Annotated in this window: 53 protein-coding genes (1 of these 53 only partly in view); 28 read left to right on the top strand and 25 right to left on the bottom strand. The window is 72.5% G+C overall.

Features of this window, described 5'->3' with window-relative positions; translation table 11 throughout:
- Both ACWCPN_RS04365 and ACWCPN_RS04360 read right to left on the bottom strand, forming a co-directional pair.
- A protein-coding gene (locus ACWCPN_RS04365; protein WP_451202335.1) for a glutamate decarboxylase crosses the window boundary here: on the bottom strand, window positions 1-688 show its 5' portion. The gene continues 716 nt to the left of window position 1, outside the view; 688 of the gene's 1,404 nt are visible here — the first part of the coding sequence; its start codon is at window positions 686-688; its stop codon lies beyond the left edge, outside the window.
- A gap of 30 nt (window positions 689-718) precedes the next feature.
- A complete protein-coding gene (locus ACWCPN_RS04360; protein ID WP_451202333.1) occupies window positions 719-2,005 on the bottom strand; it encodes an ion channel protein in 1,287 nt (428 codons plus the stop codon).
- A 113-nt stretch (window positions 2,006-2,118) separates the two neighbouring features.
- Between ACWCPN_RS04360 and ACWCPN_RS04355 the strand changes: the two genes are divergently transcribed.
- Complete coding sequence (locus tag ACWCPN_RS04355) at window positions 2,119-2,880, top strand: MerR family transcriptional regulator (RefSeq protein WP_451202331.1); 762 nt, start codon at window positions 2,119-2,121, stop codon at window positions 2,878-2,880.
- Window positions 2,881-2,899: 19 nt separating this feature from the next.
- On the opposite strand, the gene ACWCPN_RS04350 is transcribed toward ACWCPN_RS04355, so the two are convergent.
- Entirely contained in the window at window positions 2,900-3,265 is a 366-nt protein-coding gene (locus tag ACWCPN_RS04350) for a YbjQ family protein (RefSeq protein ID WP_250402311.1), read from the bottom strand.
- Window positions 3,266-3,405: 140 nt separating this feature from the next.
- On the opposite strand from ACWCPN_RS04350, the gene ACWCPN_RS04345 reads away from it, so the two are divergent.
- A complete protein-coding gene (locus ACWCPN_RS04345) occupies window positions 3,406-4,431 on the top strand; it encodes a DedA family protein (protein WP_451202330.1) in 1,026 nt (341 codons plus the stop codon).
- Window positions 4,432-4,436: 5 nt separating this feature from the next.
- Here the strand turns inward: ACWCPN_RS04345 and ACWCPN_RS04340 are convergent, their stop codons facing one another.
- Both ACWCPN_RS04340 and ACWCPN_RS04335 read right to left on the bottom strand, forming a co-directional pair.
- Entirely contained in the window at window positions 4,437-6,101 is a 1,665-nt protein-coding gene (locus ACWCPN_RS04340) for a threonine/serine ThrE exporter family protein (RefSeq protein ID WP_451203002.1), read from the bottom strand.
- Between the two features lie 116 nt (window positions 6,102-6,217).
- A complete protein-coding gene (locus ACWCPN_RS04335; protein ID WP_010044289.1) occupies window positions 6,218-6,709 on the bottom strand; it encodes an inorganic diphosphatase in 492 nt (163 codons plus the stop codon).
- 79 nt (window positions 6,710-6,788) lie between these two features.
- On the opposite strand from ACWCPN_RS04335, the gene dacB reads away from it, so the two are divergent.
- The 6 genes from dacB (at window position 6,789) to folE (ending at window position 14,492) form a co-directional block, all read left to right on the top strand.
- Window positions 6,789-8,390 (top strand): D-alanyl-D-alanine carboxypeptidase/D-alanyl-D-alanine endopeptidase, encoded by a 1,602-nt coding sequence (gene dacB, locus ACWCPN_RS04330; protein WP_451202328.1) that lies wholly within the window; start codon window positions 6,789-6,791, stop codon window positions 8,388-8,390.
- A 92-nt stretch (window positions 8,391-8,482) separates the two neighbouring features.
- Window positions 8,483-9,616 carry a zinc-dependent metalloprotease gene (locus ACWCPN_RS04325; RefSeq protein WP_451202327.1) on the top strand — a complete coding sequence of 378 codons (1,134 nt, stop codon included), beginning with the start codon at window positions 8,483-8,485 and terminating at the stop codon, window positions 9,614-9,616.
- A 193-nt stretch (window positions 9,617-9,809) separates the two neighbouring features.
- Window positions 9,810-10,868 carry a tRNA lysidine(34) synthetase TilS gene (tilS, locus tag ACWCPN_RS04320; RefSeq protein WP_392292836.1) on the top strand — a complete coding sequence of 353 codons (1,059 nt, stop codon included), beginning with the start codon at window positions 9,810-9,812 and terminating at the stop codon, window positions 10,866-10,868.
- Between the two features lie 87 nt (window positions 10,869-10,955).
- The gene (gene hpt, locus ACWCPN_RS04315; RefSeq protein ID WP_199211431.1) at window positions 10,956-11,516 is read left to right on the top strand and encodes a hypoxanthine phosphoribosyltransferase; all 561 of its coding nucleotides are present in this window, start codon (window positions 10,956-10,958) and stop codon (window positions 11,514-11,516) included.
- A gap of 195 nt (window positions 11,517-11,711) precedes the next feature.
- The gene (gene ftsH, locus ACWCPN_RS04310) at window positions 11,712-13,751 is read left to right on the top strand and encodes an ATP-dependent zinc metalloprotease FtsH (protein WP_365121166.1); all 2,040 of its coding nucleotides are present in this window, start codon (window positions 11,712-11,714) and stop codon (window positions 13,749-13,751) included.
- A gap of 135 nt (window positions 13,752-13,886) precedes the next feature.
- Window positions 13,887-14,492 (top strand): GTP cyclohydrolase I FolE, encoded by a 606-nt coding sequence (gene folE / locus ACWCPN_RS04305; RefSeq protein WP_365121164.1) that lies wholly within the window; start codon window positions 13,887-13,889, stop codon window positions 14,490-14,492.
- Window positions 14,493-14,544: 52 nt separating this feature from the next.
- Here the strand turns inward: folE and ACWCPN_RS04300 are convergent, their stop codons facing one another.
- From ACWCPN_RS04300 to ACWCPN_RS04275, 6 genes are all read right to left on the bottom strand, one after another.
- Complete coding sequence (locus ACWCPN_RS04300; RefSeq protein WP_451202325.1) at window positions 14,545-15,033, bottom strand: DUF3180 domain-containing protein; 489 nt, start codon at window positions 15,031-15,033, stop codon at window positions 14,545-14,547.
- A gap of 57 nt (window positions 15,034-15,090) precedes the next feature.
- Window positions 15,091-15,702 carry a 2-amino-4-hydroxy-6-hydroxymethyldihydropteridine diphosphokinase gene (gene folK, locus ACWCPN_RS04295; protein WP_451202324.1) on the bottom strand — a complete coding sequence of 204 codons (612 nt, stop codon included), beginning with the start codon at window positions 15,700-15,702 and terminating at the stop codon, window positions 15,091-15,093.
- Complete coding sequence (gene folB, locus ACWCPN_RS04290) at window positions 15,699-16,058, bottom strand: dihydroneopterin aldolase (protein ID WP_199211435.1); 360 nt, start codon at window positions 16,056-16,058, stop codon at window positions 15,699-15,701. The genes folK and folB overlap by 4 nt, the downstream gene beginning before the upstream one ends.
- Window positions 16,059-16,306: 248 nt before the next feature.
- Window positions 16,307-16,846: a nuclear transport factor 2 family protein gene (locus ACWCPN_RS04285; protein WP_365121157.1), complete on the bottom strand. Its 540-nt coding sequence runs from the start codon at window positions 16,844-16,846 to the stop codon at window positions 16,307-16,309.
- A complete protein-coding gene (folP, locus tag ACWCPN_RS04280; protein WP_392292834.1) occupies window positions 16,843-17,757 on the bottom strand; it encodes a dihydropteroate synthase in 915 nt (304 codons plus the stop codon). The genes ACWCPN_RS04285 and folP overlap by 4 nt, the downstream gene beginning before the upstream one ends.
- A 95-nt stretch (window positions 17,758-17,852) precedes the next feature.
- Window positions 17,853-19,694, bottom strand: coding sequence for a phosphatidylglycerol lysyltransferase domain-containing protein (locus ACWCPN_RS04275; RefSeq protein WP_451202322.1), 1,842 nt, complete (start codon window positions 19,692-19,694; stop codon window positions 17,853-17,855).
- A gap of 226 nt (window positions 19,695-19,920) precedes the next feature.
- Here ACWCPN_RS04275 and ACWCPN_RS04270 point away from each other — a divergent pair, with 226 nt between their 5' ends.
- Together ACWCPN_RS04270 and ACWCPN_RS04265 are read left to right on the top strand one after the other, a co-directional pair.
- Window positions 19,921-21,048, top strand: coding sequence for an alpha/beta hydrolase (locus tag ACWCPN_RS04270; RefSeq protein WP_451202321.1), 1,128 nt, complete (start codon window positions 19,921-19,923; stop codon window positions 21,046-21,048).
- 96 nt (window positions 21,049-21,144) lie between these two features.
- On the top strand, window positions 21,145-22,512 hold the full coding sequence (locus ACWCPN_RS04265; RefSeq protein WP_451202320.1) for a hypothetical protein: 1,368 nt from the start codon (window positions 21,145-21,147) through the stop codon (window positions 22,510-22,512).
- A 99-nt stretch (window positions 22,513-22,611) separates the two neighbouring features.
- On the opposite strand, the gene ACWCPN_RS04260 is transcribed toward ACWCPN_RS04265, so the two are convergent.
- Window positions 22,612-23,937, bottom strand: coding sequence for a PH domain-containing protein (locus ACWCPN_RS04260; protein ID WP_451202319.1), 1,326 nt, complete (start codon window positions 23,935-23,937; stop codon window positions 22,612-22,614).
- Window positions 23,934-24,437 carry a PH domain-containing protein gene (locus tag ACWCPN_RS04255; protein ID WP_451202318.1) on the bottom strand — a complete coding sequence of 168 codons (504 nt, stop codon included), beginning with the start codon at window positions 24,435-24,437 and terminating at the stop codon, window positions 23,934-23,936. The genes ACWCPN_RS04260 and ACWCPN_RS04255 overlap by 4 nt, the downstream gene beginning before the upstream one ends.
- A gap of 31 nt (window positions 24,438-24,468) precedes the next feature.
- Here ACWCPN_RS04255 and ACWCPN_RS04250 point away from each other — a divergent pair, with 31 nt between their 5' ends.
- Window positions 24,469-25,617, top strand: a complete 1,149-nt coding sequence (locus ACWCPN_RS04250; RefSeq protein ID WP_392292828.1) for an NADH-quinone oxidoreductase subunit D — start codon at window positions 24,469-24,471, stop codon at window positions 25,615-25,617.
- Window positions 25,618-25,640: 23 nt separating this feature from the next.
- Here the strand turns inward: ACWCPN_RS04250 and ACWCPN_RS04245 are convergent, their stop codons facing one another.
- The gene (locus ACWCPN_RS04245) at window positions 25,641-26,660 is read right to left on the bottom strand and encodes an SAM-dependent methyltransferase (protein WP_451202316.1); all 1,020 of its coding nucleotides are present in this window, start codon (window positions 26,658-26,660) and stop codon (window positions 25,641-25,643) included.
- 118 nt (window positions 26,661-26,778) lie between these two features.
- Between ACWCPN_RS04245 and ACWCPN_RS04240 the strand changes: the two genes are divergently transcribed.
- Window positions 26,779-27,984 carry a sensor histidine kinase gene (locus ACWCPN_RS04240; protein WP_365121138.1) on the top strand — a complete coding sequence of 402 codons (1,206 nt, stop codon included), beginning with the start codon at window positions 26,779-26,781 and terminating at the stop codon, window positions 27,982-27,984.
- A 115-nt stretch (window positions 27,985-28,099) separates the two neighbouring features.
- The gene (locus ACWCPN_RS04235) at window positions 28,100-28,771 is read left to right on the top strand and encodes a response regulator (protein ID WP_199211441.1); all 672 of its coding nucleotides are present in this window, start codon (window positions 28,100-28,102) and stop codon (window positions 28,769-28,771) included.
- Window positions 28,772-28,828: 57 nt separating this feature from the next.
- Here the strand turns inward: ACWCPN_RS04235 and ACWCPN_RS04230 are convergent, their stop codons facing one another.
- Window positions 28,829-30,001, bottom strand: coding sequence for a threonine aldolase family protein (locus ACWCPN_RS04230; RefSeq protein WP_451202315.1), 1,173 nt, complete (start codon window positions 29,999-30,001; stop codon window positions 28,829-28,831).
- Window positions 30,002-30,173: 172 nt separating this feature from the next.
- Between ACWCPN_RS04230 and ACWCPN_RS04225 the strand changes: the two genes are divergently transcribed.
- The 10 genes from ACWCPN_RS04225 to ACWCPN_RS04180 all read left to right on the top strand — a co-directional run bounded on the left by ACWCPN_RS04225 (window position 30,174) and on the right by ACWCPN_RS04180 (window position 38,457).
- A complete protein-coding gene (locus ACWCPN_RS04225) occupies window positions 30,174-31,127 on the top strand; it encodes a Rossmann-like and DUF2520 domain-containing protein (RefSeq protein ID WP_451202314.1) in 954 nt (317 codons plus the stop codon).
- Window positions 31,127-32,128, top strand: coding sequence for a pantoate--beta-alanine ligase (gene panC / locus ACWCPN_RS04220; protein ID WP_365121129.1), 1,002 nt, complete (start codon window positions 31,127-31,129; stop codon window positions 32,126-32,128). Before ACWCPN_RS04225 ends, panC begins: the two co-directional genes overlap by 1 nt.
- A gap of 11 nt (window positions 32,129-32,139) precedes the next feature.
- Window positions 32,140-33,900, top strand: a complete 1,761-nt coding sequence (locus tag ACWCPN_RS04215; protein WP_451202999.1) for an L-aspartate oxidase — start codon at window positions 32,140-32,142, stop codon at window positions 33,898-33,900.
- Between the two features lie 5 nt (window positions 33,901-33,905).
- A complete protein-coding gene (gene nadC, locus ACWCPN_RS04210; protein ID WP_199213607.1) occupies window positions 33,906-34,883 on the top strand; it encodes a carboxylating nicotinate-nucleotide diphosphorylase in 978 nt (325 codons plus the stop codon).
- Between the two features lie 5 nt (window positions 34,884-34,888).
- The gene (locus ACWCPN_RS04205) at window positions 34,889-35,686 is read left to right on the top strand and encodes a type III pantothenate kinase (protein ID WP_199213608.1); all 798 of its coding nucleotides are present in this window, start codon (window positions 34,889-34,891) and stop codon (window positions 35,684-35,686) included.
- Window positions 35,687-35,856: 170 nt separating this feature from the next.
- Window positions 35,857-36,525, top strand: a complete 669-nt coding sequence (locus tag ACWCPN_RS04200) for a hypothetical protein (RefSeq protein WP_451202997.1) — start codon at window positions 35,857-35,859, stop codon at window positions 36,523-36,525.
- 58 nt (window positions 36,526-36,583) lie between these two features.
- Entirely contained in the window at window positions 36,584-36,760 is a 177-nt protein-coding gene (locus tag ACWCPN_RS04195; protein ID WP_199211444.1) for a hypothetical protein, read from the top strand.
- A 182-nt stretch (window positions 36,761-36,942) separates the two neighbouring features.
- Entirely contained in the window at window positions 36,943-37,374 is a 432-nt protein-coding gene (locus ACWCPN_RS04190; RefSeq protein ID WP_451202994.1) for a BlaI/MecI/CopY family transcriptional regulator, read from the top strand.
- Window positions 37,375-37,383: 9 nt separating this feature from the next.
- Entirely contained in the window at window positions 37,384-37,917 is a 534-nt protein-coding gene (locus tag ACWCPN_RS04185) for an amino-acid N-acetyltransferase (protein WP_451202312.1), read from the top strand.
- Between the two features lie 204 nt (window positions 37,918-38,121).
- A complete protein-coding gene (locus ACWCPN_RS04180) occupies window positions 38,122-38,457 on the top strand; it encodes a histone-like nucleoid-structuring protein Lsr2 (protein ID WP_199211446.1) in 336 nt (111 codons plus the stop codon).
- On the opposite strand, the gene ACWCPN_RS04175 is transcribed toward ACWCPN_RS04180, so the two are convergent.
- Entirely contained in the window at window positions 38,436-39,128 is a 693-nt protein-coding gene (locus ACWCPN_RS04175) for an SCO3374 family protein (protein ID WP_451202310.1), read from the bottom strand. The two genes, ACWCPN_RS04180 and ACWCPN_RS04175, sit on opposite strands and share 22 nt — an antisense overlap.
- Before the next feature lie 430 nt (window positions 39,129-39,558).
- On the opposite strand from ACWCPN_RS04175, the gene ACWCPN_RS04170 reads away from it, so the two are divergent.
- Window positions 39,559-42,084: an ATP-dependent Clp protease ATP-binding subunit gene (locus ACWCPN_RS04170; protein WP_451202308.1), complete on the top strand. Its 2,526-nt coding sequence runs from the start codon at window positions 39,559-39,561 to the stop codon at window positions 42,082-42,084.
- A 75-nt stretch (window positions 42,085-42,159) separates the two neighbouring features.
- Here ACWCPN_RS04170 and ACWCPN_RS04165 read toward each other — a convergent pair whose 3' ends face one another.
- Window positions 42,160-42,765: an HAD family acid phosphatase gene (locus ACWCPN_RS04165; RefSeq protein WP_451202306.1), complete on the bottom strand. Its 606-nt coding sequence runs from the start codon at window positions 42,763-42,765 to the stop codon at window positions 42,160-42,162.
- A 553-nt stretch (window positions 42,766-43,318) separates the two neighbouring features.
- Here ACWCPN_RS04165 and ACWCPN_RS04160 point away from each other — a divergent pair.
- Window positions 43,319-43,870, top strand: coding sequence for a M23 family metallopeptidase (locus ACWCPN_RS04160; protein WP_199211448.1), 552 nt, complete (start codon window positions 43,319-43,321; stop codon window positions 43,868-43,870).
- A gap of 1 nt (window position 43,871) precedes the next feature.
- Here the strand turns inward: ACWCPN_RS04160 and ACWCPN_RS04155 are convergent, their stop codons facing one another.
- Window positions 43,872-44,471, bottom strand: coding sequence for a TetR/AcrR family transcriptional regulator (locus ACWCPN_RS04155; protein WP_451202304.1), 600 nt, complete (start codon window positions 44,469-44,471; stop codon window positions 43,872-43,874).
- A gap of 121 nt (window positions 44,472-44,592) precedes the next feature.
- Here ACWCPN_RS04155 and ACWCPN_RS04150 point away from each other — a divergent pair, with 121 nt between their 5' ends.
- Window positions 44,593-46,167, top strand: a complete 1,575-nt coding sequence (locus ACWCPN_RS04150) for an MDR family MFS transporter (protein WP_451202303.1) — start codon at window positions 44,593-44,595, stop codon at window positions 46,165-46,167.
- 113 nt (window positions 46,168-46,280) lie between these two features.
- Here ACWCPN_RS04150 and cseC read toward each other — a convergent pair whose 3' ends face one another.
- The 5 genes from cseC to ACWCPN_RS04125 form a co-directional block, all read right to left on the bottom strand.
- Window positions 46,281-47,633, bottom strand: coding sequence for a two-component system sensor histidine kinase CseC (cseC, locus tag ACWCPN_RS04145; RefSeq protein ID WP_365121111.1), 1,353 nt, complete (start codon window positions 47,631-47,633; stop codon window positions 46,281-46,283).
- A 12-nt stretch (window positions 47,634-47,645) separates the two neighbouring features.
- Window positions 47,646-48,350: a two-component system response regulator CseB gene (gene cseB, locus ACWCPN_RS04140; RefSeq protein WP_451202302.1), complete on the bottom strand. Its 705-nt coding sequence runs from the start codon at window positions 48,348-48,350 to the stop codon at window positions 47,646-47,648.
- Between the two features lie 35 nt (window positions 48,351-48,385).
- On the bottom strand, window positions 48,386-48,991 hold the full coding sequence (locus ACWCPN_RS04135) for a hypothetical protein (RefSeq protein ID WP_451202300.1): 606 nt from the start codon (window positions 48,989-48,991) through the stop codon (window positions 48,386-48,388).
- A 35-nt stretch (window positions 48,992-49,026) separates the two neighbouring features.
- Complete coding sequence (locus tag ACWCPN_RS04130; protein WP_199211452.1) at window positions 49,027-49,566, bottom strand: SigE family RNA polymerase sigma factor; 540 nt, start codon at window positions 49,564-49,566, stop codon at window positions 49,027-49,029.
- Between the two features lie 274 nt (window positions 49,567-49,840).
- Window positions 49,841-50,716, bottom strand: coding sequence for an A/G-specific adenine glycosylase (locus ACWCPN_RS04125; RefSeq protein WP_451202298.1), 876 nt, complete (start codon window positions 50,714-50,716; stop codon window positions 49,841-49,843).
- A 191-nt stretch (window positions 50,717-50,907) separates the two neighbouring features.
- On the opposite strand from ACWCPN_RS04125, the gene ACWCPN_RS04120 reads away from it, so the two are divergent.
- Window positions 50,908-51,738, top strand: coding sequence for a hypothetical protein (locus ACWCPN_RS04120; RefSeq protein ID WP_451202296.1), 831 nt, complete (start codon window positions 50,908-50,910; stop codon window positions 51,736-51,738).
- A 99-nt stretch (window positions 51,739-51,837) separates the two neighbouring features.
- Here the strand turns inward: ACWCPN_RS04120 and disA are convergent, their stop codons facing one another.
- Together disA and radA are read right to left on the bottom strand one after the other, a co-directional pair.
- Window positions 51,838-52,962, bottom strand: a complete 1,125-nt coding sequence (gene disA, locus ACWCPN_RS04115) for a DNA integrity scanning diadenylate cyclase DisA (RefSeq protein ID WP_143629513.1) — start codon at window positions 52,960-52,962, stop codon at window positions 51,838-51,840.
- Window positions 52,963-53,043: 81 nt separating this feature from the next.
- On the bottom strand, window positions 53,044-54,453 hold the full coding sequence (radA, locus tag ACWCPN_RS04110) for a DNA repair protein RadA (RefSeq protein ID WP_451202294.1): 1,410 nt from the start codon (window positions 54,451-54,453) through the stop codon (window positions 53,044-53,046).
- Window positions 54,454-54,651: 198 nt separating this feature from the next.
- Here radA and ACWCPN_RS04105 point away from each other — a divergent pair, with 198 nt between their 5' ends.
- The gene (locus tag ACWCPN_RS04105; RefSeq protein WP_451202293.1) at window positions 54,652-56,334 is read left to right on the top strand and encodes a BACON domain-containing protein; all 1,683 of its coding nucleotides are present in this window, start codon (window positions 54,652-54,654) and stop codon (window positions 56,332-56,334) included.
- Window positions 56,335-56,463: the final 129 nt, after the last annotated feature.

Here is a 56,463-nt window from a genome sequence, read left to right as displayed (position 1 = left end):
CGCACAGCTCCGCGACCGGCTCGTACGACCCGTCGAAGGTGGAGCCGAGGATGCCGACGACACCGATGGTGTTCTCGTCGCACAGCCCGGCCGCCGCCTCCGGGTCCAGGTGGTACCGGTCGCCCTCCATCGGCACCAGCCGCGCCTCCACCTCCCAGAAGTTGCAGAACTTCTCCCAGCAGACCTGCACGTTGACGCCCATGACCAGGTTCGGGCGGGCTCCCGGGTAGCGGTCGGCGTTGCGCTGCGCCCAGCGGCGCTTGAGCGCCATCCCGGCCAGCATGCAGGCCTCGCTGGAGCCCGTGGTCGAACAGCCCACGGCGGCCGACGGGTCCGGGGCGTTCCACAGGTCGGCGAGCATCGCCACACACCGCCGCTCCAGCTCGGCCGTACGCGGGTACTCGTCCTTGTCGATCATGTTCTTGTCCCGGCACTCACCCATCAGGACCCCGGCCTGCGGCTCCATCCAGGTGGTGACGAAGGTGGCCAGGTTCAGCCGCGAGTTGCCGTCCAGCATCAGCTCGTCGTGCACCAGCTGGTACGCCGTGGACGGTGGCAGCGGGGTGTCGGGGAGCCGGTGCGTGGGCGGGGCCTCGGTCATCCCGCCGACCGGATTGGCCTCTCCGAAGAACGGGTTGACCGACATCAGGCGCTCTTCGTGCTTCTCCGGTCCTTTGTGCAGGGCCATGTCGTGCCTCCAGACGGGGGGGGGATGGGATCAGCGGACGGAGGTGCCGTCACCGCGCAGCTGCATCTGCGGCCGCCCGGTCACCAGCAGCCAGGCCGGCAGCGAGGCGATGCAGAGCAGGGCGATGATGGCGGGGGAGGCCACCAGGACGGCGGCCGTGAACAGGCTCACCCAGCCCTGCCGGGTGATCGCCAGCAGCATGCCCAGCACACACGCGGACACGCCCACCGCGGCGGGCACGGCCGGGACGAGCGCGTGGGCGCACAGGCCGAGCGCGGAGCCGACGAAGACGGCGGGGAAGATCCGGCCGCCCCGGAAGCCGCAGGTGGCCGCGACCAGCAGCGCCGCCAGCTTCACGACGGCCATGGTGGCGAACTGCCCGGCCGTCCAGCCCGTCGGGTCGTGCGCCAGCTCGCCCACCTCCGACAGCCCCTTGAAGAGGGTCAGATGACCGCCGACGGCGGCCAGGACGCCGAGCACGGCACCGCCCGCCGGAAGCATCAGCATCGGGTGCCGCAACCGCTGGAAGGCCGCGTGGACGTGGGGAAAGGCGCGTACGGCGCACATGCCGAGCAGGGCGGCCACCGTGGCGAGCACCAGGGCCGCCAGCAGGTCAGCCCAGCGCGGACGGCCCAGCGGCGGCAGGCCCAGGTCGAAGGCCGGCCGGTACAGCAGCGAGGTGGTCAGCGCCCCGACCGCCGCCGCGATCAGCGGCGCGAACAGGTTGTCCCACAGCAGCCCCCTGACCGGCCGCCCGGCCAGCGCCTCGGAGATGACCAGGGCCGCCGCGACTGGGGTGCCGAACAGCGCGCCGATCGTCGCCGCCTCGGCCAGCATCGGCCACAGGGCGCCCGGCAGCCGGGACAGCAGCCGCCCGCCGAGCCAGGCCGCCAGGCCGACGTTCACCGCGATGATCGGGTTCTCCGGGCCCAGGCTGGGGCCGCCCGCCAGCATCAGCCCGGTCGCCAGCACCAGCCCCGGCAGCACCAGGGGCGGCAGCACCGGTGCGTCCAGACCGGTGGTCGCCGGATCCGGTCCGGCGTGGCCCGGTACCTTCCAGACCACCAGTCCGACGGCCAGCCCGGTGGCCACCAGCATGACGAACATCCAGAGCACCGAGTAGGGGCCCACGCCGAGCGCGTCCGGCAGCGGCCCCCACAGCACGCGCTGCAGCTGCTCCGCCCCCAGGCTCAGGCCGACGTAGACGAGGCTCGCGGCCACGCCGACGGCGACGGCGGGCAGGATCAACGGCAGCAGGGCCCGGGCCGGGCTCGCCGGCCGGGTCGAGCGGGCCTGCTGCCCGGTGTCCTGGGTCACGTCGTCACGATAAGCGGACGCAACGCCGTCAACATCCGGAGCGCACCCGGCTTGCACCTCACGTGGCGTGAGGCCTCAGCGTGGTGGCCGTACCGACGACGAAGGAGCGGAAAGTGAGCTACTCCGTGGGACAGGTCGCGGGGTTCGCCGGAATCACGGTGCGCACCCTGCACCACTACGACGAGATCGGCCTGCTCGTGCCCAGCGAGCGCACCCACGCCGGCCACCGGCGCTACAACGACGCCGACCTCGACCGGCTCCAGCAGATCCTGTTCCACCGCGAACTCGGCTTCCCGCTCGACGAGGTCGCGGCCCTGCTCGACGACCCGGACGCGGACCCGCGCGCGCACCTGCGCCGCCAGCACGAGCTGCTGACCGCCCGGATCGAGAAGCTGCAGAAGATGGCCGCGGCCGTGGAGCACGCCATGGAGGCACGCACGATGGGCATCAACCTCACCCCCGAGGAGCGGTTCGAGGTCTTCGGGGACAACGACCCCGAGCAGTTCGCCGAGGAGACCGAGGCGCGCTGGGGCGGCACCGCCGCCTACGCCGAGTCGCAGCGCCGGGCCGCCCGCTACACCAAGGACGACTGGCGGCGCATGCAGGCCGAGTCCGACGACTGGACCGGGCGCTACGTCGCCCTGATGGCCGCCGGCGGGCAGCCGGCCGACGAGGCGGCCATGGACCTCGCCGAGGAGCACCGCCGCCACATCGGCAAGTGGTTCTACGAGTGCCCGCACGCCATGCACCGCTGCCTGGGCTCGATGTACGTCGCCGACGAGCGGTTCAAGGCGTTCTACGACTCCACCCGGCCCGGCCTCGCCGAGCACCTCAGCGAGGCGATCGCCGCCAACGCCGACCGCCACACGACGTGATCCGCCGGCCCGGGGGGTCCTACTCCCGGGCCAGCACGACGGCCGTGCCGTAGGCGCAGACCTCGGTGCCCACGTCCGCCGCCTCGGTGACGTCGAAGCGGAACATCAGCACCGCGTTGGCGCCACGCGCGCGTGCCTGCTCCACCAGCCGCTCCATGGCCTGGTTGCGGGTCTGCACGAGGGTCTTCGTGAGCCCCCGCAGCTCGCCGCCGATCATCGACTTCAGCCCGGCGCCGATCTGGCTGCCGATGTGCCGCGAGCGCACGGTCAGTCCGAAGACCTCGCCGAGCACCTGCTGCACCCGGTACCCGGGCACGTCGTTCGTGGTCACGACCAGCACGTCCGGCTGGGGGCCCTGGCCGCCGCCGTAGTCATCGAGTCCCATGCGTCACAGCTTTCTCCCGGTCGCACCACAGTGCATCCTGGAGGCACCGGTGGAACCTGGGGCGGTCACCTCACGTTGGTAGCTTTGTGCGGCCCCCCATGGACGCCGTAGCCGCCTCACCCCCTCAGGAGCCCGGACCCGTGACGACACTCGCCCTCGGCCCGAGCTGGCTGGACCCCCAGTACCTGCTGGACACCTACAGCATCTGGGGTCTGCTGCTCATCGTCTTCGCCGAGTCCGGCCTGCTCATCGGCTTCTTCCTGCCGGGTGACTCGCTGCTGTTCACCTGCGGTCTGCTGATCACCACGGACAAGTTGGACTTCCCGCTGTGGGCCGCGATCGCCCTGATCTGCCTCGCCGCGATCCTCGGCGACCAGGCGGGCTACATGTTCGGCAAGAAGGTCGGGCCCTCCCTGTTCAGCCGTCCGGACTCACGGCTGTTCAAGCAGGAGAACGTCGCCAAGGCGCACGAGTTCTTCGAGAAGTACGGCCCGAAGTCCCTGGTCCTGGCCCGCTTCGTGCCCATCGTGCGCACCTTCACGCCGATCGTCGCCGGCGTCAGCGGCATGCGGTACCGCTCGTTCCTGACCTTCAACGTCATCGGCGGCGTCCTGTGGGGCGCCGGTGTCACCCTGCTGGGCTCCTGGCTCGGTCGGCACGCGCTCGTCAGGGACAACATCGAGGCCATCCTCATCCTGATCGTCCTCGTGTCGGTGATCCCGATCGCGATCGAGTACCTGCGCGCGCGGAGCAAGAACAAGAAGGCCGCGCGGCGGGAGGCGGCCGAGGACGAGCCCGCCCGGCAGCACGCGGCTCCCGGGTTCCAGCAGCGGCCGGCCATGGACGACGCGACGACCCGCCTGCGCCGCATCGAGCCGGAGGCCCCCTACGAGCAGCCCTACCGGCAGCAGCCCCGGCAGGAGCGGCAGCAGTGGGACCAGGGCGGCTACGACGGCGGCCCCTACCACGGCCAGGAGCAGCACCAGCAGCCGCGGTACCACCAGGACCCGCAGGGGTACGGCCGGAACGAGCCCCGGTACGACCAGAACGGCTACGACCAGAACGGGTACGACCAGAACGGGTACGACCCGAACCGGTACGACGGCGATCAGTACGCCCCGGACCAGTACCCGTACGACAACCGGGGTGACCACCGCACCCGCTGAGACGGTCAGAAACCGCGGGTCCGCTTCGCCGCGCGCCGCTTGCCGGCGGAGCCGACCCGAAGGGTGAGCCGGGAGATCTCCGACCCGAGGTTGACCCCGATCGCGATCGCCATGGCCAGGGACGCCGCCTTGGCCAGCGACACCAGCCCCTTGTCGACCTCGTTCTGCGCCATGTTGAGCAGCCCGAAGTAGGTGGCCGAACCCGGCAGCAGGGGCCCGATGGCCGCGGTCGTGTACGGCAGCGCCGACGCGAACCGGAACCGGGACAGCAACTGCCCGAACAGCCCCACCAGACCCGCCGCCACCGCGGTGGAGGCCACCGGCGAGATCCCGCCCGCGTGGTTCATCGCGCCGTACACCGACCACGCCACGCCCCCGTTGAGCGTGACCGCCAGCACGGTGGACCGCTCCTGCTGCAGCAGCACGGCGAACGTCAGCGACAGCACCATGGACGCGGCGATCTGCACCAGCGGCCGCCCGGAGATACCGCCCAGCGCCGCGTCGGGATCCAGCTTGCCGCCCACCTTCACCCCGAAGTACAGGACGACCAGCACGCCGGCGACGATGCCGACGAAGAAGTACATGACCTCCAGCAGCCGCGCCGACGCGGTGATGTAGAAGCCCGTCAGACCGTCCTGCACCCCCGCCACCAGCGCCCGCCCGGGCAGCAGCGCGAACAGGCCACCGGTGACCACCGCGGACGCGTTCACGCCGACGTGCGTCAGCGAGAACGCCACCCCGATCGCCGCCGGCGGCATCGCGGCCACCGTGAACTGGTAGAACTCCGGCAGTCCGCGCCCCGCGCACGCCCAGGCCAGCCGGTCACCGAGCATCGCGCCCAGCGCGGCGGCGACGAACACGAGCAGACCACCGCCCACCAGCACCGAGGCCGCACCGGCCAGCAGCCCGCTGGCCAGGGTCAGCGCCCACCCGGGGTACGGGTGCCTGTTGCGCCGGATCTCGGCCAGCCGCCGGTAGGCCTCCTCCAGGGAGACATGGGTCTCCGGGTCGGTCAGGTCGTCCACCAGGTGGAACACGGCCGCGAGCCGGGTGTAGTCGGTGCCCCGCCGCCGCACCGTGCGCGAGGCCGTCACCGGGTCGTCCACCAGCGAGGGCTGGTGGGAGATCGACAGCAGGGTGAAGGTGACGTTCGGTTCGCAGCGGTCCAGGCCGTAGGACCTGCACACCGCGAACATCGCGGCCTCCACGTCCTCCGCGCCCTCGCCGCCGGCCAGCAGCAGTTCGCCGATACGCAGGGTCAGGTCGAGCACCCGCGGAACCGCCGGGCCCTCGTCCTCGGACCGCTGCACGGGCTCGGGCGCCGGCCGCTCGGTCACCGGCATGCGCAGCATCGTGCGCATCCGGTCCTGCCACGGCGCGTCCTTGATCAGGCTGACCGTGGGCACGCCCGTCGCCGGGGTGAACGCCACCAGCGCGTCCTTGGCGCTGTAGGTGCGCGGCAGACTGAACGCCGACCCCTCGGGCTCCGCGCTCGCCGGCTGCGGCGCCTGCAGCCCCTCGGGTACCGAGAACTCGGACGTGGTCTCCGCCTCGCCCCCGCCCCTGGGGACCGCCAGTCCCTGGGGAAGGGCGAACTCGGACGTGATCTCCGGGTCGTACGTGGTCCGCGCCTCGTCCGACCGGGGCTTGCGGTCCTCCGCCTCCGTCACCTCGCACCGCTTCCTGAACGACACCTTCCGTATTCCTCAGTATGCGCACGCGTACGCAAACGGGCCGCGCCACCCCCGTCCAGGGTGCCGCGGCCCGCGTCGGGCAAACCGGCCGGTCAGTGGCCGCCCTGCTCCTTGAAGCGCTTGTACGACCGCTCGATCTCGATCTCGGCGTCCGTGCGGCCCACCCAGTTGGCCCCCTCGACCGACTTGCCGGGCTCCAGGTCCTTGTACACCTCGAAGAAGTGCTGGATCTCCAGGCGGTCGAACTCCGACACGTGGTGGATGTCGCGCAGGTGCTCCACACGCGGGTCGGTGGCCGGCACGCACAGCAGCTTGTCGTCGCCGCCCGCCTCGTCCGTCATCCGGAACATGCCGATCGCGCGGCACTTGATCAGGCAGCCCGGGAAGGTGGGCTCGTCAAGAATGACCAGCGCGTCCAGCGGGTCGCCGTCCTCGCCGAGGGTGTTCTCGACGAAGCCGTAGTCGGTCGGGTAGGCGGTCGAGGTGAAGAGGCGACGGTCCAGGCGGATCCGACCGGTCTCGTGGTCCACCTCGTACTTGTTGCGCGAACCCTTCGGGATCTCGATCGTGACGTCGAACTCCACCGGTGGCTCCTCCATGATCAACACATAGTTCTGGTGATTAAGTGTCCCTCACGCAGGTGTGTGATCGCGAAAGGGGCTGGTGGTCGTGCCAGAGCAGAGGCCTTGGCGAGCCGCGGTACCGCAGGTGCGGCGGATCGCGAACGCCGTACGACCGCGCCTGGCGCGGGCCGCGACGGTCGCGAAACCCCGGATCGCGCGGCTGACGAAGGCCGTGCGCCCCGAACTCGCGCACCTCCCCCGCCGGCGGACCGACAGGACCTGGCAGTACACCGCGGGCGCCGCCACGGCCGGGCTGGCACTGGCCGCCGCGGTGGTGACCGCCGCCGGTCCCTGGAACGCCAACGGTCAGCGTACGGCCGAGCGGGACCGGGCGGCCGCCCTGGAGCGATCAGGTGGCGCAGATCACGGCGGATCCGGCACCGGCGCCCAGACCCCGCAGGCCGCGCCCAGCGCCGCGGCCGTCCTCGCGGGCCTGGGCGGCACCACCGGCACCGTCAGCACCAAGAAGACCCCGCCCGGCCGGCAGGCCCTCACGGACGTCCTCGGGCCCCTCCTGGACGCCCCGGCACTCGGCTCCGGCCGCGGCGCGGCCGTCGTCGACGTCACCAGCGGCACCCGCCTCTACGCCGCCGGTGCCGACCAGGCCCTCACCCCCGCCTCCACCACCAAGATCGCCACCGCGGTCGCCGCGCTGTCCGCCCTCGGCTCCGACCACCGCTTCACCACCCGGGCCGCGCTCGAACCCGACACCGGGGAACTGGTCCTGGTGGGCGGCGGCGACCCCACCCTCACCGCGCGCCGCGACGCCGGGGACCTGGCGAGCCTGCGCACCCTCGCCGCCGACACCGCCGCCACCCTCGCGAAGCGCGGCATCCACAAGATCACGCTGTCCTACGACACCACGCTCTTCTCCGGCCCGGCCCTTCACCCCATCGGCGTCAACGAGAACCTCGCCCCGGTGAGCGCCCTGACCGCCGACGAGGGCCGCACCGACGACTCCACCAGCGGCCCCGCGGCCCGCGTCACCGACCCGGCCGCGGACGCCGCCCGCAAGTTCGCCGGCTTCCTGCGCGACGCCGGCGTCGAGACCACGCCCCCCGGGCCCTCCAAGGCCACCGGCCGCGCCGAGACCCTCGCCACCGTCTCCTCGCCCACGCTGGCCACCCTCGTCGAGCGCATGCTGACCAACAGCGACAACGACATCGCCGAGACCCTGGCCCGCCAGACCGCCCTCGCGAGCGGCGAGGCGGGCAGCTTCGGCGGCGGCGCCAAGGCCATCGCCACCCAGCTGCGCAAACTGGGCCTGCCGCTGTCCGGCGCCTCCTTCCACGACGGCAGCGGCCTCGACCGCGACGACCGGCTGACGGCGAACCTCCTCACCGCCCTCCTGGTCAAGGCCGGCGACCCCGCCCGCCCCGGCCTGCGGCCCGTCCTCACCGGCCTCCCCGTGGCCGGCTTCACCGGAACCCTGACCGACCGCTACGCCGACGGCGCGGCCGGCGTCGTACGGGCCAAGACCGGCACGCTCACCGGCGTCAACACCCTGGCCGGCACGGCCGTCGACCGCGACGGCCACCTGCTCGCCTTCGCCTTCATGGCCTACGGCACCACCAACGCCCAGGAGGCCCAGTCGGCCCTGGACGGGACGGCCACGGCCCTCGCCGGCTGCGGCTGCGGTTAGTCGCCACCGGAGCGGGCCGCCCCGCGCGCGGGCGGCCCGTAACGCCCCCGCACGGCCTGCCCGAAATGGGACCGCTCACGTACCGTTGACGCATGACGAGCTTCGGTGGCACCGCATCTCCCGGGATGGTCGACTGGAACCTCGCGGTGGCGACCGCGACACGGCTCGTGCGACCGGGCCCCGAGGTCAGCCGCGACGAGGCCAGGGAAGTCGTCGCGGAACTGCGCCGGCACGCCAAGGCCTCGGAGGAACACGTCCGGGGCTTCACCCGGTTGGGCACCGACGAGACCCACGACACCCCGGTCCTGGTCGTCGACCGCCCCGGCTGGGTCCGGGCCAACGTCGCCGGCTTCCGCGAACTCCTCAAGCCCCTGCTGGACAAGATGCAGGAACGGCGCGGCGGCAACCCGGGCAGCGCCGTCCTCGGCGCCGTCGGCGGCAAGGTCACCGGCGTCGAACTCGGCATGCTGCTGTCCTTCCTCGCCTCCCGTGTCCTCGGCCAGTACGAGACCTTCGCCCCCGCCTCCCGCGACCTGCCCGCCGGGGAGAACGGCGGCGGCCGGCTGCTCCTGGTCGCGCCCAACATCGTCCACGTGGAACGCGAACTCGACGTCCAGCCCCACGACTTCCGTCTCTGGGTGTGCCTGCACGAGGAGACGCACCGCACCCAGTTCACCGCCGTGCCCTGGCTCCGCGACCACCTCGAGGGCGAGATCCAGTCGTTCTTGGCGGAGACCGACGTCGACCCGATGACCGTCCTGGAACGCGTCCGGGAAGCCGCCCAGTCCCTGGCCGGAGGCCGTCCCGAGGGCGAGGAGGAAGACGGCGGACGCTCCTTCGTGGAACTGGTGCAGACCCCGTCCCAGCGCGAGATCCTCGGCCGCCTCACCGCCGTCATGTCCCTGCTCGAGGGCCACGCCGACTTCGTCATGGACGGTGTCGGCCCCCAGGTCGTGCCGAGCGTCGCCGAGATCCGCGAGAAGTTCCAGCAGCGCCGCGCCAAGGGCGCCTCCCGGCTCGACCTCGCCCTGCGCAAACTGCTCGGCCTGGACGCCAAGCTCAGGCAGTACCGCGACGGCGAACGCTTCGTGCGCGCCGTCGTCGACCAGGTCGGCATGGACGGCTTCAACCACGTCTGGACCTCGCCCAACACCCTGCCCACCAAGGCGGAGATCGCCAAACCGGCGGACTGGGTCGCACGGGTGCACCGCAAGGCGGAGTCGTGAACCACGCCGCGAGGCCGTGAGACGAATCCGGCCGACGGCAGGCGAACGCCCCTCCAATCACCCGTCCGAGGGACCGTGAGCCATGGGTAGGCGTGCAATGCTCGGGGAACGGCCCGCTTCTGTCACCATCGACACACTCTGAGTGACCGAACCTCGGGCTCACCCCCCGAAGACTTCATGAAGGGAACCGGACATGGGTCCCCATCCATCGGTCGCGGCGATACGCCTGGCGGTCCGCCGCGTCCTACACGACATCCTGACCGACCACACCAGCACCATCGGACGAAGCACCGGGCACCTCCGGACCGCCGCCGTGCGCGGCCCGGCCGAGCGGCCCCCCTCCCCGCTCGTGCTCGTCGCGTGCTCCGGCGGCGCCGACTCCATGGCGCTCGCCTCCGCCCTCGCCTTCGAAGCCCCCAAGCTCGGCATCCGCGCCGGCGGCGTCACCGTCGACCACGGCCTCCAGCCCGGCTCCGGGCTGCGCGCCGACGAGGTCGTGCTCAAGCTGCGCGGACTCGGCCTCGACCCCGTCGAGTCCATCGCCGTGACCGTCGGCCGCGAGGGCGGACCCGAGGCCGCCGCCCGCGACGCCCGCTACGCCGCCCTGGACGCGGCGGCCGAACGCCACGGCGCCACCGCCGTCCTGCTCGGCCACACCCGCGACGACCAGGCCGAGACCGTCCTGCTCGGCCTCGCCCGCGGCTCCGGCATCCGCTCCCTGTCCGGAATGGCCGCGGTCTCGGGGGCCGGCGGCCGTTACCGGCGCCCCTTCCTGACCCTGGACCGGCAGACCGCCCGCAAGGCCTGCATGGCCCAGTCCCTGTCGGTCTGGGACGACCCGCACAACGCCGACCCCGCCTACACCCGCTCCCGGCTCCGGCACGAAGGCCTGCCCGCCCTGGAGAAGGCCCTCGGCAAGGGTGTCGTGGAAGCGCTCGCCCGCACCGCCCAGCTCTCCCGCGACGACGCCGACGCCCTCGACACCTGGGCCAGCCAGGCCGAGGCCTCCGTACGCGACGCCACCGGCTTCCTGGAGTGCGCCAAGCTCTACGCCCTCCCGCCGGCCGTGCGCCGCCGCATCCTGCGCCGCGCCGCCATCGACGCCGGTGCCCCGGCCGGCTCCCTCTTCGCCCGCCACATCGAGGAAGTCGACCGGCTCATCACCGGATGGCGCGGCCAGGGAGCCATCAATCTCCCGGGCAAAGTCGTCGCCCGGCGCCAGGGTGGCAGACTGGTGATTCGGCAGGGCTGACATCGCGGCTCCGGAGGACCCCCTCCGGCAGGGCGGGACAGCCCGAGGCACGCGAGTGCTGCCGTAAGTGCGGGACGACCGAAAGTGATGCGGGTGGACGCGAACGACATGGGTGCCGACCTCCAGCGGGTACTCATCACCAAAGAAGAGATCGACGCGAAGCTGGCCGAGCTGGCCGCGAAGATCGACGCGGAGTACGCGGGCAAGGACCTGCTCATCGTCGGCGTCCTCAAGGGCGCGGTGATGGTCATGGCGGACCTCGCCCGGGCGCTGTCCACCCCCGTCACCATGGACTGGATGGCCGTGTCCTCCTACGGCGCGGGCACCCAGTCCTCCGGTGTCGTCCGCATCCTCAAGGACCTCGACACCGACATCAAGGGCAAGCACGTCCTGATCGTCGAGGACATCATCGACTCCGGCCTGACCCTGTCCTGGCTGATCAACAACCTCGGCTCGCGCGAGCCCGCCACCCTCAAGGTGTGCACGCTGCTGCGCAAGCCGGACGCCGCCAAGGTCGCCATCGACGTCGAGTGGGTCGGCTTCGACATCCCGAACGAGTTCGTCGTCGGCTACGGCCTCGACTACGCCGAGAAGTACCGCAACCTGCCGTTCGTCGGTACGCTCGCGCCCCACGTCTACGGCGGCTGAGCCAACCGGGCCATTCCCTGTAGGACGACCGGGAACCCCAGCGGGTTTCCCCGCGTTGGAGCATGCAGAGACGGGATTGCCGGCCGTCGATGCCGCTCCGTGCGGCTTCGGACAACAATGCTGGGGTACCGTCAGAAGAACTGTCTTATCAAACTCACTATGGCAGGAGGGACGGGGCGACACCGCTCCGTATGGATGGACGTGAAGCGATACTTCCGTGGGCCGGTCATGTGGATCGTGCTGGCCGTCCTTGCCGTGGTCGTGTTGATGCAGGTCGTCGGCTCGTCCGGCGGCTACAAGACGGTTGACACCGGCCAGGTCGTGGCGGCGATCAACGACAACAGGGTCCAGTCGGCCAAGCTCACCACCGGTGACGAGCAGACCGTCAAGGTCGAGCTCAAGGACGGTCAGAAGGTCGACGGCAGCTCCAAGATCCAGGCGAGCTACATCGGCGACCAAGGCGTGACCATCGCCAGCACGCTGCAGAGCAAGTACCAGGAAAAGCAGATCCCGGACGGCTACACGGTGTCGCCGTCCAAGCAGAACCCGTTCCTCGGCGTCCTGCTCTCCCTGCTGCCCTTCGTCCTCATCGTGGTCGTCTTCCTGTTCCTGATGAATCAGATGCAGGGCGGCGGCTCCCGGGTCATGAACTTCGGCAAGTCCAAGGCGAAGCTCATCACCAAGGACACCCCGAAGACGACGTTCACCGACGTCGCCGGCTGTGACGAGGCCGTCGAGGAACTCCACGAGATCAAGGAGTTCCTGCAGGAGCCGGCCAAGTTCCAGGCCGTCGGTGCCAAGATCCCCAAGGGCGTGCTGCTCTACGGCCGTCCCGGTACGGGCAAGACCCTCCTCGCGCGCGCCGTTGCCGGCGAGGCGGGCGTCCCCTTCTACTCGATCTCCGGTTCCGACTTCGTCGAGATGTTCGTCGGTGTCGGTGCCTCCCGGGTCCGCGACCTGTTCGAGCAGGCCAAGGCCAACGCCCCGGCGATCGTCTTCGTCGACGAGATCGACGCGGTCGGCCGCCACCGCGGCGCCGGCCTCGGCGGTGGACACGACGAGCGCGAGCAGACGCTGAACCAGCTGCTGGTCGAGATGGACGGCTTCGACGTCAAGGGCGGCGTCATCCTCATCGCCGCCACCAACCGGCCCGACATCCTCGACCCGGCGCTCCTGCGCCCCGGCCGGTTCGACCGGCAGATCGCCGTCGACCCGCCGGACCTGCAGGGCCGCATGGAGATCCTCAAGGTCCACCAGAAGGGCAAGCCGGTCGCGCCCGACGTCGACCTGGCCGCCGTCGCCCGCCGCACCCCCGGCATGACCGGCGCCGACCTCGCCAACGTGCTGAACGAGGCGGCCCTGCTCACCGCCCGCGGTGACCAGAAGCTGATCGACAACAAGGCGCTGGACGAGGCGATCGACCGTGTGGTCGCGGGCCCGCAGAAGCGGACCCGGATCATGTCGGACAAGGAGAAGAAGATCACCGCGTACCACGAGGGCGGTCACGCCCTGGTCGCGGCGGCCTCGCCGAACTCCGACCCGGTCCACAAGATCACCATCCTGTCCCGGGGCCGCGCCCTCGGCTACACGATGGTGCTCCCGGACGAGGACAAGTACTCCACCACCCGCAACGAGATGCTCGACCAGCTCGCCTACATGCTGGGCGGCCGGGCGGCCGAGGAACTGGTCTTCCACGACCCGACCACCGGTGCCGCCAACGACATCGAGAAGGCCACCAACCTGGCCCGCGCGATGGTCACGCAGTACGGCATGACCGAGCGGCTCGGCGCGATCAAGTTCGGCGGGGACAACAGCGAGCCCTTCCTCGGACGTGAGATGGCTCACCAGCGCGACTACTCCGAAGAGGTCGCCGCGCTGGTGGACGAAGAGGTCAAGAAGCTCATCGAGACCGCTCACAACGAGGCCTGGGAGATCCTGGTCGAGAACCGCGATGTGCTCGACAACCTCGTCCTGGCGCTCCTCGAGAAGGAGACCCTGGGCAAGGAGGAGATCGCCGAGGTCTTCGCGACGATCCACAAGCGCCCGCCGCGGCCCGCCTGGACCGGCTCCTCCCGCCGCACCCCCTCCACCCGACCGCCGGTGCTCTCCCCCAAGGAGCTGGCACTGACCAACGGTGCGAACGGCGCGACGGCGGCCATCAGCACGGCCAAGTCCACGGCGTCGGACACCGCCCCGGTGACCGAGCAGACCCCGGAGGACCGCCCCGAGAGCTGACCGCTCCGCCCCACGGGCCCGGAATGAACGCCGCACCCCCCAGGTTCTAGCCTGGGGGGTGCGGCATTTTCGTATGCCCGCGAGCAGCTCGCGTGGGCCGCGCGCGGGACAGGCACAGGAACGAGGAACCCACAGATGACCGACCCCGTGACGCTGGACGGTGAGGGCCGCGTCGGCGAGTTCGACGAGAAGCGCGCCGAGAACGCCGTGAGGGAGCTGCTGATCGCGGTCGGTGAGGACCCGGACCGTGAGGGCCTCAGGGAGACCCCGGCGCGGGTGGCGCGGGCGTATCGGGAGATCTTCGCGGGCCTGTGGCAGGAGCCCGAGGACGTCCTGACGACGACGTTCGACCTGGGACACGACGAGATGGTCCTGGTGAAGGACATCGAGGTGTACAGCACCTGTGAACACCATCTCGTGCCGTTCAGGGGTGTCGCCCACGTCGGGTACATTCCGTCCGTCTCCGGCAAGATCACCGGGCTGTCCAAGCTCGCTCGCCTCGTGGACGTCTACGCGCGGCGCCCGCAGGTGCAGGAGCGGCTCACCACGCAGATCGCAGACTCCCTCATGGAGATACTCGAACCCCGCGGAGTGATCGTGGTCGTCGAGTGCGAGCACATGTGCATGTCGATGCGCGGCATCCGCAAGCCGGGTGCGAAGACCCTCACCTCTGCGGTGCGCGGCCAGCTCCGGGACGCGGCCACTCGGAACGAGGCCATGAGCCTCATCATGGCGCGCTGATCCGGGCCGGGGGCCGGTGCGGCTCCGCGGGCCTCCTCCGTCGTCGGGTGGCTCAGGCCGCCGGCTCCGCGCCCGTGTGGTTCTGGTCGTCGTCCTCGGGGAGTTTGCAGACCCGTTCGAGGAACAGGGCCGACGCTATGACGGCGACGCCGGCCAGCACCGAGAAGCCGGCGTAGACGGCCTGGTCGCGGCGGGCGGGGATGTCGAGGAGTTCCAGGAGGAAGACGCCCGTGCCGCCGTACATGCCGGTGACGAGGGCGGCCACCAGGGCGCTGGCCTGGCCGAAGACGACCGCCCGGGCGGCCATCAGGGGGTCGACGCCCTTGGCTCCGGGACGGCGCTCGCGCTGGGCCTTGAAGCGGGCGCGCAGCGAGAGCGCCGTGGCGAGCAGGACCACCGCGATCAGGGCGAGGACCACGGGGGCGGCAAGGGGGACGCTGGGCAGGGTCCCGACCGAGTTCCAGAGGCGGGCGCCCGCCCAGGACAGGACGCCGGCCGCGACGAACACGCCGGCCAGCACCCTGATGCGCAGCTGTTTCACGATGTCCCTTCAGCTCCCCCGGACCGTCCCGGACTGTGGTCGTCTAGACCTTAACGACTACTCGGGCAGTCGGAGTTCCAGGTCGGCGCGAGCTTCGACGCCGTGGCGGGTGACGCCCGACAGCAGGTCGGCCACCGGGCCCCGGCCGGGAAGCTGGGCCAGCGGGTCGACGTCGTGCCAGGGCGCGAGCACGAAGGCGCGTTCGTGGGCGCGCGGGTGGGGGAGGGTCAGCCGCGGGTCGTCGGAGGTGACGTCGGCGTAGGCGACGATGTCGACGTCCAGGGTGCGCGGCCCCCAGTGCTCGTCGCGGACCCGGTGGAAGGCCTCCTCGACGGCGTGGGCCCGCTCCAGCAGGGAGGACGGGGGCAGCGTGGTCTTGAGGACCACGACGGCGTTGAAGTAGGAGGGCTGCGAGCCCGGCTCGACGCCCCACGGCTCGGTCTCGTAGACCGGGGAGACGGCCTTCACGCGGACGCCGGGGGTGTCCTCCAGGGCGTCGACGGCCCCCTGGAGGGTCTCCAGGCGGTTGCCGAGGTTGGAGCCGATGGAGATCACGGCCCGTTTGGGGTTGCTCAGCGTGGTGTCGGCGGCGTCGACCTGCTCGACGACCGCGGCGGGCACCGGCTGGACGGTCGGGTCGCTGTGACCCTGGGTGAAAGGTCGGGTCATACTCGGCTCCGGGTGATGGTGACGGTCACGTCGTCGAAGGGCACGGTGATCGGGGCGTCCGGCTTGTGGACGCAGACCTCGACCTCCTGGACCCCCTCGTGCTTCAGACAGGTCTGGGCGATCCGCTCGGCGAGGGTCTCGATGAGGTTCACCGGCTCACCCTCGACCACGGCCACGACCTCCTCGGCGACGATGCCGTAGTGCACGGTCTTCGTCAGGTCGTCGTCGGCGGCGGCGGGCCGGGTGTCCAGGCCGAGGACGAGGTCGACGAGGAAGGTCTGGCCCTCCTCGCGTTCCTTGGGGAACACGCCGTGGTGCCCGCGGGCCTTCAGGCCGCGCAGCGCGACACGATCCACGCGAATCACTCCTGCAATCGTCGGGAAGGGCCGGGCGGTGCCACGTGCGGACGGCACACCGGCCTTGGGACGAATCTACCTGCGGGCGCCGACAGGGCCGGGATACCGGGGCGCGGGTTGGGCCGGGACCCGGAGCTTTCATCGCGCGTTCTCCCTGGGGAGCCCGGCCGCGTCATGGGCTGGTAGCCGCACCTACCCAGGGTTCGTGATTCCAACCACTTCTCGGCTTCCGCGGGGCGCGTCGCCGTTCAGAGCAGGGGATCGTCGTCCGGATTCACGCCGTTCACTCCGTCCTGTCCGCTCTCGTCCTCCTCGTCGGATTCGGTCAGTACGGGTGAGGCGTGGTGGGACCAGAGTTTCCAGCCGGTGGGCGTGCGGCGGAAGACGTTCGTGGCGACGACGAGCTGACCGAGCAGGGGGCCGAGCTCGGCGCCGTCCTCGGGGGCCGGACCGCCGCTGAGGATGTTCTCGGTGCAGGTCACCAGCGCGGTGTCCCCGGTGACCGAGACATGCACATCGGTCAGGAAGAACTGGATGTAGTCGGTGTTCGCCATGATCAGCGCGTACGACCGGAGGACCTCGGCGCGGCCGGTGAGCACGGGCCAGCCGGGGTGGACGCAGGAGACCACGCCGGTGTCGGCCGGGTCGTGGTACTCCTCGTCGACGCCCAGGTCGGTGGGCACGAGCCAGAGGGAGGACAGCTCCTCGAAGTCCCCGCGCTCCATCGCCTCGTAGAAGGCGGTGTTGGCGGCCTCCACCTGTTCGACGTCGGTGTGGGGGGCGCTCACCGGGTTCCTTCCGCCCCGTGCTCGCCGCGGGCGCCCCGCGCGGACCGTTCCGCGCGCGCTCCCTCCACGGCGCGCGCGACCCGTACGGCGTCCGCGCTGGCGTGCACCTCGTGCACGCGTACCGCCCAGGCGCCGGCCTGCGCGGCGAGCGCGGAGACGGCGGCCGTGGCGGCGTCGCGTTCCCGGGCCGGCGGTGGAGCGCCCTGCGGGCCGGCGAGGACGCGGCCGAGGAACCGTTTGCGGGAGGCGGCGACGAGCAGCGGGTGGCCGAGCGCGCGCAGGCGGTCGAGGTGGGCGAGGAGGGCGAGGTCGTGCTCGGCCTCCTTGGAGAAGCCGAGTCCGGGGTCGACGACGACGCGGTCGGGGGCGATGCCGCCCGCCAGTACGGCCTCCACGCGGGCGCGGAGTTCGTCCACGACCTCGGCGACGACGTCCTCGTAGGCGCCCTGGACGTTGCCGCCCTCGAGGAAGCCGCGCCAGTGCATGACGACGAAGGGCGCGCCGGTGGCGGCGACCACGGGGATCATCGCGGGGTCGGCCAGGCCGCCGCTGACGTCGTTGACGAGCGCGGCGCCGGCGGCGAGGGACTGTTCGGCGACACGCGCGCGCATGGTGTCGACGGAGACGACGACCCCCTCGGAGGCGAGGCCGCGGACGACGGGGATGACGCGCCGGAGTTCCTCGGCCTCGTCGACGCGGGTGGCGCCCGGGCGGGTGGACTCGCCGCCGACGTCGACCAGGTCCGCGCCCTGGGCGACCAGTTCCAGGCCGTGCTTGACGGCGGCGCTCGTGTCGAACCAGCGGCCGCCGTCGGAGAAGGAATCGGGTGTCACGTTCACGACTCCCATGACCGCGCACCGGTCCCATGCCGGAAGGCCTGCCACTCGGCCGCGCCCGCTGAGGTTGTTCATACCTTCAGCGTAGGCCCAGGGCGGTGCCGTGAACGCGCGGTGGCGTCCGTGCCGGGCGGGGGCGCCGCGGACGGCCGGAGCGCCCGTCGGGCCGCTCAGGCCGCCCGGACGTCGCGTTCGGCGACCGCGTGCGGGCAGGGGCGCTCGACGGCCGCGCCGCGCCGGCGCAGGAACCGCGGCAGTGCCAGGGCGAGGTCGACGAAGCCCTCGGCCTGCATGGCGGCGAAGCCGATGCGGGGCAGGTCGGCCGAGGCGCGGTAGACCACGAAGCGGGGCTCCCAGCGGGGCTGGAACTTGGCGTTGAACTTGTACAGGGACTCGATCTGGAACCAGCGGGAGAGGAAGACCAGCAGCCCGCGCCAGGCGCGCAGCACCGGGCCCGCGCCGATCTTCTCCCCGCGCGCGAGGGCGGAGCGGAACATCGCGAAGTTCAGGGAGACCCGCGTGATGCCGAACTTCGGGGCGGCCTGCAGGGCGGCGACGATCAGCAGTTCGTTCATGCCGGGGTCGGCGCTCCGGTCGCGGCGCATGAGGTCCAGCGAGACGCCGTCCTCGCCCCAGGGCACGAAGTGCAGGATCGCCTTCAGGTCCCCGTACGCGCCGGGCTCCCCGTCCGCCCGCCCGTCTCCGGCCGCCCCGTCGATTCTGTGCGCGGTGGCGATCAGGCAGTCGCCGTCGGCGGCGTCCCCGATGCGGCCGAGTGCCATGGAGAAGCCGCGTTCGGTGTCGGTGCCGCGCCAGTCCTCCGCCGCCCGGCGGATCCGCTCCAGTTCGGTGTCGCCGAGGTCACGGATGCGCCGTACCCGGGTCTCGTAGCCGGCCCGCTCGATGCGCTTGACCATCTGGCGCACGTTGCGCATCGCGCGTCCGGCCAGCGAGAAATCCGCCACGTCGACCACCGCCTCGTCGCCCAGCTCCAGGGCGTCGAGGCCGGTCTCGCGCGTCCACACCTCGCCGCCGGTCTCGGAGCAGCCCATGACGGCGGGCGTCCAGGAGTGCGCCCGGGCCTCGTCCATGAAGCGCTCGATGGCGCCGGGCCAGGCCTCGACGTCGCCGATCGGGTCACCGCTGGCGAGCATCACGCCGGAGACGACGCGGTAGGTGACGGCCGCCTTGCCGCTGGGGGAGAAGACGACGGCCTTGTCGCGGCGCAGCGCGAAGTGGCCGAGGGAGTCGCGCCGGCCGTGCCGGTGCAGCAGCTCGCGGAGCCTGGCCTCGTCCTCCTCGGTGAGGCGGGCGGCCGGGTGCTCGGGGCGGAAGGCGAGGTAGACGGTGGTGGCCGTGGTGAGCCAGCCGAGCGCGCCGAGCGAGAAGGCCACGGTCCACGAGGTGTTGCCGGCGTAGTCCACCGGGCCCTCGAAGCCGAACAGGCCGTACAGGACGTGGGTCAGGCGGTCGGCGAGGCTCGGGTCGCCGATGGTGCGGCCCGGGTGGACGCTGACGATGACCAGGCCGAGGGCGAGCGAACCGGCGCTCATCAGGACGAAGTTGGCGAGCGCGCGCCAGCGGCTGCGGGGGTCGGGCAGGGCGGCGAACTCGTCGCGGTGGCGCAGCAGCGGCACCAGCAGCGCCACCGATATGAGCATGCCGAGGAGGGAGTGCCGGTAGACGAACTGGGCCACCGCGCCTGCCGGGAGGAGCGCGACCGCGGCGCGCCACGCCCGGCGCTTGCGCCTCCGCAGCCCGTGCGCGAGCAGCAGCAACAGCACGCCGGCGCTCAGCGAGAGGGCCGCGGCGAAGGGGCCGAAGGAGCCGGGCAGCACCTCGGCGATGGCGTGCATGCGGCTGTGGCGGAAGCGCGGGAAGACGCCCGCGGCGATGTCCAGAACGCCGACGACGGCGCACGCCCTGGCGACCAGGGTGGGAACGGCCTCGGGGCGCGGGCCGCGCAGGATGCGCCGCGCCCGGCTTGATCGGCTCGGAACCCCGCCCGACATTTCCCCATCTATCCTGACAGACATCGCATCCCGTAGTTCTGCGAGAGACCTTGAATCCGGTGCCGATCGGGCATCCGGCGACATTGCGCCCTCTAGGACGGTGTCTCGGGGAGAGAGGTTCACTCCCCTCCGGAAAGCCGGGTCAAAGGCCAAGGAAAGCCCCGGGCAAGCCCTCGCGACGATGTGTGGGCGGCGCACGGGCGGAAAGCGCAGGCGGTAACAGCCCATGGGTCTCACGAGCAACAAGGTGCTGGCGCTGGCGATCGTGCTCGCCGTGGCTCTGTTCGTCGCCACGGTGTGGCTGTGGCCGCGGCTGGCCCGGCAGAGCTGGCGGTCCGTCAGCGGACGCGTCGGACTGCTCCTCGCCACCCAGCTCGCCCTCTTCGCCTCCCTGGGGATCGGCGCCAACCAGGCCTTCGGCTTCTACGCGGGCTGGGCGGACCTGTTCGGCCGGGAGACCGAGCAGGGGATCGTCGTCGACCACTCCTCGGGCGGCGGCTCGGGCGGCCCGCTGCAGGTGCTCTCCACCTCCCCGGTGCCGGGCGTGACGGGCTCCGGGCCGCGGACGGCCGGGCAGATCCAGCAGGTCGACATCGTGGGCCGCGGGTCCCGCATCGCCTCACCGGCGTACGTCTACCTGCCCCCCGAGTACTTCCAGCCGCGCTACCGCACGCGCACGTTCCCGGCCGCGGTCGTGCTGACCGGTTACCCCGGCACGGCGCAGGCGCTGGTGAACAAGCTGAACTATCCGCGTACGGCGCAGGAGCTGGCCAAGGACGGTCGGATGCAGCCGATGATCCTGGTGATGCTGAGGCCGACCGTGGCGCCGCCGCGGGACACCGAGTGCGTGGACGTGCCGGGCGGACCGCGGACGGAGACGTTCTTCGCCAAGGACCTCCCCGAGGCCGTGCTGGCCCACTACCGCGTGGGCAGGCGGCCCGGGAGCTGGGGCGTCATCGGTGACTCGACCGGTGGCTACTGCGCGCTGAAGCTGGCCATGCACCACCCGGACGTGTACGCGGCCGGAGCGGGACTGTCGCCGTACTACAAGGCGCCGATCGACCCCACGACCGGCGACCTCTTCCACGGCGACCGGAACCTGCGCGACCGCGCCGACCTGTGGTGGGTCCTCAGACACACCCCCGCGCCGGACACCTCACTGCTCGTCACGAGCAGCCGCGTCGGCGAGCACAACTACCGGGACACGCTCAGGTTCATAGAGCGGGTGAAGGCCACGAAGCGGACCCGGATCTCGTCGATCATCCTGGACAGCGGCGGGCACAACTTCAACACCTGGCGACGGGAGATCCCGCCGACGCTGCAGTGGATCAGCGGAAGGCTCAGCGACCGCTGAATCCTGGTGCCGCCGGGGCCGGCGAAGCCGCCGGTGTGGCCGGGTTTTTACGGGGCGGGGACCCATGATTCGCCTACGCGCGGTAAGTTTCTGGCCATGCCACGAGGACGCCACCGCCATTCCCCGCCTCTGCACCGGCTGTTGCCACCGTCGGCGATCGCCGGAGTCTCCGTCGTCTGCGCGCTGGGTCCCTGGGTGTTCTCCGAGGCCACGGTGCTGCGCGTGCTCGCCGCGGCCGCCGCGGTGACCGCCGTCGCGGGCGCCGTCGTGATGCGTCGCTGGGACACCCATGCGGGCAAGCAGGTCGCCGACCTCACACGCGCGCGTGCCAGCGACGAATGGCGCTTCGAGGAGCGGGTCGCCGAACTGGAGACCGACCTGGAGGAGTCGCGGGAGCTGCGCACCAAGCTCGAACGGCGGCTGCGCGCCAAGCGCGCCGAACTGGCCGGGCTGCGCAACGAGCACGCGGCCCTGCTGCGTCGCTACGCGACCGCCGAGACCGAGCGGGCGAGCGCCCTGGAGGGGCGCCGGCTGCTGGAGATCGAGGCGGGCGAGCCGTCCGGCGCGCTCGCGCTGCCGCCCGCGCGCAGCGCCGAGCCGGCGGAGGAACCCACCGGCCCGGGGGCCCCCGAGGCCGTCGGCACGGCGGAGACGGCGGACGAGCGGACGCCGGAGCCCGGCGCCGTCTTCTCGCCCGAGGGCTCGCGGCTCTACCTGCGGGCCGCGACCGCACTCGCCCGGTTCGACGCCGAGGCCCCCGCCGAGTCCGGCGCCGAGGCTTCCGCGAAGCCCGGCACCGACGCCGCCTCCGACAACGACGCCGACGCCGCCGGGTCCGACGACGACGCCCTCGCGAGGCCCGGCGCCGGCGGTCCCGCCGCAGACGCCGGGGCCGTGAAGCCCGCCGCCGGGCCGTCCGCCGCACCGTCGGCCGATGCCCGGTCCGCCGCCTCCGTGCCGTCCGGGGCGGCCGCCAAAGGAGAGGGCGCCGCGGACGGCGTGACCGAGGCGGCCGGCGCTCCCCGCGGCGAGGGCGCAGTCCAGGAGGACGAGGCGCAGGGGAAGCCCGGGGCGGCCGGGGAGCACGCGCGCCCGGCCGCCACCACGACGGCACAGGCCGAGCCCGCCAAGTCCGCCGGGCAGCAGCCCGCCGGGCACTTCACGGTGCCGACCGCGGTGGCCGTCGTACCGGCCGCGCCCGCCCGCCGCCCCGTGGTCGAGGGCGGGTTCGACTTCTTCGGCACGCACAAGCACGACTCGTCCGAGGCGCTGGAGTCCGTGCAGAACGAGGACCTGGCGGACGTCGTCGGCCAGGAGGCCCTGGCGCTGCACAAGGCCGAGGCCGAGGCCGAGTTCAGGACCGCCGACGACCGGGCGCGCGGCGTCAGCCAGGTCATCGACCTGACCGCGCACGACGAGACCGAACAGATCGACGTCCAGGGCCTGCGCAGCGCGGCCTCCTGAGCCGTCACGGCGAACCCGCGTCACGGCGAACCCGCTGGAACGGAAGCCCGGCGCCCCACCAGGGGGCCGGGCTTCCGCCGTACCCGGCGGCCGCCCCGCTCAGGCCATCCAGCGGTCCGGGCGGGCGTCCCGGCGGCCGGTCCGGGAGCGCTCCGCCTGGGCGCGCAGCAGCCGCGCGGCCTCGTCCGCGTCGCGCAGCCGGGCCGTGACGGTCCGGCCGGCCCCGGTGTCCACGTGCACGTCGGCCAGCCGCCACAGCCGCCCCCAGGGCCCCTGGCTGAGCCGTACGCTCTGCGCCTTGGCGTGCGGGACCAGGGACAGCCGGCGGCGCAGCAGACCGTGCCGGGCGGCGAACACCGCGTCCGTGACCGCGAGGCCGTGCCCGCGCCACCACACCGGCAGGCACCAGCGGGCCCGTCGCGGGGGCCGGGCCGGCGACGCCGGTACGGTCACACCGGGCAGCACGCGCGCTATGACCGACTCGGCGACCGCGCGCGGGGCGACCGGCACCAGCACCGAGTTGGCGGACCCGGCCACGTCCAGCTCCACCCGCACCCAGCCCAGCCGCCGCCACAGCAGCGGTTCCACGATCCGCACCGTCTGGACCCGGCCCGGCGGGACCGTCTCGTGCGCTCGGTCGAGCAGCCCGCGGTCGATGCGCAGACCGTCGGGCGACTCGCCCACGGACCAGTCGTACTCGCCGACGAACCGGCCCGCGCTGCTCGCGCCGGCGGCGCCCAGCAGCGGCAGCGCGGTGACGAGGACCGTCCACACGCTGTGCGTGGCGAACCACAGCAGGGGCGGCACGACGAGGGCGGCGGCCAGCGACCCCCAGGTGGCGCCCGTCAGCAGCAGGGAGAGCACCAGCGCGCGCGGCGGCACGCGCAGCAGTTCCCGCGCCGGTGCCTCGCCGACCTCGCGCGCGGTCTCGGGGGCGAAGCCCGCCGCGCGTGCGAGCAGTTCCGCGCGCAGGGCACGCGCCTCCCGCTCGCCGAGGAAGGCGAGTTCGTCCTTCTTCGCGGCGCCGACCACGTCGATGCGGAGCTTGGCCACCCCCGCCACGCGCGCGAGGAGCGGCCGTGTGACGTCGACCGCCTGGATGCGCTCCAGCCGGATGTGCGCGGTGCGCCGGAACAGCAGGCCGGTGCGGATGCGCAGTTCGCCGCCGGTGACCGCGAAGTGCGTGAACCACCAGGACAGGAAGCCGTACAGGCCGGCCGCCGGGACCAGCACGCTGAGCCCGATGAGCAGCATGGTGCCGGTCAGCCTCGCCAGCTGCTCCTGCGCCGCGTTCGGGTCGTGCACGGCCCAGCCGGCGAGCACGGCGACCGGCGCCCAGGCCCGCCGGAACGGTGTGACGGGGTGCAGCCGCCGCTCGAAGACCGGCGGGCGGTCCGGCACACCGCCGGGGTCCGGGGCCGTCACAGCCCCGCCGACCGGGCCTCGCCCAGCTCGGTGAGCCGGTCGCGCAGCCGTTCCGCCTCGGCCGGGTCCAGGCCCGGGACGACCGCGTCGGTCGCCGCGGCCGCGGTGTGCAGCTGGACGCTGGCCAGCCCGAAGTACCGCTCCAGGGGACCGGAGGTGACCTCCACGAGCTGCATCCGCCCGTACGGCACCACCGTCTCCTCGCGCCACAGCACACCGCGGCGGATCAGCAGGTCGTCGGCGCGCTCGGCGTACCGCCAGGAGCGCCAGTTGCGGCCCAGCAGCCGCCAGCACCACGCGGCCGGGGCGAGCGGGAGGAGCGCGAAGGCGCCCCAGGCCGGCCCCGCGAGCAGGCCCAGCAGCAGCCCCGCCGCCAGGACGAGCACGCCCGTCCACACCACCAGCAGCAGCCGGCGCATGCGCAGCAGCCCGGGGGGCAGCGCCCGCCACACCGGTTCGTCCCCCGCCACCCCGGTCTCCGCCGGGCTCCCCGTCTCCATGAGGCCAGCGTACGTAGGGGAGACTGGGTCCATGACTGCGACGGAGACCACGGTCGGTGTCGGCGGCGCCGCCGAGAGCACCGACATGGTGCTCAACATCGGCCCCCAGCATCCGTCCACACACGGCGTGCTGCGGCTCAAGCTGGTGCTGGACGGCGAACGCATCCAGCACGCGGAGCCGGTGATCGGCTACATGCACCGGGGCGCGGAGAAGCTCTTCGAGGCGCGCGACTACCGGCAGATCATCATGCTCGCCAACCGCCACGACTGGCTGTCGGCGTTCTCCAACGAGCTGGGCGTGGTCCTCGCCGTGGAGCGGATGCTCGGCATGGAGGTCCCCGAGCGCGCGGTGTGGACCCGCACGCTGCTCGCCGAGCTGAACCGGGTGCTGAACCACCTGATGTTCCTCGGGTCGTACCCGCTGGAGCTGGGCGGGATCACGCCGGTGTTCTACGCGTTCCGGGAGCGCGAGGTGCTCCAGAACGTCATGGAGGAGGTCTCCGGCGGCCGCATGCACTACATGTTCAACCGCGTCGGCGGCCTCAAGGAGGACCTGCCGGCCGGGTGGACGGCACGCGCGCGTGCCGCCGTCGCCGCCGTGCGCTCCCGCATGGACGTCTTCGACGACCTGGTGCTCGGCAACGAGATCTTCCGGGGGCGCACGAGGGGCGTGGGCGGACTCTCGCCGGAGGCCGTGCACGCCTACGGCGTCAGCGGGCCCATCGCGCGCGGCTCCGGCGTCGACTTCGACCTGCGCCGCGACGAGCCCTATCTGGCGTACGGCGAACTCCAGGACACCCTGAAGGTCGTCACCCGCGGCGAGGGCGACTGCCTGGCCCGCTTCGAGTGCCTGCTGGAGCAGACCCACAACGCGCTGGACCTCGCCGACGCCTGCCTGGACCGGCTGGCCGAGCTGCCGCCGGGGCCGGTCAACCAGCGGCTGCCCAAGGTGCTGAAGGCGCCCGAGGGGCACACGTACGCGTGGACCGAGAACCCGCTCGGCATCAACGGCTACTACCTGGTCAGCAAGGGGGAGAAGACCCCGTACCGGCTGAAGCTGCGCTCGGCGTCGTACAACAACATCCAGGCGCTGACCGAGCTGCTGCCGGGGACGCTGGTGGCGGACATGGTGGCGATCCTGGGGTCGATGTTCTTCGTGGTGGGGGACATCGACAAGTAGCGGCCGGGCACAGCCCCGCGGGGTCAGGCGAGCGGGTCCGGGACGCCGACCGGCTGGAGCAGCCAGCCGAAGCCGCCGAGCCCGTCCGGGGCGGTGAGCTCGGCGGCTTCCCCGGCGCTCGCGAGGGCGCGCACGTAGGCCGCCGGGTCGGTGGAGGCCAGCGTGAGCGGAGGGCGTGCGCCGGTGACGTCCAGGGCGTGCAGCGCGTCGCGCTGCGTGAGCAGCCGGGCGGGCGGGGACGCCTCCGCGGGTGCCGCCGCGCACGCGTCCAGCGCGACGTGCGCCGTGATGTCGCAGGAGCCGTCCGGTACGGGCGCCGTCCCGTGCCCCTCCCGGAAGCCGGTGAGGGTCCCGAACGGGGGGCGTGCGCCGGCGGTGTGCGCGTAGTCCACGGCCACCGCGAGCCCCCGCTCCACCCGCTCGACCGCGGCGGCCCAGGCCAGGTCCCGGGGCCGGCCGATCTCCGCGCGCAGCCCCTGCTCGGCGGGCAGCGGCCACCACCGGGCCAGCCAGTCCGCGTCCGCCCCCGAGACCGGCTCCCCGAGCCGTTCCGTGCCGTCCGCCGCGACGAGCACCAGCCGGGGCACTCCCGCCGGGTCCACCTCGGCGACGTCCACCGGTACGTTGTCCAGCCACTCGTTGGCGAACAGCAGCCCGGTGACCGCTTTTGGGGGCGCGCTCAGCCAGGTGATCCGCTCGTCCAGCCCCGCCGGGCGCGCGGCGAGCTCGACGGCGTACCCGCGCGCGCGGGCGGCCACGCCGGCCGGCAGCGCCGCGAGCACGGCGGTTACCAGCTCGCCCCGCCCGGCGCCCATGTCGACGAAGTCCAGGGTGTCCGGCCGGCCGAGGGCCTCGTCGACCCGGCGGAGCAGGCGGGCCACGGCGTGCGCGAACAGCGGGGAGGCGTGCACCGACGTACGGAAGTGCCCGGCCGGGCCCTCGGGCCGCCGGTAGAAGCCGCCCGGCCCGTACAGCGCCTCCTGGGCCGCCTGCCGCCACCCGCGTTGCTCGCGTCCGCTTCGCGCCGCCGCCTCGTCCGTCACCGCAACAGACTAGGCGTACAGGTGATCACTTCCTCCACCTTGCGGAGTACGCGTGCTCCGTGGGGATCGGCCCTCCGGTTGACCCCTGCACTCATTTCGCTTCCCTACTCTGGGTTACGTGCAGCGCCTTTACGACTTTCTCCGCAGGCACCCGACGTGGGTCGACACCTTCTGGGCCGTCGTCCTGTTCGGGCTCTCCGGTGTGAGCGTGGTGAGTCTCAGCAGGGCGCCCGGACACCACATGCCGGTCGTCGGGGGGCTGGTGGTCTCCGCCGTGCTCTGCGTCGTCGTCGCGCTGCGCCGCCGCTTCCCCGAGCCGATGCTGCTGCTGGCCCTCGCGACCGGGCTGGCCCAGCTGGTCCTGGACATCGAGACGGCCGCCGCCGACTTCGCCATGCTGGTGATCACCTACACGGTCGCGACGATGGGCGCGCGCTGGGCCTCCCGGCTCGCGCTCGCCGTCAGCCTGTTCGCGGCCGCCCTGGCCCAGATCCGCTGGCCCGCCGAGCACTCCGGCGTGCTGGGCCAGCTCGCGATAGCCGTGTTCCAGACGGTGCCGTTCGCCCTGGCCTGGGTGCTCGGTGACTCCATGCGCACCCGCCGCGCCTACTTCGCCCAGCTCGAGGAGCGCGCCGCCCGGCTGGAGCGGGAGCGCGAGGCGCAGTCCAAGGTCGCGGTCGCCGCCGAGCGCGCCCGGATCGCGCGCGAGCTGCACGACGTCGTCGCGCACAACGTGTCGGTGATGGTGGTGCAGGCGGACGGTGCCGCGTACGTCCTCGACGCCGCTCCCGACCAGGCGAAGAAGGCCCTGGAGACCATCTCCTCCACCGGCCGGCAGGCCCTCGCCGAGATGCGCCGCCTGCTGGGCGTGCTGCGCACCGGCGAGCACCAGGAGACGGGGGAGTACGTCCCGCAGCCGGACGTCGACCAGATCGACGACCTCGTCGAGCAGTGCCGCACCTCGGGCCTGCCCGTCGACTTCAAGGTCGAGGGCACGCCGCGTCCGCTGCCGAGCGGTGTGGAGCTGACCGCGTACCGCATCGTGCAGGAGGCGCTCACCAACACCCGCAAGCACGGCGGGCCCAACGCGGGCGCGAGCGTGCGCCTCGTCTACTTCGACGACGGGCTCGGCCTGCTGGTCGAGGACGACGGCAAGGGCGCCCCGCACGAGCTGTACGAGGAGGGCGGCGCCGACGGGCAGGGGCACGGCCTGATCGGCATGCGGGAGCGGGTCGGGATGGTCGGCGGCACCCTGGACGCCGGCCCGCGCCCTGGTGGAGGCTTCCGCATCAGCGTGCTGCTGCCGCTCAAACCGGCGCCCTGACGCTGCCGCACGCCCCCTGTTGACACCTGTCACGCCCCGGCGCGACACCCTGACGACCCCGCACCACCCCCGCACCGACCGCATGACCCCCGACGACGAACGGAAGAGGACCCCGATGACGATCCGCGTGATGCTCGTGGACGACCAGGTGCTGCTGCGCACCGGGTTCCGGATGGTGCTCGCCGCCCAGCCGGACATGGAGGTCGTCGCCGAGGCGGGCGACGGCGTCGAGGCCCTCCAGGCGGTCCGCTCCACCGCCGTCGACGTGGTCCTGATGGACGTCCGCATGCCGAAGCTGGACGGCGTGGAGGCCACCCGGCGGATCTGCGCCGAGCCCAACCCGCCGAAGGTGCTGATCCTGACCACGTTCGACCTGGACGAGTACGCCTTCTCCGGGCTGAAGGCCGGAGCCTCCGGCTTCATGCTCAAGGACGTGCCGCCCGGCGAGCTGCTGACGGCCATCCGCGCCGTGCACAGCGGGGACGCGGTGGTGGCGCCCTCCACCACCCGGCGCCTGCTGGACCGGTTCGCGCCGATGCTGCCGTCCGGCGTCAAGGAGCCCCGGCACAAGGAGCTGGAGCGGCTCACGGACCGCGAGCGCGAGGTCATGGTGCTGGTCGCGCAGGGCCTGTCCAACGGGGAGATCGCGGCCCGGCTGGTGCTGTCCGAGGCGACCGTGAAGACCCATGTGGGCCGCATCCTGACCAAGCTCGGCCTGCGCGACCGGGTGCAGGTGGTGGTGCTGGCGTACGAGACGGGCCTGGTGCGGGCCGGCGGCCACGGCTGACCGGCGCCCGTCCGGTCCGCCGAGCCTCCCGGGCGCCGACCGCCCGCGACCCGTTGCCTACGCCGCCGCCGGCAGCCTCGCCGCGAAGTCCGCGACGGCCGCCCGCACGTCGTCCGCGGTCCACTCCAGGCCGGCCGAGCGGAGCGTGACCTCGGTGCACGCGAGGCCCGGCCCGGCCTCCTCCCAGCCGTTCGCGAAGAGCAGCACCGAGGTCTCCTCGCCCTGCCGCACCGCCGCCTCCGCCACCACCTCGGGCGGGTACGGCAGCCAGACCTGGAACTCGTGGGTGTGCGGCACCCCGGGGTGCACGCGCGCCCCCGGCACCCCGGCAGCCGCGAACCCCTCGCGCAGCGCGGCCGCGACCACGCGCGCGTGGCGCACGTACTCCGGCAGCCGGGGCAGTTCCCGGTCCAGTCCGACCAGCGCCGACAGCGCGGTCGGGAACTGCTGGAACACCGTCCCGCCGTACCGGTGCCGCCAGGTCCTCGCCTGTTCGACCAGGGACCCGGGACCGGCCAGGGCGGCGCCGCCGAAGCCGTCGAGGGACTTGTAGAACGACACGTACACGCTGTCCGCGAGGCCGGCTATCTCGTCCAGGGGACGACCGAAGTGGACGGTCGACTCCCACAGCCGCGCGCCGTCGAAGTGCACCACCGCGTCACGTTCCCGGGCCGCCGCCACGACGTCGTTCAGCTCCTCCCAGGAGGGCAGCAGGAAACCGGCGTCCCGGAGGGGCAGTTCCAGCATCAGCGCCCCGAAGGGCTCGGGGAAGTCGCGTATCTCCGCGGCGGTGGGCAGCCGGGGCTCGCTGGTCACCCGGACCGGACGCAGGCCGGCGACCTGGCTGAGCGCGTGCCGTTCGTGCACCTCGGGATGGGCCATGCCGTGCAGGGCGACGGTGGTGTCGCCGGTGCGGGCCGCCCAGCAGCGCAGGGCGACCTGCTGGGCCATCGTGCCGGTCGGGAAGAACGCGGCGGCCTCCGTGCCGAGCAGCGCGGCGACGCGCCGCTCCAGGGCGGCCACGACCCCGTCGCCGTAGATGTCCGCCTGCTCGTCCAGGTCGTACACCGCCGGGGCGGCCTCCTGCAGCAGCGCCAGCCGCTCGCGGATCGTGCCCCGCCAGCCCGCGCGCGACAGCACCAGCCGCGCCTGCCGCTGGGCCGCCCCGCGCCGCTCGCGCAGCCGCTGCGCCGCCGACCGCTCCCCGTCCTGCTCAGCCGTATCGCTCATGCGGGGGATCATGCCCTGCGCGCCCCCGGCGCGGCAGCCGGATTTCCCGCCGCCCGGGCCGTGGCGAAACCCACAGCCTGTGGACGACCGGCCGCCTCCCACCGGATAGCGTTAACATGACGAGAAATCGTCCGGTACCCAGAGCGGACTGGAACGGGAAGGCCACCGTCGCGTGAGTACAGTCCACCAGCCAGACCTCAAGGACCGCCCCGCGCGGCTCACCGTAGGCGTCGTGGGCGCCGGACGCGTGGGCCCCGCCCTGGCCGCGTCCCTCCAGCTCGCCGGGCACCGCCCGGTGGCCGTGTCCGGAGTCTCCGACGCCTCCCGCAGACGCGCCGAGGCGATGCTCCCGGACGTGCCCCTGGTGCCGCCCGCCGAGGTGCTCCAGCGCGCCGACCTGGTGCTGCTCACCGTCCCCGACGACGCCCTGCCCGGCCTGGTCACCGGCCTCGCCGAGACCGGCGCCGTACGGCCCGGGCAGCTGCTCGTGCACACATCCGGCCGGTACGGCGCGCAGGTCCTCGACCCCGCCCTGCGCGCCGGCGCGCTGCCGCTGGCGCTGCACCCGGCGATGACCTTCACCGGGACCCCCGTCGACGTCCAGCGCCTGGCGGGCTGCTCCTTCGGGGTCACCGCGCCCGAGGAGCTGCGGCTGGCCGCGGAGGCGCTGGTCATCGAGATGGGCGGCGAGCCCGAGTGGATCAGCGAGGAGAGCCGCCCGCTGTACCACGCGGCCCTCGCCCTCGGCGCCAACCACCTGGTGACCCTGGTCGCCCAGTCCATGGAACTGCTGCGCACCGCCGGTGTCTCCGCCCCCGACCGGATGCTCGGCCCGCTGCTCGGCGCCGCCCTGGACAACGCGCTGCGCTCCGGTGACGCCGCGCTCACCGGCCCCGTCGCGCGCGGCGACGCGGGCACGGTCGCGGCGCACGTCGACGAACTGCGCAAGCACTCCCCGCAGGCCGTCGCCGGCTATCTGGCGATGGCCCGCGCGACCGCCGACCGGGCCCTCGCCCACGGCCTGCTGAAGCCGGAGCTCGCCGAGGACCTGCTCGGGGTGCTGGCCGACGGATCCGGCGGCACCGACGGCACGAACGGGACCAACGGCACCGAGGGGAACGCCTGATGACCACCGCCCTGCTGAGCACCGCCGAAGAGCTGCACGCGCGCGTGCGCCGCGGCCGCCGTGCCGTCGTGATGACCATGGGAGCGCTGCACGAGGGCCACGCCACGCTGATCCGCGCCGCGCGCGAGATCGCCGGGCCGGAGGGCGAGGTCGTCGTCACGGTCTTCGTCAATCCGCTCCAGTTCGGCGCCGGCGAGGACCTCGACCGCTACCCGCGCACCCTGGACGCCGACCTGAAGCTCGCCGAACAGGCGGGCGCCGACGCCGTCTTCGCGCCCGCCGTGGACGAGGTCTACCCGGGCGGCGAACCCCAGGTGCGCGTCGCCGCGGGCCCCATGGGCGAGCGCCTGGAGGGTGCCTCGCGGCCCGGCCACTTCGACGGGATGCTCACCGTCGTCGCCAAGCTGCTGCACCTCACCCGCCCCGACGTCGCCCTGTACGGCCAGAAGGACGCCCAGCAACTGGCCCTGATCCGGCGCATGGTGCGCGACCTGAACTTCGGCGTGGAGATCGTCGGCGTGCCGACCGTGCGCGAGGAGGACGGGCTCGCCCTGTCCAGCCGCAACCGCTACCTGTCGCCCGGCGAGCGCCGCACCGCCCTCGCGCTGTCCCGCGCGCTGTTCGCCGGCCGGGACCGGCACGCCGCACAGGAGGCGCTGCGCGCGCGGGCCCGTGAGGTGCCCTCCACGCACGCGCGCGCGGAGGCGCTGAGCGCCATAGGCGAGTCCCGCGCGGCGGCCGACGCGCACGCGGTCGCCACCGTCGCGCCCGGCGGACCGGCGGCCGTCCGCGCCGCCGTGCACCAGGTCCTGGACGAGGCGGCCCGTCTCGACCCGCCGCTGAAGCTGGACTACCTCGCCCTGGTCGACCCGTCCGACTTCACCGAGATCGGCGCCGGCTTCACCGGCGAGGCCGTCCTGGCCGTGGCCGCCCGCGTGGGCACCACCCGGCTGATCGACAACCTGCCCCTCACCTTCGGATCCCTCGGAGCCGCCTCGTGACCAGCACAGGCATACGCCCGCCCGTCGCCCGCGACCACCCGCAAGCGGGAGCGCTTCGCGATCGCCCCCGCTTGTACGCGCCCGCGCCCGGGTGGAGCGTCTCCGCGGACGTGGTCGTCGTCGGCTCCGGGGTGGCGGGGCTGACCGCGGCGCTGCGCTGCGAGGCCGCGGGCCTGACGACCGTCGTCGTCACCAAGGCCCGCCTCGACGACGGCTCCACGCGCTGGGCGCAGGGCGGCATCGCCGCCGCCCTCGGCGAGGGCGACACCCCCGAGCAGCACCTCGAGGACACCCTGGTGGCGGGCGCGGGCCTGTGCGACGAGGAGGCCGTGCGCATCCTCGTCACCGAGGGCCCCGACGCCGTACGGCGGCTGATCTCCACCGGCGCCCACTTCGACACCGACGACGAGGGCGGCATCGAGCTCACCCGCGAGGGCGGCCACCACCGGCGCCGGATCGCGCACGCGGGCGGCGACGCCACCGGCGCGGAGATCTCCCGTGCGCTGGTGGAGGCGGTACGCGCGCGCGGACTGCGCACCGTGGAGAACGCGCTCGTGCTCGACCTGCTGACCGACGCCGAGGGCCGTACGGCGGGCGTCACCCTGCACGTGATGGGCGAGGGCCAGCACGACGGCGTGGGCGCGGTGCACGCCCCCGCGGTGGTCCTGGCGACCGGCGGCATGGGCCAGGTGTTCTCCGCGACCACCAACCCCTCGGTGTCGACCGGCGACGGCGTGGCCCTGGCGCTGCGCGCGGGCGCGGAGGTCAGCGACCTGGAGTTCGTGCAGTTCCACCCGACCGTGCTGTTCCTCGGCGCGGACGCCGAGGGCCAGCAGCCGCTGGTCTCCGAGGCGGTGCGCGGCGAGGGCGCCCACCTGGTCGACGGGGACGGCGTGCGCTTCATGGTGGGGCAGCACGAGCTGGCCGAGCTGGCGCCCCGGGACATCGTCGCCAAGGGCATCACGCGCCGCATGCAGGAGCAGGACGCCGAGCACATGTTCCTCGACGCCCGGCACTTCGGCGCCGAGATGTGGGAGCACCGCTTCCCGACCATCCTGGCCGCCTGCCGCGCCAACGGCATCGACCCGGTGACGGAGCCCGTCCCGGTCGCCCCGGCCGCCCACTACGCCTCCGGCGGCGTCCGCACCGACGCCCGGGGCCGTACCACCGTGCCCGGCCTGTACGCGTGCGGCGAGGTCGCCTGCACCGGCGTGCACGGCGCCAACCGCCTCGCCTCCAACTCCCTGCTCGAAGGCCTCGTCTACGCCGAGCGCATCGCCGCCGACATCGCGGCGGAGCGGGCCGGAGGCGGCCTCCCCGCGCGCGAGCCCGCACGGCTCGCGCACCCCGAGACGCCCAGCCACCCGCTGCTGGCCCCGGAGTCCCGGTTCGCCATCCAGCGGATCATGACCGGGGGCGCGGGCGTGCTCCGCTCGGAGCGGTCGCTCCAGCGGGCCGCGGACCAGCTCCAGCGGCTGCACGGCGAGGCCCGCGACGCCCTGCGGGAGAACGGCAAGACCGCCGAGCCCGGTGTCGACACCTGGGAGGCCACCAACCTCCTGTGCGTGGCCCGGGTGCTGGTCGCCGCCGCCCTGCGGCGCGAGGAGACCCGCGGCTGCCACTGGCGCGAGGACCGCGCCGAGCGCGACGACGCCCACTGGCGGCGCCACATCGTCGTCCGGCTCGGCCCGGACCGGTCGCTGGCGGTACACACCACGGACACCGCAGACTTCCCCCCTACCCGGCCCGACCAGCGTTCCCAGGAGCAGTGACACACGTGAGCACCGACGACCTTCCCCTCGCCCCGACCGGCGGCTGCGGCGACGGCTGCGCCTGCGGCGCCGAGGGCGACGAGGAGTACCTGGAGTGCGGGCTCGACCCCGCGCTCGCCGAACTGCTGGCCGCCGCCGGACTCGACCCCGTCGAGGTCGAGGACATCGCCAACGTCGCCATCCAGGAGGACCTGGACGGCGGGGTGGACGTGACGACCGACTCGACCATCCCCGAGGACGCCGTCGCCACCGGCGACTTCGCCGCGCGCGAGGCCGGAGTGGTGGCGGGCCTGCGGGTCGCCGAGGCCGTGCTCTCGGTGGTCTGCACCGACGAGTTCGAGGTCGAGCGGCACGTCGAGGACGGCGACCGCGTCGAGGCCGGGCAGCGGCTGCTGTCGGTCACCACGCGCACGCGCGACCTGCTCACCGCCGAGCGCAGCGCCCTGAACCTGCTGTGCCGGCTGTCCGGCATCGCGACCGCCACGCGCGCGTGGGCGGACGTCCTGGAGGGCACCAAGGCCCGCGTGCGCGACACCCGCAAGACCACCCCGGGGCTGCGCTCCCTGGAGAAGTTCGCCGTGCGCTGCGGCGGCGGGGTCAACCACCGCATGTCCCTCTCGGACGCGGCCCTGGTGAAGGACAACCACGTGGTCGCCGCCGGGGGCGTCGCCCCGGCCTTCAAGGCCGTGCGGGAGGCCTTCCCGGAGGTGCCGATCGAGGTCGAGGTCGACACCCTGCACCAGCTCCGCGAGGTCGTCGAGGCGGGCGCCGACCTGGTCCTGCTGGACAACTTCACGCCGGGCGAGTGCGCGGAGGCCGTCGGGATCGCCGGCGGGCGGGCGCTGCTGGAGGCCTCGGGCCGGCTCACCCTCGACACCGCGCGCGCGTACGCCGAGACCGGGGTGGACTTCCTGGCCGTCGGCGCCCTCACCCACTCCTCGCCGATCCTGGACATCGGCCTGGACCTGCGCGAGGCGGAGTAACGCCCATGCTGCTCACGATCGATGTCGGAAACACGCACACCGTGCTCGGCCTGTTCGACGGCGAGGACATCGTCGAGCACTGGCGCATCTCCACCGACGCGCGCCGCACCGCGGACGAACTGGCGGTCCTGCTGCAGGGCCTGATGGGCATGCACCCGCTGCTCGGCGACGGCCTGGGCGACGGCATCGACGGCATCGCCATCTGCGCGACCGTCCCGTCCGTGCTGCACGAGCTGCGCGAGGTCACCCGCCGCTACTACGGCGACGTGCCGGCGGTGCTGGTCGAGCCGGGCGTGAAGACCGGGGTGCCGATCCAGTTCGACAACCCCAAGGAGGTCGGCGCCGACCGGATCATCAACGCGGTCGCGGCGAACGAGCTGTACGGCGGCCCGGCGATCGTCGTCGACTTCGGTACGGCGACCACCTTCGACGCGGTCTCCGCGCGCGGGGAGTACGTCGGCGGGGTCATCGCGCCCGGCATCGAGATCTCGGTGGAGGCCCTCGGCATCAGGGCGGCGCAGCTGAGGAAGATCGAGGTGGCCCGGCCGCGGAACGTGATCGGCAAGAACACCGTCGAGGCCATGCAGTCGGGCGTCGTGTACGGCTTCGCCGGCCAGGTCGACGGCGTGGTGAGCCGGATGGCCCGGGAGCTGGCCGACGACCCGGACCAGGTCACGGTGATCGCCACCGGCGGCCTCGCGCCGGTGGTGCTGGGCGAGTCCTCGGTTATCGACGAGCACCAGCCCTGGCTGACCCTGATCGGCCTGCGCCTGGTCTACGAACGGAACGTGTCACGGCTGTGAGACGGCCGGCGCCCGGTGGGGCGCCGGTTCTCGCCGTTCACACGCTCGGGTGACACCGGTCGGGGGAAACCGGACGACGACACGCGGCGACACAACGCCCTGATCCGTCACTTTTGTCCGATTAGCGGTAGCGTCGCCGCATGCCCACGCCATACGGATCCCGCGGCGGCATGGCGTTCGGCGCGCAGGAGCTGCGTGTGCTCCGGCGTGCCCTCGCCCTCGCCCTTCACCCCGGCCGAGCGTCCGCCGAGGACGTCAAGGACTGCTTCCGGCTCGCCGCTTCCCTGGACGAGGCGATGCGCGAGGCGGCCCGGCTGCGCGCCTTTCTGGTGGCCGACCTCGACCGGTACCGCGCCGCCCTGCCGGGCACGGCGGCCGGCTACCTCGCCCTGCTGGAGGAGGTGCTGGGCTCCGGGTACCGGCCGGTTCCGGACGATCTGGCGGCCCTGCGGGCGCTGCGCGGGAACCCGCGGGGCGCGGCCCTGCTGGAGCGCTGCCGGTCGCTGGCCGAGCAGGATGTACGGGCCCGCTTCGCGCAGGGCGCCCGCAAGGTCCCGGCACCCGCCGTGCCGCCCTCCAGGACGCGCCTGACGGCCCTCACGGGCGGCGCGCGGGAGGACGTGGCCCGGGCGGCCGAGGGGCAGGAGGAACCCGCTCAGAAGCCCGCCCAGAAGCCCGGCCAGACTCCTCCCGGGCGGCCCGCCGAACGCCCGTCGGGGGAGCCCGCCACGAAACGCCCCGTCCCGACACCGGGCGAGGTCTTCCCGCGCCGCAAGCCGCCCGCGCCGCCCGCGCCGCCCGCCGGCCCGGCGCAGTCGCGGCAGCTCGCCGCCGGCTGACCCCCCCGGCCGCCCACCCCGCCCCTTCCGTCCCTGCCCGCGTGGCTACCCTGGTGTCATGGACTACGTCGCCGCGCTCGTTCCCCCGGTCGTCATGGCCGTGTTCTTCATCGGTGTGGTCAGGGTGATCGTGAAGACCCAGGGCGGGGCCGCCAAGGCCAAGGAGGACGCGGCCGTCGACGCCGCCCTCTCCGGCGCGGACGGCGCCCGCCGGACCCCCGCCGGCGAAGCCTGAGCCGCCCCACCGGCCCGATCCCGTCAGGGCGTACGACTCCCCGCACCCCGGTGCTTTCCGAGTCGTGCGCCCTTTTTGTTCGCTTTGGCGGCCTAAGCGCACGTCCGGCGGGCCTTCGGCGGAATCTCCCACTATTGTTCTGAGCTGTGCCTCGCCCATTGGGAGAACTCGAAGACGCGGTCATGACGCGGGTGTGGAAGTGGAACCGCCCGGTGACCGTTCGAGAAGTCCTGGAAGACCTCCAGCAGGAACGGTCCATCGCGTACACCACCGTGATGACCGTTTTGGACAATCTCCATCAGAAGGGCTGGGTGCGCCGCGAGGCGGAAGGGCGGGCCTATCGATATGAGGCCGTCTCCACCCGCGCCGCCTACGCCGCCGCGCTGATGAACGACGCCTGGTCGCAGAGCGACAACCCGGCCGCCGCTCTCGTCGCCTTCTTCGGGATGATGAGCGAGGAACAGCGCCAGGCCCTCAGCGACGCCGTACGCATCGTCCAGGGACCGGAAACCGCACAAGCGCCGGAAGCCGCACAAGCGCGGGAAGCGGCGGAACCCCGCGAAGCTCCGGAAGAGCACAACCCCGGCGCGGCGGGAGACAGCTCCGGGCGATAGCGTCCGCTCATGTCCGCAGAACGTCCCGAAGTCCCCGCGAAAGCCATCACCGTCCGGCGGGCCCGGACCAGCGACGTCCCGGTCGTGCGTCACCTCCTCGACGCCTACGTCCGTGACCGCATCCTGCTCGACAAAGCCATGGTCACCCTTTACGAGGACATCCAGGAGTTCTGGGTCGCGGAACGCGACGACAACGCCGAGGTGGTCGGCTGCGGAGCGCTGCACGTCATGTGGGAAGACCTGGCCGAAGTCCGCACTCTCGCGGTGAAGCCGGGCCTCAAGGGCGCCGGTGTGGGGCACCACTTGCTGGAGAAGTTGCTGCAGACCGCGCGCTGGCTCGGCGTTCGCCGCGTTTTCTGTCTGACCTTCGAAGTCGACTTCTTCCAGAAGCACGGCTTCGTGGAGATCGGTGAGACGCCGGTGGACACCGATGTCTACGCGGAGCTGTTGCGTTCCTATGACGAGGGCGTCGCGGAGTTCCTCGGTCTCGAACGAGTGAAACCGAACACCTTGGGCAACAGCCGGATGCTTCTGCATCTGTGATCGTCATTGCCGCGGTGCCCTATGTCCGAAACGCGCATGTTTCCGGGCCGCGGCGGGGCCTCGGGTCTCTCCCGGGGGTTTGTGTTTTTACGGCAAAAGCGGTTTGCTTTCCGACGTACTGCAGTACTGCATATAACAGGGGCGGCGAAACGGCGGGCGCCGCAGAGACCCTGGCCCTCAACGTTATCGATGAAAGGAAATCCGGTGGCACAGAAGGTTCAGGTCCTTCTTGTCGACGACCTCGACGGCGGCGAGGCGGACGAGACGGTTACGTTCGCACTGGACGGCAAGACCTACGAGATCGATCTCACGACCACCAATGCGGACAAGCTGCGTGGCCTTCTCGACCCCTATGTGAAGGGCGGTCGTCGTACCGGAGGCCGTGCCGCGGGCGGACGCGGAAAGGCGCGTGCCGCTTCCGGTGGCAACCAGGACACGGCGGCGATCCGCGCCTGGGCGAAGGAGAACGGTTACGAGGTCAACGACCGCGGCCGTGTTCCCGCGTCCATTCGCGAGGCCTACGAGAAGGCCAACGGCTGATTTCCGAAGCAGGCGGGCGGCCGCGTGTCCGCGCGCCGCAGCCGGACGCGGTGGCAGTGCGTCGCCAGCGTGTCCACCACTCGTACGAGATCGGGGGCGCCTGTCGGGCCCCCCACGGCCGGCAGCGCCGGCAGCGAGGCCTCGGCCTCACCCCCCGGCCCAGGGGGCCGCAGCCATACGGCGGCCCCCTGTACCGGACCGGAGCCGTGCCCGGCGGCGGGATCCCGCTCCGGCGGCAGCGCCCCTGAGCGGGCCGCTCCGGGCCGCGCAGGCGCCTCCATGAGGCCGCCGGCGCCCAGCGCCCGCAGATCGAGCGCGATCCCGCGCCACTCCAGCCACTCCAGCAGCCCCGGCAGCTCCTCCGCGCTGCCCGCGGCCACCAGCAGCCGCATCCGTCCGCCCCACAGGGCCACCGGGGAACCCGGCCCCAGGTGGCGCAGCGCACGGGTGCCCGCCTCGGCCGGCACGTCCAGGACGTCGAAGCGCACCCCGGTGACCAGCATCGGCGGCCGCCCGGGCACGGTCGGCCACCCCAGTTCGTTCTCGTACCAGTGCCGGGCCCCGCTCTCCGGGCCGTCCGGCACCCCGCCCGCCCGCGGACCGGGCGGCACCGGATCGAGCGGACGACGGGGAAGGGGGACCGATGAGGTCACGGGGACCGAGCCAGCCATGCCGGGTGCAACCGCAGGACCGGGCCCCTGGTTACGCTGGGCGCTCCGCCCGTCGCGCACGGTGCGGGAAATGGGGGCGCGCAAGGCCTCGGGCAGCCGCAAGGTTGTTCGCCCATAGCGGAGGGAACCGGTGGGCCCGGCATGGAGTGTCCGTCCCAGCGGGTAAGACATGCCTAGTGGGAGGGGGCGACACGCAGGACGGGCGGTCTCACGTTCGCCATCGGCGTACTGGCGACTGGGGTAACTGCCTGGCCTGCGGGAACATCGTCTCGCACCATCGGGTTGGGACAGATGTCGGCGTTCGGGGTCAGGAGGCCATCGACGGTGTCGGCAGTTGGAATGAGCGGTCCCCGCTTGCGGGACTAAGCTGCGGAAGGACAGGGAGGGGAAGTTCCCCCCACTGCCTGACCGCTCTGAGGAGCGATTAACGATGTTCGAGAGGTTCACCGACCGCGCGCGGCGGGTTGTCGTCCTGGCTCAGGAAGAAGCCCGGATGCTCAACCACAACTACATCGGCACCGAGCACATCCTCCTGGGTCTCATCCACGAGGGCGAAGGTGTCGCCGCTAAGGCCCTGGAGAGCCTCGGCATTTCGCTTGAGGCGGTCCGCCAGCAGGTGGAGGAGATCATCGGCCAGGGCCAGCAGGCCCCGTCCGGCCACATCCCCTTCACTCCCCGTGCCAAGAAGGTCCTGGAGCTCTCGCTCCGCGAGGCCCTTCAGCTGGGCCACAACTACATCGGCACGGAGCACATCCTGCTCGGCCTGATCCGTGAGGGCGAGGGCGTCGCCGCCCAGGTCCTGGTCAAGCTGGGCGCAGACCTCAACCGGGTGCGGCAGCAGGTGATCCAGCTGCTCTCCGGTTACCAGGGCAAGGAGACCGCCACCGCCGGCGGCCCTGCCGAGGGCACCCCCTCGACGTCCCTGGTCCTCGACCAGTTCGGCCGGAACCTCACCCAGGCCGCTCGTGAGTCCAAGCTCGACCCGGTCATCGGGCGCGAGAAGGAGATCGAGCGGGTCATGCAGGTGCTGTCCCGCCGTACCAAGAACAACCCGGTGCTGATCGGTGAGCCCGGCGTCGGCAAGACCGCCGTCGTCGAGGGCCTCGCCCAGGCCATCGTCAAGGGCGAGGTGCCCGAGACCCTCAAGGACAAGCACCTCTACACCCTGGACCTCGGCGCGCTGGTCGCCGGCTCCCGCTACCGCGGTGACTTCGAGGAGCGCCTGAAGAAGGTCCTCAAGGAGATCCGCACCCGCGGCGACATCATCCTGTTCATCGACGAGCTGCACACGCTGGTCGGTGCGGGTGCCGCCGAGGGCGCCATCGACGCGGCCTCCATCCTGAAGCCGATGCTGGCCCGCGGTGAGCTGCAGACCATCGGTGCCACCACCCTGGACGAGTACCGCAAGCACCTGGAGAAGGACGCGGCCCTCGAGCGCCGCTTCCAGCCCATCCAGGTCGCCGAGCCGTCCCTGCCGCACACGATCGAGATCCTCAAGGGTCTGCGCGACCGGTACGAGGCCCACCACCGTGTCTCCATCACGGACGAGGCGCTGGTGCAGGCGGCCACCCTGGCCGACCGCTACATCTCGGACCGCTTCCTGCCGGACAAGGCGATCGACCTGATCGACGAGGCCGGCTCCCGGATGCGCATCCGCCGGATGACCGCGCCGCCGGACCTGCGCGAGTTCGACGAGAAGATCGCCGGCGTCCGCCGGGACAAGGAGTCCGCGATCGACTCGCAGGACTTCGAGAAGGCCGCCTCCCTGCGCGACAAGGAGAAGCAGCTCCTGGCCGCCAAGGCCAAGCGGGAGAAGGAGTGGAAGGCCGGCGACATGGACGTCGTCGCCGAGGTCGACGGCGAGCTGATCGCCGAGGTCCTCGCGACCGCCACCGGCATCCCGGTCTTCAAGCTGACCGAGGAGGAGTCCTCGCGTCTGCTCCGCATGGAGGACGAGCTCCACAAGCGGGTCATCGGCCAGGTCGACGCCGTCAAGGCGCTGTCGAAGGCGATCCGCCGTACGCGCGCCGGTCTGAAGGACCCGAAGCGCCCCGGTGGTTCGTTCATCTTCGCCGGTCCGTCCGGTGTCGGTAAGACCGAACTGTCCAAGGCCCTCGCCGAGTTCCTCTTCGGTGACGAGGACGCGCTGATCTCCCTCGACATGTCGGAGTTCAGCGAGAAGCACACGGTCTCGCGTCTGTTCGGTTCGCCCCCCGGCTACGTGGGCTACGAAGAGGGCGGCCAGCTCACCGAGAAGGTGCGCCGCAAGCCGTTCTCCGTCGTCCTGTTCGACGAGGTCGAGAAGGCCCACCCGGACATCTTCAACTCGCTGCTGCAGATCCTGGAGGACGGTCGTCTGACCGACTCCCAGGGCCGGGTCGTGGACTTCAAGAACACGGTCATCATCATGACGACCAACCTCGGCACCCGGGACATCTCCAAGGGCTTCAACCTGGGCTTCGCGGCCCAGGGCGACACGAAGTCCAACTACGAGCGCATGAAGAACAAGGTGTCGGACGAGCTCAAGCAGCACTTCCGTCCCGAGTTCCTCAACCGCGTCGACGACGTGGTCGTCTTCCCGCAGCTGACGCAGGAGGACATCCTGCGGATCGTCGACCTGATGATCAGCAAGGTGGACGAGCGCCTGAAGGACCGGGACATGGGCATCGAGCTGTCCCAGACCGCCAAGGAGCTGCTGTCCAAGAAGGGTTACGACCCGGTGCTGGGCGCCCGGCCGCTGCGCCGCACGATCCAGCGCGAGATCGAGGACACGCTCTCGGAGAAGATCCTCTTCGGCGAGCTGCGTCCCGGTCACATCGTGGTCGTGGACACCGAGGGCGAGGGCGACTCCCAGACCTTCACCTTCCGCGGCGAGGAGAAGTCGGCGCTGCCCGACGTCCCGCCGATCGAGCAGGCGGCCGGCGGCGCCGGGCCGAACCTGAGCAAGGACGCGTAACCCTCCGGGGTACGACGGACGGGAAAAGGGGCTGCCCCGGGACCACGGTCCCGGGGCAGCCCCTTTTCTCCGTCGTCAGGACAGCTGGCCGTCGTAGTCCGGCAGCTTGTACGTCCTCTCGGCGTGGCCGCCCGAGAGGTCCGTGGCGCTGTTGCCGATGTTCGCGACGATCGTGTAGCCCTGCTTCTCGATGTCCACGCGCTGGGCGGTCTTGTAGGCGGCGACGTCCTTGAAGAGGTCGACCAGCCCGCGCACGTACAGGCCGGAGACGTCGTAGCCGTCGTGTTCGAGGTTGTACTCGGTCGGCCAGTAGAGGATGCCCGGGCGGGCGGTCACGAAGAAGAGCCTGACGCCGTGCTCCTGGGCGTACCGGGCGACGTCCAGGACGGGCTTGTTGGCCGGCTGCGGGTAGCTGAAGCCGAAGTCGGTCTCCAGGGTGGTGTTGTCGATGTCGAAGACGATCGCCTGCTTCTCACCGGGCCTGGCGGCGGCGATGCGGTCCTTCAGGTAGGGAAGGGCCTGGTCCATCACGGTCTGACAGTCCTTCTGCCAGGTGGCGTGGTCGACCTTCGCGGAGGAGCCGCTCGCGGTCGCCGCCTCGGCGGGCGAGGCCAGCGCGGCGAGCGCGGCCACGGAGACGGCGGTGACGGACATACGGCGCGCCCAGGGGCGTCTGGTCATCGGTGGGGGTCCTCTCACGTCCGTACTGAACGGTCAGAACGGTTGACTGTCAGGGGCATGATCAGTGCTGAGGGTGGCGCGAGAGGAACCGTAGGGTTACTGAACGGTAGTCGTACAGGGGTCTGCGTCACATTTCGCGGTCCGCCCGGGGTCGGCTGACGGAGTGCCAGGTCCCGGATCCGCCGCGAATCGCCAACTTCCGTACCGGGTGGGCGAGTAGCGCGCGTCACATTCAGGGGCCCCAGAAGCCCTCTGGGCGGTGACAAGCCGCACAGGGGATATGCCCGGTACTACCCGGGTTAGTGCCATTCCCTACCGGGACAAACTAGGGCATTTCCCCGCTGTCGAGGGAGGGGAATCGCAGGTCAGGCGGGGTGATGTCCGAAGAGTCTGAGTCTGTCAAGAAGTAGGTGTTTTTGACGCCTTCTACTACGTACCGACGTAGAAGCAGGGCTTTGTGGCGGACTGAGGTGGTGGGTTACCAATGAATGGCCGAAGCGGCGAACGCCTGTACGTCGCACGGCCCCCACGTTCCCTAGTCCACGAGGTTTCGATGTTCCAGCGCTTCACGTCCCGTTCTTCGCGTACGTCCTCGCTCCGCACCCGCGTGGCCGTCCTGGCTGCCGGCATCGGCGCCACGGCCGTGGTGGGGACCGGGGTCGCGAGCGCGGCCACCCCGTCGGCCGCCTCCTGGGTCGACCCGGTGAAGAAGTACACGCTGTCCGCCAGCTTCATGCAGGACGGCAGCCACTGGGCGCACAAGCACAGCGGTCAGGACTTCGCCGTCCCGACCGGCACCGAGGTTCTCGCCGCGCACGGCGGCACCGTCGTCAAGGCCGGCCCCAACGGCGCCGGTGACGGCCCCGCCTACGGCAACGCCGTCGTCATCAAGCACGGCAACGGCACGTACTCGCAGTACGCGCACCTGTCCCGGATCGACGTCAAGGTCGGCCAGGTCGTGAAGACCGGTCAGCACATAGCCCTCTCGGGCAGCACCGGCAACTCCACCGGCCCGCACCTGCACTTCGAGATCCGGACCACCCCGAACTACGGTTCCGCGGTCAACCCGGTGGACTTCCTGAAGGCCCACGGCCTGAAGGTCTGATCTACCGTTCCCCGTGGGCGCCTTGATGCGCCTGCGTGACGAGACCCACGGCGACTTCGAGGACGGCCGCGCGCTTCTTCTCGAAGTCGCCTTCCAGGTCCTGCATCACGAACATCCCCGCGTGCAGCGTGAACAGCGCGCTCACGCAGCGGACCTGGTCGACGAGTTGGGCCTCGGGGTCGATGACGATGTCCCTGAGGCCGCGCATCCGGTCCTTGAAGGACTCGCCGATGCGCAGTTCCCGCACCGTCGCCTGGTTCTCCTGCATGAACCGGAAGAGCGGTTCCGCGCCGGCCAGCGCCCGGCTGTAGCGCCGCACGATCTCCTGCTTGGTCTCCAGCGTGTGCGGCTGGCTGCGGCCCCACTCGATCAGGTCCTCGATCGGCTGCGTCAGATCCTCGAAGAGGCTGACGATGATCTCTTCCTTCGTCTTGAAGTGGTAGTACAGGGCCGCCTTCGTGACGTCGAGACGCTCGGCGATCTCCCGCAGGGAGGTCTTCTCGTAGCCCTGCTCGGCGAAGAGTTCGAGCGCCACGTCCTGGATGCGCTGGCGGGTGTTGCCGCGGCGCTGTTGCTTGCTGCCGTCCATGGTGCCGCCCATCCTCGTACTCCTCGCGCTCCCGCAAAACTTACTTGACGCCCGGCTAGTGACGGGTCTACCTTCCCCAGTGTAGTGAACTAGCCGGGCGGCAAGTAAGTGGCCGTCGGGGGGAGTGGGAGAGATGGCGGACACACAAGCGGTCGCGACGGACCGGAAGCAGCCCGGGCAACCGGAGAAATCGCAGGAGAAGCAGCCCAGGAGCGTGCGCGTGGTGCTGCTCGCGCTCATGATCGCGATGATGCTCGCGATGCTCGACAACATGATCGTGGGCACCGCGATGCCGACGATCGTCGGTGAGCTCGGCGGCCTGGAGCACCTGTCCTGGGTGGTGACCGGTTACACCCTGGCGACCGCGGCGGCGACCCCGATCTGGGGCAAGCTCGGTGACATGTTCGGCCGCAAGGCCACCTTCCTCAGCTCGATCGTGATCTTCCTGATCGGCTCCGCGCTCAGCGGCATGGCCCAGGACATGGGCCAGCTGATCGGCTTCCGTGCCGTGCAGGGCCTCGGCGCCGGCGGTCTGATGGTCGGCGTCATGGCGATCATCGGTGACCTGATTCCGCCGCGGGAGCGCGGCAAGTACCAGGGCATGATGGCCGGAGTCATGGCGCTGGCGATGATCGGCGGCCCGCTGGTCGGCGGCACCATCACCGACAACTGGGGCTGGCGCTGGTCCTTCTACATCAACCTGCCGCTGGGCGCCGTCGCGCTCGCGCTGGTCAGCGCCGTGCTGCACCTGCCCAGGAAGCGCTCCAAGGCGGGCATCGACTACCTCGGCGTCGTCCTGCTGACCGTCGGCATCACCTCCATCGTGCTCGTCACCACCTGGGGCGGCACCGAGTACGCCTGGACCTCCGCGCGGATCATGGAGCTGATCGGCATCGGCGTGGCCGCGCTGGTCGGGTTCGTGTTCTGGCAGACCAGGGCCGCCGAGCCGGTGCTGCCGCTGCACATCTTCCGCAGCGGCAACTTCACCCTGATGTCGGTCATCGGCTTCATCACCGGCTTCGTGATGTTCGGCGCCACCCTCTTCCTGCCGCTGTACCAGCAGGCGGTCCAGGGCGCCTCCGCGACCAACTCCGGTCTGCTGCTCCTGCCGATGCTCGGCTCGATGCTGGTGACCTCGATGGTGGCCGGCCGGGTCACCACCAACAGCGGCCGCTACAAGGTGTTCCCGATCGCCGGCGGCGTGCTGATGATCGTCGGGCTGTACCTGCTGTCGCTGATGGACACCGACACCACGCGGCTGACCTCCGGCGTCTACATGGCCGTGCTCGGCGCGGGCATGGGCTGCCTGATGCAGATCACCATGCTGGTGGCGCAGAACAGCGTGGAGATGAAGGACATGGGTGTGGCGTCCTCGTCCACCACCCTGTTCCGCACCCTCGGCTCCTCCTTCGGAGTGGCCGTCATGGGCGCGCTGTTCAACCACCGGGTGCAGGACGTCATGTCGGAGAAGGCCGGCGCCCTGGGCTCCAAGGTCACCCAGAGGTCGGCGCAGCTCGACGCGGCGAGCCTGGCGAAGCTCCCGGCGCAGGCGCGGGAGGCCTACCAGCACGCGGTGTCCGCCGGCACGCACTCGGCGTTCCTGCTGGGCTCGGTGATCGCGGTGGTCGTGCTGATCGCGGCGCTGTTCGTGAAGGAGGTGCCGCTCAAGGGCGGTCCCCAGAAGCCCGAGGTGACCGAGGCCGTCTGAGCCCCTCCCGGTCCGAAGGCCCCCGGCGGTGTCCGCCCCGGGGGCCTTCGCCGTGCCGGGCCGACGGGCGCCGGCCGGCCGCGGCCGCCGCCCCGGCCGGTACGGAGAGCGCCCTAACGCCCGCCGGACAGCGGCAGCATGGGATGGCTGCCGGTGTTGGTGGGGGCGTGCTCCGGGAGCCACAGGACGGCCACCGCGCCCTCCGCGGGGACGTGTCCGGGGGCCCCGGCCGGGCGAATGTTGCGGAAGGTCAGCCGCGCGCCCAGCACCCGGGCCTGGCCGGCGGCGATGGTCAGGCCCAGGCCGTGGCCCTGGCCCGCGCGGTCCCTGCTGCCGGTGCGGAAGCGGCTCGGCCCCTCGGCGAGCAGGCCCTCGGGGAAGCCGGGACCGTGGTCGCGGACCCGGATGACCCGGCCCTCGACGGTCACCTCCACCGGCGGCCTGCCGTGCCGGGCGGCGTTGGCCAGCAGGTTGAACAGCACCCGCTCCAGACGGCGCGGGTCGGTCGTGACCTCCGACTCGTGCACCACCCGTACGGTGATGTCCGGGTCCTTGGCCGCGACCCGCCGGGCGACGAACTCGCCCAGCATGATGTCCTGCAGCTCGGCCCGCTCGGAGGCCCCGTCCAGCCGGGCCACCTCCAGCACGTCCTCGACCAGGGTGCGCATCGCCTTCGCCCGGTCCAGGACCAGCTCCGTGGGGCGCCCCGGCGGCAGCAGCTCGGCGGCCGTCAGCAGGCCCGTCACCGGGGTGCGCAGCTCGTGCGCGATGTCGGCGGTCACCCGCCGCTCGGCCTCCAGGCGCTGCCGCAGCGCGTCAGCCATGGCGTCCACCGCGCGCGCGAGGTCGTCGGTCTCGTCCCGTACGACCCCGCCGATGGCCTCCCGCACCCGTACGTCCGTCTCCCCCTTGGCGACCTGCCCCGCCGCGGCCGCCGCCTTGCGCAGCCGCCGCGAGAGCTGCCCGCCGATCAGCACGCCGAGCGCGCTGCCGCCGAGCACGACCGCGATGGAGCCGATGACCAGCGCCTGGTCGAGGTCCTTCATCACGTCCGTGGAGCGGTCCGGGAAGTTGCTGTGCAGGGACAGCACGTGCCCGTCCTTGACCGGCACGGCCGCCCAGATGTCCGGGCCGGTGCCGCGGTCGCTGACGTAGCTGGCGCGGCGGCCCTCGCTCACCTTGTCGCGCAGCGGGGGCGGCAGTTCCGGGTCGTCGATCTTGATGCTCGGGAAGTTCGGCCGTCCGCCCAGCTCGTAGTTGCGCTGCGCGATCTGGACCCGGGCGTTGGCCAGGTCACGGGCGTTGTCCAGCATGGAGACCCGGGCCGCGTTGTGCACGACGAGGCTGAGCGCGATCGCCACCAGACCGGCGACCAGCGCGATCGCCGCGCTGAGCTTCCATCTCAGCCCGGTCCGCAGCCCCGCCCGCTCCACGCGCCGCATCGGGCGCCGAATGATCCCCCGCATCTCCCGCTCCGCTCAGGCCCTCAACTTGTAGCCGAACCCGCGGACCGTCTCGATCCGGTCCTGGCCGATCTTCTGGCGCAGCCGCTGCACATGGACGTCGACGACCCGGGTGTCCCCGCCCCAGCCGTAGTCCCAGACCCGCTCCAGCAGCTTGTCGCGGGAGAGCACGGTGCCGGGCGCGCCGGAGAACTCCAGCAGCAGCCGCATCTCGGTCGGGGTGAGCGCCACCGGGCTTCCGGCCCGGCGCACCTCCATGCCCTCGGTGTCGATCTCCAGCTCGCCGAAGACCAGCGGGCCGCCGTTCAGGTCCGCCGCGGCCCCGGAGCCGGGCGCGGCCCCGCCGGCGTGCCCGAAGCGGCGCAGCACCGCGCGGATCCGGGCGACCAGCACGGCACCGTCGAACGGCTTGGTCACGTAGTCGTCGGCGCCCGCCTCCAGGCCGAGGACGACGTCGATGGAGTCGGCGCGTGCCGAGAGCATGATCACCGGAACCGTCGACTCGTCCCGGATGCGACGGCACAGGCTGACTCCGTCCAGGCCCGGGACCATGACGTCGAGCAGCGCGATGTCGGGCCGGTCCGCCCGGAACGACTCCAGCCCGGAGAGTCCGTCGGGCATGGCGGTCACCGCGAAGCCGTCCCGCTCCAGGGCGAGCTGGGTGGCCTCGCGGATGACGTCGTCGTCCTCGACGAACAGGACGTGGGTCTGGTCTGCCATCCCGGTGCTCTCAGTCCTCGTGTGCTTGTGGTCGGTCAGTTGTCCGGCGGGGGCGTCGCGCCCCCGCCGACGGACTTGCTGTAGTCGTTGTGGACGGGCTTCCCCTGGGCGAAGCGCCCCGACCGCCACCGGTAGGGGATGACGTCCTCACCGGACGGGCGCGAGATCGGGTCGCCCCTGCGGTACACCTGCTTGGTCACGGTCAGGACGCCCTCGACGATCTCCGCGTAGACCGGGGACTCCTCGGAGCGGAAGACGTTCTTGTACGCGCCGTTCTCGTCCCGGTACACGTACGACCCGACACCCACCGCGTCCGCGCAGGTCAGCACATTGACGACGACGTCGCTCACGGCGCCGCCGGTCAGGTCCCCGTAGGAGACGTCCACCGGGTAGTCGTCGCCGTTGCACGGCTTGAGGTCCCGCTTGACCGAGGCCGAGACCGCGGGGTCGTGCCGCAGCAGCGCCACCGCGTCCACCCGCCGGTAGGAGTCGGACGGACTGGGCGGCGGGGAGGCTACGGCGCCCGCCACCGCGGAGGCGTGCGCCGGTCCCTCGTCCCGCGCGCCGGTCCCCCCGGTGCCGCAGGCGGCGGCGAAAAGGCCGAGGGCGGTGACCGAGGCCGCCGCCGCGATCACCGCCATTGAACTGCCTGGGGCCCGTTCGGGCCCGGCCTCGGTCAGGCCGCGCAACGCTCCCGCTCCTCACGCTCCAGCGCGCGTGCGTCCAGATCGCGGGCCTCCAGCTCCTCGCGGAGCCGGGCGAGCGCCCGGTGCAGCGTGCTCTTGACCGTACCCGCGGACATGCCGAGGGCGGCGGCCGTCTCCTCCGTGGACATCTGCTCCCAGTGTCGCAGCACCACGACACTGCGCTGCTTCGGTGCGAGCACCTTCATGATGTCCATCAGCAGGGCCCGGTCCGCGTGCTGCTCGGTGGCGTCCTCCACGGAGGACTCCGGGAGCTGCTCGGTGGGGACCTCCTCCAGCTTGCGGGCCCGCCACCACTCGGTCCGGGTGTTGATCATCACCCGGCGCAGATAGGCGTCCGCGAGCCGCTTGTCGGCGATGCCGTCCCAGCGCCCGTAAGTCCGTACCAGGGCGGTCTGCAGCAGGTCCTGGGCGTCGACCGGGTCCGGGACCAGCCGGCGGGCGCTGCGCAGCAGCGCTTCCTGCCGGGTGCGGACGTACTCCTCGAACTCGAGCACCTCACCCTGCGCCATGATCGACCGCCTCCGTTCCCCGTGTACTCCGGCCCCGTGCCTGAAGTCCCGCCGTGCTGCCTGCCCGTTGGTCCGTCGGGCACGGGAAGAAAGCTACGGAGCGGTTGTCACGGGGCTGTGCGGAGCAGCCTGCGGCCGGCAATCGGCTGTCCGTCGGTTGTGTAACGGAAGTAGGTCCGGGGTAAGGAACGTGATGTTTATGTCCGGCTATTCAACGTTTCGTCCGCCGGATCGCGTCGTAACGAGCCCCGGTCGGCTGTGACTTGGCCGTGCGTCAGGTCAGCGGCAGCCGGTACAGACCGCCCGGCAGCGGCTCCACCAGACCGTCCGTGACGAGCCCGTCGAGCGCGCGGGCGCGCTGCACCGGCTCGTGCCAGACCCGGTCCAGCGCCGCCTGCGGCACCGGCGCGTGCGCCTCCCGCAGTACGGCGAGGAGCTTGCCGCGCACCTGACGGTCCGTACCCGCGTACGTCTGGCCGCGGCGCGGCGGGCCCTCGTGCTCCGGCTTGCCCGCGAGCCGCCACGCGCACTGCGCGGCGATCGGACAGCGCGGGCAGCCCTCGTTCTTCGCGGTGCACACCAGCGCGCCCAGCTCCATGGAGGCGGCGGCCCAGCGCGCGGCCGTCCCCTCCTCCTCCGGCAGCAGCTCCCGGGCCAGCCGCCGCTCCGCGGCCGTGGTGGCGTTCGGCGGGTACTGCACACCCGTCACCGCGCGCGCGAAGACCCGGCGCACGTTCGTGTCCAGCACCGCGTGGCGCTGCCCGTACGCGAAGGAGGCCACCGCGGCCGCCGTGTACTCGCCGATCCCGGGGAGCGCCAGCAGTTGCGCGTGATCCGTCGGCACGTCACCGCCGTGCCGTTCCGTTATGGCCGCGGCCGCGCCGTGCAGGCGCAGGGCCCGGCGCGGGTAGCCGAGCCGGCCCCAGGCGCGCACCGCCTCTCCGGGAGCCTCCTTGGCGAGATCGGCGGGGCGGGGCCAGCGTTCGATCCACTGCTCGTACACGGGGAGCACCCGGCTCACCGGGGTCTGCTGCAGCATGAACTCGCTGACCATCACGCCCCAGGGGCCCGCATCCGGGCGGCGCCAGGGGAGGTCGCGGGCGTGGGAGTCGAACCAGGCGATCACGGGGGCGTGAAGCTTCTCAGTCATGGCCTTCCGATCCTGCCACGCCTCGGCGTGCTGTGGCCCGTGACGGCGCGGTCGCGGAGCGTCGCGTCGCGTAGCGGTGAGTGAAGAAGCCTTTCATCCGCGGCAGTTGCCGGGATGATGATCCGGAAAAGTTGTCGTCCGGGCGGCGGGTGGCGCGAGCGGGAGCGGTGATCTCTCGTACAGTTTGCGCCGTGGGATCTCTGCGCAATCCGGTCGGGCCGCTTCCCTCCTCCATCTACTGGCGACGGAGGGTGCTAATGCTGTCCGTTCTCGCCCTGCTGGCGCTGCTGATCGCCTGGATCGTGACGTCGGGCGGCGGGGGCGGCAGGAACGGCGCCGGCGGGCCGAACGGCAAGAATCCCGCGTCCACCATCACGCCGGGTCCCTCCTCGTCCGGGCCGGCCTACAGCCAACACCCGGGCGGACGTGACGAGTCGGGCGGCGGGGACGCCGGCGGGAGCGGTTCCGGCTCCGGCGGCTCCGGCTCGGACGACAAGGGCGGCTCCGGTTCCGCGGGGTCGGACGGCGGCTCCGGCGCGGAGGGCGGTTCGGGCGGCGGCTCCGCGGCGGGCGGCGGCGGGGTCGGGACCGGCGACGCGCTGCCCGCGTCCTCCTCGCTGCCCGAGTGCGCACCCGGCGCGGTCACGCTGACCCTGCGCAGCGTGCACAACTCCTACTCGCCGGACCAGACGCCGGAGTTCGAACTCGTCGCGAAGAACACCTCGTCCGGCGACTGCAAGGTCGATCTCGGGCCGAAGAAGGCGGTGCTGACCGTCACGCCGGCGGAGGGCGACGACGCGTACTGGTCGTCGGCCGACTGCCCGAAGGGCGCGGCGAGCCTGCTGTTCCGGGTGGGCGCGGGCCAGAGCATCACGTACACCGTGAAGTGGGACCGCAAGCCCAGTGCGCCGGAGTGCGCCACGCCTCCGGCGGGGGCGGCGAAGGCGGGAACCTATCTGCTGGAGGCCAAGGCGCCGGGGTTCGCCAAGGCGCGGGCCTCGTTCGTGCTGTCGGCCGACTGACGCCCGGCGTCCGCCGGCAAGGGCAGGCGGGACGCGCCCGGGCCGGCACCGGCACGGGGCGCACGGCGGCGGTGCCGCGCTCCGCTCAGACGTACCGGCTCAGACGTAGCGCTCGAGGATCGACGACTCGGCCAGCCGGGACAGGCCCTCGCGGACGCTTCGCGCCCGGGCCTCGCCGACGCCGTCCACCGTCTGGAGGTCGTCCACGCTCGCGGCGAGCAGCTTCTGGAGCCCGCCGAAGTGCTCCACCAGGCGGTCGATGATCGCCCCCGGCAGCCTCGGCACCTTCGCCAGCAGCCGGAAACCGCGCGGGGACACCGCGGAGTCGAGGGTCTCGGGGGAGCCCGTGTAACCCAGCGCCCTCGCCACCGTGCCCATTTCGAGGAGTTCCGCGTGGGTCAGGGCGTTCAGCTCCGCGAGCGCCTCGTCCACCGTGCGGGACCGCTTCGCCGTGGGCTCGGGGACGTAGTCCCGGACGACCAGTTCGCGGTCGGGCTCCACACCGGCGATCAACTCCTCCAGCTGGAGCGCGAGAAGACGGCCGTCGGTGCCGAGTTCCACCACGTACTCGGCGATCTCGGTGGCGATGCGCCGGACCATCTCCAGACGCTGGGCGACCGCCGACACGTCCCGGACCGTCACCAGGTCCTCGATCTCCAGCGCCGACAGCGTGCCCGCGACCTCGTCCAGGCGGAGCTTGTACCGCTCCAGGGTGGCCAGGGCCTGGTTGGCGCGGGAGAGGATCGCGGCGGAGTCCTCCAGGACGCGGCGCTGGCCGTCGACGTAGAGGGCGATCAGCCGCATGGACTGGGAGACGGAGACCACCGGGAAGCCGACCTGCTTCGAGACCCGGTCCGCCGTGCGGTGCCGGGTGCCGGTCTCCTCCGTCGGGATCGTCGGATCCGGGACGAGCTGCACGCCGGCCCGCAGGATCTTCGACAGGTCGGAGGAGAGCACGATGCCGCCGTCCAGCTTGCACAGCTCCCGCAGCCGCGTCGCGGCGAACTCCACGTCCAGGACGAAGCCGCCGGTGCACATCGCCTCGACGGTCTTGTCGGAGCCCAGGACGATGAGTCCGCCGGTGTTGCCGCGCAGGACCCGCTCCAGGCCGTCACGCAGGGGCGTGCCGGGAGCCACGGCGCTCAGCGAGGCGCGCATCAGGCGATCGGAGCCGGCGCTCCCACCGGACTTTCCGGGAGCTGCTGCCCGGTCGTTGGCTGCCACTGCACTCCTCCGGTCGCAGGTTCTGGGGCGCCGCCGTCGTGCGCACTCGGTTCGTACGGACGGGCGAGACCTGGGCAAAGTCTACCGGCGGTCCTCCGCCTCCCGTGGGGCCTCTCGGCGACGGGAGCGCGGCAGCACCCGGAGCGCGTCCCCCATGTCGGCGACTTCCAGGACCTTCATCCCGGCCGGGACCTTGCCCGGATCACCCGGTACGAGCGCGTGCGTGAAGCCCAGCCGGTGCGCCTCGGCCAGCCTGCGCTGCACGCCCGTGACCCGTCTGACCTCGCCCGCGAGGCCCACCTCGCCGATGGCGACGAGGTTCTTGGGCAGGGGGGTGTCGCTGGCGGCCGAGGCGAGCGCGAGGGCGATCGCCAGGTCGGCGGCGGGCTCCGAGAGCTTCACTCCGCCCACCGTCGCGGAGTAGATGTCCCGCTTGCCGAGCGCGCTGATCCGCCCGCGCTGCTCCAGCACCGCGAGCATCATCGACACCCGGGAGGTCTCCAGGCCCGAGGTGGTCCGGCGCGGAGAGGGGATCTGGGAGTCCACGGTCAGCGCCTGCACCTCCGCCACCAGCGGGCGGCGGCCCTCCAGGGTGACCGTCAGGCAGGTGCCGGGGACCGGCTCGGCACGGCGGGTCAGGAACAGTCCGCTCGGGTCGGCGAGTCCGGTGATGCCCTCGTCGTGCAGTTCGAAGCAGCCGACCTCGTCCGTGGCGCCGTAGCGGTTCTTCACCCCCCGCACCAGGCGCAGGCGGGCGTGCCGGTCGCCCTCGAAGTGCAGCACGACGTCCACCAGGTGCTCCAGCAGCCGGGGACCCGCGATCGCGCCGTCCTTGGTGACGTGGCCCACCAGCAGGGTGGACATGCCACGCTCCTTGGAGGCGCGGATCAGGGCGCCGGCCACCTCCCGCACCTGGGCCATGCCACCGGGCGCGCCGTCGATCTCGGGTGAGGCGACCGTCTGTACCGAGTCCAGGATCAGCAGCGACGGCTTCACCGCGTCCAAGTGGCCGAGCACGGCCGAGAGATCGGTCTCGGCGGCCAGGTACAGGTGGTCGTCCAGGGCGCCGATGCGGTCGGCGCGCAGCCGCACCTGGCTCGCCGACTCCTCACCCGTCACGTAGAGGGTGCGGTGCTCGTCACTGGCCGACTTGGCGGCCACGTCCAGCAGCAGGGTGGACTTGCCGACGCCGGGCTCGCCCGCGAGGAGCACCACCGCGCCGGGCACCAGACCGCCGCCGAGCACCCGGTCCAGCTCCGGCACGCCGGTCGTGCGGGCGGTGGCCTGCCGGCCGTCGACCTGGCCGATGGGCAGCGCGGAGCTGGTGACCCGGCCCGGGGCCGTCGTACGGACCGCGGGCGCGCCGTACTCCTCGACCGTGCCCCAGGCCTGGCACTCCGGGCAGCGGCCGAGCCATTTGGCGGTCTGCCAGCCGCACTCGGTGCAGCGGTAGGACGGTCGGTCCTTGGTGGTCTTGGTACGGGCAGCCATGCGGAAACCGTAGCCCGCGGCACTGACAGCGCCTGCGCGGACCGTCCGGGAGCGGCCCGTCACCCGGTCACGGCCTGTCGGGTCCGGGCCGTGGAACGAAAGGTTCCTGTCCCCTTATGAGGGATCGTTTCACCCGTACGAATTAAAAGAGCTCAAGGTGCCGGAAGGAGCACTGCGCCGCCGCCTACGGTCGCACGGGTGACGAGCAGCAGTCCGGAGACGACGACCCGCACCACCGGCGCACATCGGACGCACCGGGAGGCGCGCGACCGAGCCGCCGCGCGCACCCTCGCGCAGCGGCCGCCGGCGCGCTACGAGCCGTACCTGGACGGTCTGTTCACCTACTGCCTGTCGGTGCTGTGCGACCACGACGCGGCCACCGCCGCCCTCGGGGACGTCCTGGCGCTGGCCGAGCGGCGCGGACAGCGCGTCCCGGAGGCCGTCGACCAGCGGGCCTGGCTGTACGCGCTGGCCCGCTGGGCGTGCCTGCGCGGGCTCGCCGAGGCCCGGCAGAAACGTCAGGCCACCCACGCGTCGGGCCGCCCGGCCGCCGCGAAGCGACAGGCCGATCCGCCCGTGGCCCCGGAGGTCCTGGAGCAGCGGCGCGGTGAACTCGCCCTGCTCGCCTGGCCGGAGGCGGCCGGCACCTCCCCCGAGCAGCGCGAGGCCCTGGAGCTCGCCGTCCGCCACCACCTCGCGGCGCCCGAGGTCGCCGCCGTCCTCGGCATGGCGCCCGCCGCCGCGCGTGAGCTGCTGGCCTCCGCGGCCTGCGAGGTCGAGCGCACCCGCGCCGCGCTCGCCGTGGTCGAGACCGGCGGCTGCCCGAGCGTGGCCCATCTCACCGGGGACAGCCGGCTGGTCCTCAGCACGACCCTGCGCCGCGAGCTGGTCCGGCACGTCGACGACTGCCCCCGCTGCCGCCGCACCGCCGAGCGCGCCGTCCCCGGCCGCTGGCCCGGTGCCGCGGTCACCCCGGCCGAACTGCCGGTTCTGCAGGCGCCCCGCGCGGCCCTGCACGTCGCCCTGGCACACCACCCGCGCGCGCGTGGCGCGGCCGTGCCGCGCTTCGACCGGCGCGGATTCCCGATGGACCCCAAGGACCGCGCGGCCCGCCGCGACCGCCTCCGGGCGCGTGCCGTCACCACGACCGTCGTCGCCACCGTGGTCGCCGCCCCCGTGCTCGCCCTGTGGGCCGCCTACCGTGGCGGTCCGGTGGGCGGCGAGGACGGCCGCCCGGGGGGTCCCGCGCGCGAGGCGCAGGGGCCCGACGCGTTCGGCGGCGACACCGGCGGCGGCTACGAGAACGCGGGGAACGCCCGGGTGAAGCCGCCCGGCGCCCCGGCCGAGAAGGGCACGGCGGACGTCTCCGTGAAGGTCGTCAGCGTCGGCGGGGGCGCCGGGAAGGGCGCGGGCGAGCTCGCGGTCGGCGCGCGCACCCACGGCGACGTCACGCTGATCACGCTCACCGCGTCCGGCTCGGGACCTGTCCGCTGGTCCGCGGCCACCTCGGCGTCCTGGCTCTACTTCAGCCGGTCCGCGGGAACGCTCCGGCCCGGCGAGACCTTCACGATCAAGGTGTACGTCGACCGGCTGCGCGAGCCGTCCGGCCGCTGGCACGCCCAGGTGGCGGTCGCACCGGCCGGCGCCGTGGTCACGATCGACGGCTACGGCACCGCGCCCAGCGGCCCCTCGGCCCCGCCGTCGAAGCCCGCCCCCGACCCGAGCCCGTCGGCCCCGGCCCACACCGACCCGCCGTCCAGTCCGCCGCCGTCGCCCTCGTCCCCGCCGTCATCCGGCCCGTCCGACCCGACGCCTTCCGACCCGCCGAGCTCGTCCCCGCCGCCCGCCGGCGACGACGGCCCGAGCCCGTCGGACGGCTAGGTCGTGTCCGCAAAGTCACGCCTGCGTCGCGGCGCCCGGCACGCACTCTCGCCGCACCGGCCGGAAGCCCGAGTACACCCGGTACGAGGGCATCCGGCCGGCACGCCGAGAGCACGCACCGGACGCCGC

The organism is Streptomyces sp. NPDC002386, from assembly GCF_053593175.1.
Note: the sequence above shows the minus strand (reverse complement) of the source record. Positions and strands in the feature narration are given on the sequence as shown.

Bases quoted from the DNA above. Each gene is read 5' to 3' on its own strand.
- ftsH (WP_365121166.1), top strand. From the start codon at position 11,712: ATGGACGTGAAGCGATACTTCCGTGGGCCGGTCATGTGGATCGTGCTG.
- ACWCPN_RS04275 (WP_451202322.1), bottom strand. From the start codon at position 19,694: ATGTCGGGCGGGGTTCCGAGCCGATCAAGCCGGGCGCGGCGCATCCTG.
- ACWCPN_RS04155 (WP_451202304.1), bottom strand. From the start codon at position 44,471: ATGGGCGGCACCATGGACGGCAGCAAGCAACAGCGCCGCGGCAACACC.
- ACWCPN_RS04230 (WP_451202315.1), bottom strand. From the start codon at position 30,001: ATGAGCGATACGGCTGAGCAGGACGGGGAGCGGTCGGCGGCGCAGCGG.
- ACWCPN_RS04170 (WP_451202308.1), top strand. From the start codon at position 39,559: ATGTTCGAGAGGTTCACCGACCGCGCGCGGCGGGTTGTCGTCCTGGCT.
- ACWCPN_RS04190 (WP_451202994.1), top strand. From the start codon at position 36,943: ATGACGCGGGTGTGGAAGTGGAACCGCCCGGTGACCGTTCGAGAAGTC.
- folP (WP_392292834.1), bottom strand. From the start codon at position 17,757: ATGAACAACCTCAGCGGGCGCGGCCGAGTGGCAGGCCTTCCGGCATGG.
- ACWCPN_RS04255 (WP_451202318.1), bottom strand. From the start codon at position 24,437: ATGGAGACGGGGAGCCCGGCGGAGACCGGGGTGGCGGGGGACGAACCG.
- ACWCPN_RS04235 (WP_199211441.1), top strand. From the start codon at position 28,100: ATGACGATCCGCGTGATGCTCGTGGACGACCAGGTGCTGCTGCGCACC.
- ACWCPN_RS04350 (WP_250402311.1), bottom strand. From the start codon at position 3,265: ATGGGACTCGATGACTACGGCGGCGGCCAGGGCCCCCAGCCGGACGTG.
- ACWCPN_RS04325 (WP_451202327.1), top strand. From the start codon at position 8,483: ATGACGAGCTTCGGTGGCACCGCATCTCCCGGGATGGTCGACTGGAAC.
- folE (WP_365121164.1), top strand. From the start codon at position 13,887: ATGACCGACCCCGTGACGCTGGACGGTGAGGGCCGCGTCGGCGAGTTC.
- ACWCPN_RS04175 (WP_451202310.1), bottom strand. From the start codon at position 39,128: ATGGCTGGCTCGGTCCCCGTGACCTCATCGGTCCCCCTTCCCCGTCGT.
- ACWCPN_RS04250 (WP_392292828.1), top strand. From the start codon at position 24,469: ATGACTGCGACGGAGACCACGGTCGGTGTCGGCGGCGCCGCCGAGAGC.
- ACWCPN_RS04195 (WP_199211444.1), top strand. From the start codon at position 36,584: ATGGACTACGTCGCCGCGCTCGTTCCCCCGGTCGTCATGGCCGTGTTC.
- ACWCPN_RS04185 (WP_451202312.1), top strand. From the start codon at position 37,384: ATGTCCGCAGAACGTCCCGAAGTCCCCGCGAAAGCCATCACCGTCCGG.
- ACWCPN_RS04150 (WP_451202303.1), top strand. From the start codon at position 44,593: ATGGCGGACACACAAGCGGTCGCGACGGACCGGAAGCAGCCCGGGCAA.
- panC (WP_365121129.1), top strand. From the start codon at position 31,127: ATGACCACCGCCCTGCTGAGCACCGCCGAAGAGCTGCACGCGCGCGTG.
- cseC (WP_365121111.1), bottom strand. From the start codon at position 47,633: ATGCGGGGGATCATTCGGCGCCCGATGCGGCGCGTGGAGCGGGCGGGG.
- ACWCPN_RS04265 (WP_451202320.1), top strand. From the start codon at position 21,145: ATGCCACGAGGACGCCACCGCCATTCCCCGCCTCTGCACCGGCTGTTG.
- ACWCPN_RS04125 (WP_451202298.1), bottom strand. From the start codon at position 50,716: ATGACTGAGAAGCTTCACGCCCCCGTGATCGCCTGGTTCGACTCCCAC.
- radA (WP_451202294.1), bottom strand. From the start codon at position 54,453: ATGGCTGCCCGTACCAAGACCACCAAGGACCGACCGTCCTACCGCTGC.
- hpt (WP_199211431.1), top strand. From the start codon at position 10,956: ATGCGGGTGGACGCGAACGACATGGGTGCCGACCTCCAGCGGGTACTC.
- ACWCPN_RS04135 (WP_451202300.1), bottom strand. From the start codon at position 48,991: ATGGCGGTGATCGCGGCGGCGGCCTCGGTCACCGCCCTCGGCCTTTTC.
- tilS (WP_392292836.1), top strand. From the start codon at position 9,810: ATGGGTCCCCATCCATCGGTCGCGGCGATACGCCTGGCGGTCCGCCGC.
- ACWCPN_RS04200 (WP_451202997.1), top strand. From the start codon at position 35,857: ATGGCGTTCGGCGCGCAGGAGCTGCGTGTGCTCCGGCGTGCCCTCGCC.
- folK (WP_451202324.1), bottom strand. From the start codon at position 15,702: ATGACCCGACCTTTCACCCAGGGTCACAGCGACCCGACCGTCCAGCCG.
- ACWCPN_RS04270 (WP_451202321.1), top strand. From the start codon at position 19,921: ATGGGTCTCACGAGCAACAAGGTGCTGGCGCTGGCGATCGTGCTCGCC.
- ACWCPN_RS04205 (WP_199213608.1), top strand. From the start codon at position 34,889: ATGCTGCTCACGATCGATGTCGGAAACACGCACACCGTGCTCGGCCTG.
- ACWCPN_RS04165 (WP_451202306.1), bottom strand. From the start codon at position 42,765: ATGACCAGACGCCCCTGGGCGCGCCGTATGTCCGTCACCGCCGTCTCC.
- ACWCPN_RS04130 (WP_199211452.1), bottom strand. From the start codon at position 49,566: ATGGCGCAGGGTGAGGTGCTCGAGTTCGAGGAGTACGTCCGCACCCGG.
- cseB (WP_451202302.1), bottom strand. From the start codon at position 48,350: ATGGCAGACCAGACCCACGTCCTGTTCGTCGAGGACGACGACGTCATC.
- ACWCPN_RS04160 (WP_199211448.1), top strand. From the start codon at position 43,319: ATGTTCCAGCGCTTCACGTCCCGTTCTTCGCGTACGTCCTCGCTCCGC.